The organism is Paenibacillus sp. FSL R7-0345, assembly GCF_038595055.1.
GTDB lineage: Bacteria > Bacillota > Bacilli > Paenibacillales > Paenibacillaceae > Paenibacillus_AQ.
Map to the genome: position 1 here is coordinate 2,065,931 of NZ_CP152002.1, position 57,671 is coordinate 2,123,601.

The 57,671-nt window shown below is 51.1% G+C and carries 46 protein-coding genes (2 of these 46 running past the window's edge); 36 read left to right on the forward strand and 10 right to left on the reverse strand.

The genetic code is table 11. From position 1 onward, the window contains the following. Positions 1-3,668 carry the 3' portion of a bifunctional 2',3'-cyclic-nucleotide 2'-phosphodiesterase/3'-nucleotidase gene (locus NST84_RS08620; RefSeq protein WP_342565185.1) on the forward strand. 649 nt of this gene lie to the left of the window's left edge, so only the last 3,668 of its 4,317 coding nucleotides appear in the window; its start codon lies off the left edge, out of view; its stop codon occupies positions 3,666-3,668. 138 nt (positions 3,669-3,806) lie between these two features. Here the strand turns inward: NST84_RS08620 and NST84_RS08625 are convergent, their stop codons facing one another. Beyond that, positions 3,807-3,989 (reverse strand): transcriptional regulator, encoded by a 183-nt coding sequence (locus NST84_RS08625; RefSeq protein WP_342565186.1) that lies wholly within the window; start codon positions 3,987-3,989, stop codon positions 3,807-3,809. A 190-nt stretch (positions 3,990-4,179) separates the two neighbouring features. Here NST84_RS08625 and NST84_RS08630 point away from each other — a divergent pair, with 190 nt between their 5' ends. The 19 genes from NST84_RS08630 (at position 4,180) to NST84_RS08720 (ending at position 26,377) form a co-directional block, all read left to right on the forward strand. Further along, positions 4,180-5,022 carry an SPFH domain-containing protein gene (locus NST84_RS08630; RefSeq protein ID WP_342565187.1) on the forward strand — a complete coding sequence of 281 codons (843 nt, stop codon included), beginning with the start codon at positions 4,180-4,182 and terminating at the stop codon, positions 5,020-5,022. A gap of 13 nt (positions 5,023-5,035) precedes the next feature. Further along, the gene (locus tag NST84_RS08635; RefSeq protein ID WP_039871515.1) at positions 5,036-5,209 is read left to right on the forward strand and encodes an Arc family DNA-binding protein; all 174 of its coding nucleotides are present in this window, start codon (positions 5,036-5,038) and stop codon (positions 5,207-5,209) included. A 407-nt stretch (positions 5,210-5,616) separates the two neighbouring features. Further along, a complete protein-coding gene (gene thrS / locus NST84_RS08640) occupies positions 5,617-7,554 on the forward strand; it encodes a threonine--tRNA ligase (protein WP_342565188.1) in 1,938 nt (645 codons plus the stop codon). A gap of 115 nt (positions 7,555-7,669) precedes the next feature. After that, entirely contained in the window at positions 7,670-8,539 is an 870-nt protein-coding gene (locus NST84_RS08645; protein WP_342565189.1) for a 3D domain-containing protein, read from the forward strand. 133 nt (positions 8,540-8,672) lie between these two features. Next, positions 8,673-8,807, forward strand: coding sequence for a hypothetical protein (locus NST84_RS08650; RefSeq protein ID WP_342565190.1), 135 nt, complete (start codon positions 8,673-8,675; stop codon positions 8,805-8,807). A 266-nt stretch (positions 8,808-9,073) separates the two neighbouring features. Further along, positions 9,074-10,114: a cell wall-active antibiotics response protein LiaF gene (gene liaF, locus NST84_RS08655; RefSeq protein ID WP_342565191.1), complete on the forward strand. Its 1,041-nt coding sequence runs from the start codon at positions 9,074-9,076 to the stop codon at positions 10,112-10,114. A 2-nt stretch (positions 10,115-10,116) separates the two neighbouring features. Continuing rightward, a complete protein-coding gene (locus NST84_RS08660; protein ID WP_342565192.1) occupies positions 10,117-11,139 on the forward strand; it encodes a sensor histidine kinase in 1,023 nt (340 codons plus the stop codon). Between the two features lie 17 nt (positions 11,140-11,156). After that, positions 11,157-11,810: a response regulator transcription factor gene (locus NST84_RS08665; RefSeq protein ID WP_342565193.1), complete on the forward strand. Its 654-nt coding sequence runs from the start codon at positions 11,157-11,159 to the stop codon at positions 11,808-11,810. Positions 11,811-12,023: 213 nt separating this feature from the next. Next, positions 12,024-13,682: a trypsin-like peptidase domain-containing protein gene (locus tag NST84_RS08670; RefSeq protein WP_342565194.1), complete on the forward strand. Its 1,659-nt coding sequence runs from the start codon at positions 12,024-12,026 to the stop codon at positions 13,680-13,682. Positions 13,683-13,804: 122 nt separating this feature from the next. Beyond that, positions 13,805-14,491, forward strand: a complete 687-nt coding sequence (locus NST84_RS08675) for a response regulator transcription factor (protein WP_342565195.1) — start codon at positions 13,805-13,807, stop codon at positions 14,489-14,491. A gap of 1 nt (position 14,492) precedes the next feature. Beyond that, positions 14,493-15,944, forward strand: a complete 1,452-nt coding sequence (locus tag NST84_RS08680) for a HAMP domain-containing sensor histidine kinase (protein WP_342565196.1) — start codon at positions 14,493-14,495, stop codon at positions 15,942-15,944. 59 nt (positions 15,945-16,003) lie between these two features. Then, complete coding sequence (locus NST84_RS08685) at positions 16,004-16,960, forward strand: 4-hydroxy-3-methylbut-2-enyl diphosphate reductase (protein ID WP_342565197.1); 957 nt, start codon at positions 16,004-16,006, stop codon at positions 16,958-16,960. 323 nt (positions 16,961-17,283) lie between these two features. Then, positions 17,284-18,330 (forward strand): 3-deoxy-7-phosphoheptulonate synthase, encoded by a 1,047-nt coding sequence (gene aroF, locus NST84_RS08690; RefSeq protein WP_342565198.1) that lies wholly within the window; start codon positions 17,284-17,286, stop codon positions 18,328-18,330. 245 nt (positions 18,331-18,575) lie between these two features. After that, positions 18,576-20,000 (forward strand): type I glutamate--ammonia ligase, encoded by a 1,425-nt coding sequence (gene glnA / locus NST84_RS08695; RefSeq protein ID WP_342565199.1) that lies wholly within the window; start codon positions 18,576-18,578, stop codon positions 19,998-20,000. A gap of 464 nt (positions 20,001-20,464) precedes the next feature. Then, on the forward strand, positions 20,465-23,203 hold the full coding sequence (locus NST84_RS08700; protein ID WP_342565200.1) for a cellobiose phosphorylase: 2,739 nt from the start codon (positions 20,465-20,467) through the stop codon (positions 23,201-23,203). 110 nt (positions 23,204-23,313) lie between these two features. Then, entirely contained in the window at positions 23,314-24,198 is an 885-nt protein-coding gene (locus NST84_RS08705) for a hypothetical protein (RefSeq protein WP_342565201.1), read from the forward strand. 96 nt (positions 24,199-24,294) lie between these two features. Continuing rightward, positions 24,295-25,395, forward strand: coding sequence for a 3-phosphoserine/phosphohydroxythreonine transaminase (serC, locus tag NST84_RS08710; RefSeq protein ID WP_342565202.1), 1,101 nt, complete (start codon positions 24,295-24,297; stop codon positions 25,393-25,395). A 139-nt stretch (positions 25,396-25,534) separates the two neighbouring features. Then, the gene (trmL, locus tag NST84_RS08715; RefSeq protein WP_342565203.1) at positions 25,535-25,999 is read left to right on the forward strand and encodes a tRNA (uridine(34)/cytosine(34)/5-carboxymethylaminomethyluridine(34)-2'-O)-methyltransferase TrmL; all 465 of its coding nucleotides are present in this window, start codon (positions 25,535-25,537) and stop codon (positions 25,997-25,999) included. Between the two features lie 123 nt (positions 26,000-26,122). Then, positions 26,123-26,377: an AbrB/MazE/SpoVT family DNA-binding domain-containing protein gene (locus NST84_RS08720; protein WP_342565204.1), complete on the forward strand. Its 255-nt coding sequence runs from the start codon at positions 26,123-26,125 to the stop codon at positions 26,375-26,377. A gap of 377 nt (positions 26,378-26,754) precedes the next feature. On the opposite strand, the gene NST84_RS08725 is transcribed toward NST84_RS08720, so the two are convergent. Next, on the reverse strand, positions 26,755-27,822 hold the full coding sequence (locus NST84_RS08725) for a phosphodiester glycosidase family protein (RefSeq protein WP_342565205.1): 1,068 nt from the start codon (positions 27,820-27,822) through the stop codon (positions 26,755-26,757). After that, the gene (locus NST84_RS08730; RefSeq protein WP_342565206.1) at positions 27,819-28,226 is read right to left on the reverse strand and encodes a hypothetical protein; all 408 of its coding nucleotides are present in this window, start codon (positions 28,224-28,226) and stop codon (positions 27,819-27,821) included. The genes NST84_RS08725 and NST84_RS08730 overlap by 4 nt, the downstream gene beginning before the upstream one ends. Before the next feature lie 287 nt (positions 28,227-28,513). Between NST84_RS08730 and NST84_RS08735 the strand changes: the two genes are divergently transcribed. From NST84_RS08735 to NST84_RS08745, 3 genes are all read left to right on the forward strand, one after another. After that, on the forward strand, positions 28,514-29,170 hold the full coding sequence (locus tag NST84_RS08735; protein WP_342565207.1) for a response regulator transcription factor: 657 nt from the start codon (positions 28,514-28,516) through the stop codon (positions 29,168-29,170). Positions 29,171-29,236: 66 nt separating this feature from the next. Beyond that, positions 29,237-30,460 (forward strand): PLP-dependent aminotransferase family protein, encoded by a 1,224-nt coding sequence (locus tag NST84_RS08740; RefSeq protein WP_342565208.1) that lies wholly within the window; start codon positions 29,237-29,239, stop codon positions 30,458-30,460. A 277-nt stretch (positions 30,461-30,737) separates the two neighbouring features. After that, positions 30,738-30,962 carry a hypothetical protein gene (locus tag NST84_RS08745; RefSeq protein WP_342565209.1) on the forward strand — a complete coding sequence of 75 codons (225 nt, stop codon included), beginning with the start codon at positions 30,738-30,740 and terminating at the stop codon, positions 30,960-30,962. 304 nt (positions 30,963-31,266) lie between these two features. On the opposite strand, the gene NST84_RS08750 is transcribed toward NST84_RS08745, so the two are convergent. Both NST84_RS08750 and NST84_RS08755 read right to left on the reverse strand, forming a co-directional pair. After that, complete coding sequence (locus tag NST84_RS08750) at positions 31,267-32,811, reverse strand: transposase (RefSeq protein ID WP_342563863.1); 1,545 nt, start codon at positions 32,809-32,811, stop codon at positions 31,267-31,269. A gap of 363 nt (positions 32,812-33,174) precedes the next feature. Next, positions 33,175-33,999 (reverse strand): DUF2161 family putative PD-(D/E)XK-type phosphodiesterase, encoded by an 825-nt coding sequence (locus NST84_RS08755; protein WP_342565210.1) that lies wholly within the window; start codon positions 33,997-33,999, stop codon positions 33,175-33,177. A 230-nt stretch (positions 34,000-34,229) separates the two neighbouring features. Between NST84_RS08755 and NST84_RS08760 the strand changes: the two genes are divergently transcribed. The 3 genes from NST84_RS08760 to NST84_RS08770 all read left to right on the forward strand — a co-directional run bounded on the left by NST84_RS08760 (position 34,230) and on the right by NST84_RS08770 (position 39,137). After that, the gene (locus tag NST84_RS08760) at positions 34,230-36,125 is read left to right on the forward strand and encodes a PrkA family serine protein kinase (RefSeq protein ID WP_342565211.1); all 1,896 of its coding nucleotides are present in this window, start codon (positions 34,230-34,232) and stop codon (positions 36,123-36,125) included. Between the two features lie 320 nt (positions 36,126-36,445). Next, positions 36,446-37,639 (forward strand): transposase, encoded by a 1,194-nt coding sequence (locus tag NST84_RS08765; protein ID WP_342562212.1) that lies wholly within the window; start codon positions 36,446-36,448, stop codon positions 37,637-37,639. Between the two features lie 211 nt (positions 37,640-37,850). Beyond that, complete coding sequence (locus NST84_RS08770) at positions 37,851-39,137, forward strand: SLC13 family permease (protein WP_342565212.1); 1,287 nt, start codon at positions 37,851-37,853, stop codon at positions 39,135-39,137. A 111-nt stretch (positions 39,138-39,248) separates the two neighbouring features. Here NST84_RS08770 and NST84_RS08775 read toward each other — a convergent pair whose 3' ends face one another. Beyond that, a complete protein-coding gene (locus tag NST84_RS08775) occupies positions 39,249-41,027 on the reverse strand; it encodes a PrpR N-terminal domain-containing protein (RefSeq protein WP_342565213.1) in 1,779 nt (592 codons plus the stop codon). A 176-nt stretch (positions 41,028-41,203) separates the two neighbouring features. On the opposite strand from NST84_RS08775, the gene NST84_RS08780 reads away from it, so the two are divergent. From NST84_RS08780 to NST84_RS08810, 7 genes are read left to right on the forward strand one after another with little or no spacing between them, the layout of a single operon-like run. After that, positions 41,204-42,463 carry a four-carbon acid sugar kinase family protein gene (locus NST84_RS08780; protein ID WP_342565214.1) on the forward strand — a complete coding sequence of 420 codons (1,260 nt, stop codon included), beginning with the start codon at positions 41,204-41,206 and terminating at the stop codon, positions 42,461-42,463. Positions 42,464-42,480: 17 nt separating this feature from the next. After that, a complete protein-coding gene (locus NST84_RS08785; RefSeq protein WP_342565215.1) occupies positions 42,481-43,614 on the forward strand; it encodes an iron-containing alcohol dehydrogenase in 1,134 nt (377 codons plus the stop codon). Positions 43,615-43,629: 15 nt separating this feature from the next. Beyond that, the gene (gene dapA / locus NST84_RS08790; protein WP_342565216.1) at positions 43,630-44,526 is read left to right on the forward strand and encodes a 4-hydroxy-tetrahydrodipicolinate synthase; all 897 of its coding nucleotides are present in this window, start codon (positions 43,630-43,632) and stop codon (positions 44,524-44,526) included. Between the two features lie 12 nt (positions 44,527-44,538). Next, positions 44,539-45,594 (forward strand): 4-hydroxythreonine-4-phosphate dehydrogenase PdxA, encoded by a 1,056-nt coding sequence (pdxA, locus tag NST84_RS08795; protein WP_342565217.1) that lies wholly within the window; start codon positions 44,539-44,541, stop codon positions 45,592-45,594. Further along, entirely contained in the window at positions 45,584-46,030 is a 447-nt protein-coding gene (locus tag NST84_RS08800; RefSeq protein WP_342565218.1) for a YhcH/YjgK/YiaL family protein, read from the forward strand. Before pdxA ends, NST84_RS08800 begins: the two co-directional genes overlap by 11 nt. A 25-nt stretch (positions 46,031-46,055) precedes the next feature. Beyond that, positions 46,056-47,234, forward strand: a complete 1,179-nt coding sequence (locus NST84_RS08805) for a sialidase family protein (RefSeq protein WP_342565219.1) — start codon at positions 46,056-46,058, stop codon at positions 47,232-47,234. A 49-nt stretch (positions 47,235-47,283) separates the two neighbouring features. After that, a complete protein-coding gene (locus NST84_RS08810) occupies positions 47,284-47,985 on the forward strand; it encodes a TerC family protein (RefSeq protein ID WP_342565220.1) in 702 nt (233 codons plus the stop codon). A 67-nt stretch (positions 47,986-48,052) separates the two neighbouring features. Here NST84_RS08810 and NST84_RS08815 read toward each other — a convergent pair whose 3' ends face one another. The 3 genes from NST84_RS08815 to NST84_RS08825 all read right to left on the reverse strand — a co-directional run bounded on the left by NST84_RS08815 (position 48,053) and on the right by NST84_RS08825 (position 51,609). Then, positions 48,053-49,597 carry a DUF3502 domain-containing protein gene (locus NST84_RS08815; protein ID WP_342565221.1) on the reverse strand — a complete coding sequence of 515 codons (1,545 nt, stop codon included), beginning with the start codon at positions 49,595-49,597 and terminating at the stop codon, positions 48,053-48,055. Positions 49,598-49,731: 134 nt separating this feature from the next. Then, positions 49,732-50,616, reverse strand: a complete 885-nt coding sequence (locus NST84_RS08820; protein ID WP_068720592.1) for a carbohydrate ABC transporter permease — start codon at positions 50,614-50,616, stop codon at positions 49,732-49,734. Positions 50,617-50,628: 12 nt separating this feature from the next. Beyond that, positions 50,629-51,609 carry an ABC transporter permease subunit gene (locus NST84_RS08825; RefSeq protein WP_342565222.1) on the reverse strand — a complete coding sequence of 327 codons (981 nt, stop codon included), beginning with the start codon at positions 51,607-51,609 and terminating at the stop codon, positions 50,629-50,631. Between the two features lie 60 nt (positions 51,610-51,669). On the opposite strand from NST84_RS08825, the gene NST84_RS08830 reads away from it, so the two are divergent. Then, positions 51,670-51,897, forward strand: a complete 228-nt coding sequence (locus NST84_RS08830; RefSeq protein WP_342565223.1) for a hypothetical protein — start codon at positions 51,670-51,672, stop codon at positions 51,895-51,897. Between the two features lie 378 nt (positions 51,898-52,275). Here the strand turns inward: NST84_RS08830 and NST84_RS08835 are convergent, their stop codons facing one another. Next, on the reverse strand, positions 52,276-54,504 hold the full coding sequence (locus NST84_RS08835) for an AraC family transcriptional regulator (protein WP_342565224.1): 2,229 nt from the start codon (positions 54,502-54,504) through the stop codon (positions 52,276-52,278). A 202-nt stretch (positions 54,505-54,706) separates the two neighbouring features. Between NST84_RS08835 and NST84_RS08840 the strand changes: the two genes are divergently transcribed. Continuing rightward, positions 54,707-56,272 carry a glycoside hydrolase family 43 protein gene (locus tag NST84_RS08840; protein WP_342565225.1) on the forward strand — a complete coding sequence of 522 codons (1,566 nt, stop codon included), beginning with the start codon at positions 54,707-54,709 and terminating at the stop codon, positions 56,270-56,272. 14 nt (positions 56,273-56,286) lie between these two features. Next, positions 56,287-57,671, forward strand: the 5' portion of a protein-coding gene (locus NST84_RS08845) for a glycosyl hydrolase family 28 protein (protein WP_342565226.1). It continues 70 nt past the right edge of the window; only the first 1,385 of its 1,455 coding nucleotides appear in the window; the start codon lies at positions 56,287-56,289; its stop codon lies off the right edge, out of view.

The window sequence follows — 57,671 nt, forward strand, 5'->3', positions numbered from 1 at the left end:
TTGTTACTCCGCAGATTATGGAGTGGGATAAGGTCAACCTCGAAGGCAAGTTTGTGGTAAAAGATATCAGCGAAACAGCTGCGAAATTTGTTCCTCTAATGGAAGCAGACGGGGCAGAGGTCATTGTCGCCATGGCTCATACCGGCTTTGATGCTGCTGCTGCCTCAGAGCTGTCAGGTGCAGAAAACGACATAAATCAACTGAGTAAGGTAGAAGGCATTGATGCCATCACATTCTCGCATACACATAAAGTATTCCCTACCAACGGTGTGGATTCATCGCTTGATGCTTCTTTCAAAGATCCGGCCACCAAAGCTCCATACAATAGCGATGTTGCCAAAATCGACAACGTAAACGGCCATATCAATGGCACGCCTGCGGTACAGGCTGGTTATGGCGGCGGCTACCTTGGTCTGGTCGATCTGAAGATCGTTCAGGACGGTAACGGCTGGAAGGTGGACAAAGCGGCTTCCAAATCATCCACCGTGTCCATTTCCGGTAAAGCGGCTGATCCGGCGGTAGATGCTGTAACCGGTGCTGCTCATGCGGCAACTATCGAATACACCGGCCAGAAGCTGGGCGAAACAACTGCCTCAATGAACAGCTTCTTCGCCATGGTGCAGGACGATCCGACGGTTCAGATCGTAACCTATGCCCAGCAGCGTTATGTATCGAATCTGATTAACACAGATCCGGCTCTGGCTGACTACAAGGAGCTCCCGATTCTTAGTGTGGGTGCACCGTTCAAAGCTGGACGTAACGGATTCGAAGAGTATACCGAGATCAGCAAAGGCGATCTGACGATCCGCAGCGCCAGCGACCTCTACCTGTATGACAATACGCTGAAAGCGATTGTTGTAAAGGGCTCTACTGTAAAAGAATGGATTGAAATGAGTGCGGGTGCATTCAACCGGATTAAAACGGGCATTTCGACAGCCCAGCCGCTGCTGAATTCCGCATTTGCAGTATACAACTTCGACGTCATTGACGGTGTTCAGTACACGATCGACGTTACCAAGAATGCTAAATACAAGCCGGACGGTTCGATTAACGATGCCTCCTCCAGCCGTGTAACCAGCGTTACTTACGGCGGCGCGCCGCTTGATCTGAATCAGGACTTCGTTGTAGTTACCAACAACTACCGTGCAAGCGGCGGCGGTAACTTCCCTGGCGTAAAAGCCGGCAAAATGATCATCGATTCCCAGATGGAGAACCGCCAGGTACTGATGGATTACATCAGTGAAGCCGGTGTGGTTGACCCGACTGCAGACGGCAACTGGTCCATTGCACCAATTAAAGGCAATGTAACAGTGACCTTCCCGTCTTCACCAAAAGCAGCTGAAGTGCTGCCGGCCAACATCAAGGACACGGAAACCAAAGATGTTAAAGGCTTCAGCATTTATACACTTGACCTGAAAGAAGAGGCAACTGCACCAACTGCAGATGTTGAAGTTCACCTGATCGGCATCAACGACTTCCACGGCCAGCTGGACACTACTTCTGTAGTAAGCGGCAAGAACGTGGGTACTGCTGCTGTTTTGGCAACTTACCTGAAGCAGGCCCGTGCGAAGTATGACAATTCCCTGCTCTTCCATAACGGGGACTCCGTAGGCGCATCTGCTCCGGTATCCTCACTTGAACGTGATGAGCCGACACATGAGTGGATGAATCTGATGAAATTCGACGTCGGAACACTGGGCAACCATGAGTTTGACCAGGGCGTTGCGGCACTCAAGACACAAATTTTTGGCGGTGTTGATCCGAAGAACAGCAGTGTAAACCATGCTGGTGCTGATTTTGATTACATCAACGCCAACGTAATTGACGTTGCAACCAATGAGCCAATCATTAACCCTTATGTAATTAAAGAAGTGGGCGGCGTAAAAATCGGATTTATCGGTGTTGTAACTAAAGCAACGCCTGATAAAGTAGCTCCTTCCGGACTTGTAGGCGTTAAATTCCTGTCTGCCACTGAAGAAGTAGCCGCTATCGAGAAGTATGCAAAAGAGCTTCAGGATAAAGGTGTAGAAACAATCATCGTGCTGGCACATGACCCTGCAACTACAAAGGGTGACGCGGCAAGCGGTTATGTTACTACAGGTGAAGCTGCAGATCTGGCAAAAGCCCTGCCGGCTAACTCGCCGGTTGACGTTATCGTTGCCGGGGATAACCACGGCTACGCGAACGACATCGTAAACGGCAAGCTCGTTGTTCAGGCTTACTCTTACGGTACTGCTTTTGAAGATATTAAGCTGGTCATTGACCATAAGACAGGCGATGTGAAAACAAAGTCTGCAACAGTAACATCGACGTTCCAGGAAGGGGTAACACCTGATCCTGAAACGGTTGCCCTGGTTAACAAGTATCTGGCTAAGCACCCTGAGTTGACTCAGCCGGTAGGTACTACTGACGGTACAATTACCCGTACAGATGTTTACAACAATGAAGCTCCGCTGGGTAACCTGATTGCCGATGCTATGCGTGCGGCTGATTTCGGTGACGGGGCAGCGGCTGATTTCGCCTTCATGAACCCGGGCGGTATCCGCGCTGACCTTCCTAAGGGCAATGTATCCTTCGGAGATCTGGCTAAGATCCAGCCGTTTGGCAATACGCTGGTGAAGCTGACCCTTACCGGTGAGCAGATCAAAACCCTGCTGCAGCAGCAATGGGCAGTAAAAGCTGACGGAACAGCTGATATCAAAACACTGCAGATTTCCGGCCTGAAGTACACGGCTGACATGTATCTGCCGGTTAAGGACCGTATCTCCAGCCTGACCAAAGCTGACGGTACGCCAATCGAAATGAACAAGAGCTATAATGCAGTGGTGAATAACTTTATGGCTGCAGGCGGCGACAACTACACTGTACTGACCAAAGCCAGCGCTTCTGTGCCTGGTCCGATCGATCTGGATGTATTCTATGATTACATCGTAGACACATTCAAAGGCGGGGCGATTACAGCCAAGGTTGAAGGCCGTATTATCAATAACGCTAAGGCTCCGGCAGCTATTCCGGGCGGAATTCCTGCTCCGGCAGTAACACCGGCACCTTCTGCAACACCAGTTCCATCGGCAACACCGGCACCATCCGCAACCCCTGCCCCTTCGGCAGCGCCGGGCACTTTCACTGATCTGGGTAATGTGGCCTGGGCTCAGGAAGCGATCACTTCCCTTGCAGAGAAAGGGATTGTGAAGGGTCTTGAGAACGGCCAGTTCGCACCAACCAAAACAGTAACCCGTGCTGAATTCGTAACGATGCTTGTGCGTGCATTGAACCTGAGTGCTCCTGCAACAGGCACGGCCTTCAATGATGTGAAGCAGGGCGTATGGTATACCGATTCGATCGCTGCTGCTGTTAACGCAGGTATTGTGAAAGGCTCGGGTAACGGCAAATTCGAACCGGGCCGCGAGATTACCCGCGAGGAAATGGCAATTATGATCGTGAATGCTCTTGCCGGCCAACTGGAGCCTGTTAATACTTCTGCAGCTCTCGGCGAATTTGCTGACAAAAACACCATTGCTCCTTACGCCCAGGAAGCTGTTGCACAGCTGACTCAGCTGGGAATCGTAAATGGGGTTGAAGGCGGCAAGTTTGCACCAAAAGCAATGGCAAACCGTGCTCAGGCTGCAGTAATCATTTACCGCATGCTTGAAAACAAAGCTTCTTAATTCGGATTCTATAAAAAAGATGCCCTCTGTCGTCTACGGATGACGGCGGGCATCTTTTCTTTTTGTTTATACATTTTATTCTTCATAAAAACAGGCCTATGCGTATTCTGCATGGGCCTGTCCAACTCAGTCTGGTCTTTATTTTACAGCAGCTTCCCACTTGCAGCGCACAGGGGACACAATGGCATTTTCCTTCTTCAGCTCAGTAAAAGCTTTGTCTACCGCCTTGCGTTCCAGTCCGGAGAGCTTCTCGACCTCACCAGCGCTGAGCGGTGTTGCCGATGCTTTGATAATGTCCAGCACTTGTTCTTTTACGCTCATGAATGCCACGTCCTTATTCAATATTTTAGTTGAAAGAATGACTTCTTAGATTTGTAGTATAGAAGAGGCGGGAGAGAAGTGCAGTGACTTTTATCGAATCAGGCGGTTATTTTTATATAAATAGATTTACAGTAGTATCCAAAAGTGATATCATAATTATATCAAATACATATCTTGTGGAGGTGCTTTTATGAAGGAGAAAATTTTGCGTCCGGTAAGCGGGTTTTGGGTCATTGCACTGATTGTGGTCTGTCTGGCAGGCGGGATCTACGGGGGAGCCCAGGAATATGTTGCAGTGCCGGTTCTTCTTTTCTTAGTTGCCGCTGTTCTGTGCACAAGCATCACGATCGTCCAGCCCAATAAGTCGGTTGTGGTTACTTTCTTTGGGCAATATGTCGGAACGATTGTAAAAAGCGGGATGTATGCGGTTATTCCGTTCAGTATCCGTAAAACCGTGTCGCTGCGGGTACGTAACTTCAACAGCGTCAAGCTAAAGGTAAATGATGTGGAAGGGAATCCGATCGAAATTGCGGCAGTAATTGTATTCAAGGTTATCAATTCTGCCAAGGCACTGTTTGATGTAGATAAATATATGGCGTTTGTGGAAATTCAGAGTGAGACGGCGCTCCGTCATGTAGCAAGCAAATACCCTTATGATAATTTTAATGAATCAGGGATGTCACTGCGGGCTAATGCCGACGAGATTGCCAAAGAGCTGGCTGTAGAGTTGCAGGAGCGACTGTCCTTGTCCGGGGTGGAAGTCATTGAGGCACGGCTGACCCATCTGGCGTATTCTACAGAGATTGCCAGCACAATGCTCCAGCGCCAGCAGGCTTCGGCGATTCTTTCAGCACGGCAGATCATTGTAGAAGGTGCTGTCGGCATGGTGGACATGGCGATCCGCCAGCTTAAAGAAAACGGCGTGGTTGAGCTTGATGAAGAACGCAAGGCGGCAATGATCAATAATCTGATGGTGGCCATTGTGTCGGAGCGCGGAGCGAGCCCGGTTATTAACGCCGGATCGTTGTACTAGGGGATGATAAATCATGGCGGCCAAAAAGAGCTTTCCGCTGCGGATTGATCCGGAGCTGTATGAAGCGCTGGAGCGTTGGGCGGGAGAGGAATTTCGCAGCGTAAACGGACACATTGAATATTTGCTGCGTGAGTCTTTGAAGCGCGCGGGCCGCTTGCCGGGAAAAAAACGCCGGGAAGAGGAGTAATCGGGCTGGAGGCTTGACTGAAGCAGCACACAGCTTTATAATTACTGCATAATTCACGTTAACAGCGTCGACAAAGATATGGATCGTTGATTCAGGACCGCTTCAGAGAGAGGGAACTCAGGCTGCAATTTCCTCCGGTATCCGGCTTCCGATTTACCCCTTTGTAGCTGCGGTTATGAACTCCCGGCCGGCTCTGCGCCAGTCACGGGATAGTAAGCACCGCCGGTTCATGGCCGTTATTCCCATGCTGATGAAGGATTCTTGTCTTAGAATCGAATTTGGGTGGAACCACGGGTGCAATCACTCGTCCCTATGCGGGACGGGTGTTTTTTGTATGCGTGAATGATTCCCGTCCGCCATTCAAACGCCCTGAGCGGGCCAGCTACCAACCAATAGGAGGAACAACAATGTCAGTTAGTATTAAGCTTCCGGACGGATCGGTCCGGGAATATGAGAATGGAAGCACGATCGACGATGTAGCGGCATCGATCAGCAGCGGCCTGCGCAAGAATGCAGCGGCAGGCAAGCTGAACGGGATTGTCGTTGACCTGTCGACAGCGCTTGAGGAAGGCGCACTCATCGAGATCGTTACGCTGGATTCGCCGGAAGGTCTGGAGGTTATGCGTCACAGTACAGCCCACCTGATGGCTCAGGCGACCAGACGTTTGTTCGGCGCCAAGGAAGTCAAGCTGGGTGTCGGTCCGGTTATTGAGGATGGCTTCTACTATGATATGGATCTGGAGCACCCGCTCAATCCCGAGGATCTGCTGAAGATCGAGAAGGAAATGGAACGTATCATTAATGAGAACCTGCCGATTGTCCGCAAGGAGGTCAGCCGCAAGGAAGCGCTGGATATTTTCGGTGAGCTCGGTGATCCGTACAAGCTGGAGCTGATCGAGGCTCTGCCGGAAGACAGCGTGATTTCGATCTATGAACAGGGAGAATTCTTTGACCTGTGCCGTGGTCCGCATGTGCCGTCCACTTCCAAGATCAAAGTATTCAAGCTGATGAATGTTGCCGGCGCTTACTGGCGCGGTGACAGCAAGAACAAGATGCTGCAGCGCGTATACGGTACTGCCTGGATCAAGAAGGCCCAGCTGGACGAACATCTCCGTCTCCTGGAGGAAGCGAAGAAGCGCGATCACCGGAAGCTTGGGAAAGAGCTGGAAATCTTCACCTTCAATCAGCTGGTTGGACAAGGCCTGCCGATCTGGCTGCCTAAGGGAGCCAAGCTGCGCAGCATTCTGGAGCGTTATATTGTCGATCTGGAAGCCAGCCTCGGCTACCAGCATGTATACACTCCTGTGCTTGGTAACGTAGAGCTGTACAAAACCTCGGGTCACTGGGAGCACTATCAGGAAGACATGTTCCCTAAGATGGTTATCGATACTGAAGAATTCGTATTGCGCCCGATGAACTGTCCGCATCACATGATGATCTATAAGAGCTCGATGCACAGCTACCGCGACCTGCCGATCCGTATTGCCGAGCTCGGCACCATGCACCGCTATGAAATGTCCGGCGCATTGACCGGTCTGCACCGTGTGCGTTCCATGACGCTGAATGATTCTCATATCTTCTGCCGTCTGGACCAGATCAAGAGCGAATTCAAACGCGTGCTAGAGCTGATCAAGCAGGTGTACAGCGACTTCGGAATTCATGATTACCGTTTCCGACTGTCCTACCGTGATCCGCAGGATACTGAAAAATACTTCCAGAACGATGAAATGTGGGAGACTGCACAGCGTATGCTGCGCGAGGTAGCGGAAGAAGCCGGTCTGCCGTTCTTTGAAGCGGAGGGCGAAGCAGCATTCTACGGACCTAAGCTGGATGTGCAGATCCGTACCGCGCTTGGCAAAGAAGAAACGCTGTCCACTGTACAGATCGACTTCCTGCTGCCTGAACGCTTCGAGCTGGAGTATGTCGGAGACGATGGAAACAAGCACCGTCCGGTTGTACTACACCGCGGTATTCTGGGTACGATGGAACGTTTCGTAGCGTTCCTGCTGGAGAACTTTGCCGGCTCCCTTCCACTGTGGCTGTCGCCGCAGCAGGTTAAGATTATTCCTGTATCGTCCGCTTTTGATGATTATGCCAAGGATGTTGAAGCGAAGCTGCAGAGAAGCGGAATCCGCGCTGAAGTCGATCTGCGTAACGAGAAGCTCGGCTATAAGATCCGTGAAGCCCAGCTGGAGAAGCTTCCGTATATGTTTGTAGTCGGCGAGAATGAGATGAATGCCGGCACCGTATCGGTCCGCAAACGCGGAGAAGGCGATATTGGTGCTAAGCCGCTCGAAGAAGTAGTAGAGCTGCTCAGCAAGGAAATTTCCGGCCGCGTTATTTAATGTAAAGCCTGACCTGATAGCCTCTGACATATGCCGCGTGAAGCTGTACACCAACACTTCATGTATAAAATTTTGTGAAACGGGAAACCTTCGCTAATAGGGGGAGGTTTATCAAATGAACAAAATGGGCTTATGCCAGAGGTTTTGGTGTCTTATGGTAACGGTAGTGCTTGTATCGACAGTAGCGGGTATCTATCCGGACAACCGGACCGGGTCCGCCCGGGCCAGCGGAATTATGGACATTGCAGGCCAGCTAAACAACGGCACAATAAAGGCAGATGAATTTCAAAATAAACAAGGCGCGTCCTTTTTTACAGGCATCAGCGGAAATACTCAGCCGGAGGTGCAGACCACCGGACGGGCCATCGTATATTCCCAGGAAGCTTACTTTACAGGAGCGTCCCAGCTCGGAGGTACTTCCCGGTCGAAGCAGCCGGTGAAAGCGCCAGTGCCGCAGGCCACGGCTGCACCACAGGCAACAGAAGCACCGGCCGCCAAGAAACCGGACACAGCTGTTAAGCAGACAGCCTCGGTTCCTGTCGCAGCACCGGCGCCGGAGCAGATCATCACTTCAATGAAGGTTACAGCGACCGGCTATACGGCAGGTTACGAATCGACAGGCAAGACAGCCAAGCATCCGCAATACGGCATTACTTACTCAGGCGTTAAAGTGCGCAGGGACAAAAATGCGGTATCCACCATTGCCGCAGACCCGAAGGTTCTGCCGCTGGGCAGCATACTCTACATTCCTGGTTACGGTTATGCGGTCGTTGCTGACACAGGCTCTGCCATCAAAGGACGTAAAATTGACTTGTATTTTGCCACCACCAAGCAGGTGTACAAGGAGTGGGGTAAAAAGACGGTTACGGTTCAGCTGATCAAACGCGGTAACGGAAAATGTACGGAGAGCATGCTGAAGGATTTGGGCAAGGCGATTCAGACCTACAAGACGGTTCCGCAGGACCTGCTGGAGGAAATAATCTAAGGCCGGCTTCAGCCGGCATGAATGTTTGAAATGTTTTTCACTTGCAGATGCATAATACAGTCCCTCACCTGCCATAATATCGACTGGGGTACATCGAGTGCCCTTAACGATAACATTCAGGAGGTGACATCCAGTGGCTAAAAAACCAAAGGTAGTAGAAAACTACAAAACACCGAATGAAAAATACAATGCTGAGTTTGCTGTTGAAAATGACGGCGCAGCAAAGCAGGGTACGGTTGTAAAACCGGTACAGAAACCGCAGCAGTAATGCTGTGAATATTCAGGAAACACCGATATGCTAACAAACTGGACTGTTCCGATTTGCCCGGATAATGGGCGCCGGAGCAGTCCTTTTTCTTTTTTACCTTAAATGGATCATTCGGACTTTAATTCCTTATAATTCCAGAAGGCTCGGTCCAGAGACTGAGATCACTTTCCTTCCCGCGCCGCTGTCCTGCGTCTCTTCAATACTGTAGACTGAGTCTATAAGCTATACATGAAGGCGACTACGACAACATAAAGGGGAAATGAATCATGAAAAGAAGGTTCACCAGCCAGGTTTTAGGCGGACTGATCCTGATCGGGCTCGGGGGAATGTTCCTGCTTAGGCAGATGGGGTATACCGATTTCAGTATAGGCTCGCTTATTTCAGATTATTGGCCGGTTGTTCTGATCTGGATGGGGCTGCAAAATTTTCTGACGACTAATGACAACAGTTCAAAAGGTTCGTCAGCGTTCTGGGGATTTTTCTTCCTGGCGCTTGGCACGTATTTCCTGGGACGGAATCTGGATTGGTTCGATGTATCGCCAGGCGACTTTTTCAAGCTGCTCTTTCCTGTAATGCTGATCGGCGGCGGACTGTATGTTATCTTCCGGCCGCGCGGCCGCAATATCCCGCCTGTTCCTCCGGCACCCTCCTCACCGCCTGACTTTTATCCGCCCGGACCAGGCACACACGAGCCTGTAGCTCCGCCTAAGCCGCTGGAATCCACTCTGGATGAACAGTTTGAGCAAAAGTTCGGCAAGCCTGCCGGGGAGCGCAGCTGGGATGACTATCTTTCCAAAAACGATGAGGGTACCCAGGAGCAGCATGATCCATCTCGTCATGAGCGCCGGCGCCAGGAGCGCAAGGAACGTCATGCCCACAGACACGGAGAGTGGCATGAGGAATTCCATGAGACGCATAATCATAAGGAAACGACCCAACGTTCGGCGTTTATCGGCGACGTGCATATGGGCAAGGAGCATTTTCAGCTGAAGCACACCAATGTTTCACAGTTCATCGGAGATACGGTGCTTGATCTGACCAATGCGCAGATTCCTTACGGCGAAACCAAGATTAACATTTCTGCTTTTGTCGGCGACATCAAAGTATATATCCCGGATGATATGGATCTGGGGGTTTCGGTCAACAGCAGCTCCTTTATCGGTGATATGCAGGTGCTGGAGCAGACGCGCAGCGGATTTATGAGCAGTGTGCAATGCAAAACGCCTTATTACAAGGAAGCGGGCAAAAAAGTCCGGATTAACGTCAGTGCTTTTATCGGCGATATCAAGGTTAAAACGGTAGGTTAAGGATGGGGACGATCTTCAGCAATACCAAATGGCTGCTGCTGTTGTATTTTCTTCTAAGCGGAGGCGTCGCTGCCGGACTCGTCTACGCAGGGACATGCCTGGGCTACATTGAGATTGTGGATTACCGGATGTGGCTGTATCTTATTCTGGGGATTGTATTGTTTAACGTGGTGGTCGGTTACATATCCGGACAGCGTATCCAGCGGCGGATCGACCATCTGGATCTGAACATGCTTCAGGTGGCCAAAGGCAATCTTTCTGTGCGGATGCCGGAGAGTGACGACCAGTCTTTTGCGAGAGTGTACCACGAGTTCAATATAATGATGGATACGGTTGAAAATAAAATGCAGATTCTGCAGCGGCTCGGCGAGCAGGAAGTGATTGAGAAGGAAAAGGCAGCGGAGAGTGCGGTACTGGAGGAACGGCGAAGGATGGCCCGTGATTTGCATGACACGGTGAGCCAGCAGCTGTTCGCGATCCATATGTCCGCCTCTTCGCTGCCTAAAGTGCTGGAACGCAATGAGCAGCAGGGAATAACCGTTATGCACCAGCTCATTACGATGTCGCAGATGGCGCAGAAGCAGATGAGGGCACTGATTGCCCAGCTGCGTCCGGTTGAGCTGGAAGGCCGCAATCTGTTTGAGGCGCTGGAAAAGTGGTTCCCGGATTACTGCCGGCAGAACGGGCTTAAGGGTGTCAAGGAGATGGAGCAGCAGGGAGAGCTGTCTGAGGCGATTGAGCACCAGCTGTTCCTGATCATCCAGGAATCCATGGCCAATATCGTCAAGCATGCCGGAGCGCGTGTCGTCAGCCTGTCGCTGCGTGAAGGCCCGAGACAGGTCGTGCTGAGTATCAGCGACGATGGTCAGGGATTTGAGAATGTCCAGCATAAGCAGGGATCGTATGGATTGACCACAATGCGTGAGCGTGCGGAGAAGCTGGGCGGCCAGGTGGAGATCATCAGCCGCAAAGGAGCGGGGACAACAATCCGCGTACATATACCAAAGTTTGTTCAAGGCAATTAGGAACAGGAGGAATAGACATGAGTGTCATAAAAATATTGCTGGTTGATGATCATGACATGGTACGGATGGGCCTCAAAACGTATCTGATGCTGGACCCGATGTTCGAGGTCATCGGCGAAGCCGGAAACGGTGAAGAAGCCCTTAATATGTTGCGTGACTGGGGGCAGGAGCATCTGCCCGATCTGGTGCTGATGGATCTGATGATGCCGGTGATGAACGGCGCGGAAACGACAAAGGCGGTGCTGGCCGAGTTCCCGGGCCTTAAGATCGTGATCCTGACCAGCTTTCTCGAGGATGATCTGGTCGTTGATGCCATAGAGGCCGGAGCGGTTAGCTATGTGCTTAAGACCGTTTCTGCCGAGGAGCTGATATATGCCCTGCAAGGCGCTTACCGCGGTATGCCGGTCATGACCGGAGATGTCTCGCAGGCTTTAACCCGCGGCATCCGCCAGCGGACGGTTCAAGGTGATTCGTCCGGTCTTACCGAACGGGAGAAGGAGGTGCTGCTCCTGATTGCTGAAGGCAAGACCAACAAGGATATCGGCGAGGAGCTGCACATCAGCATCAAGACGGTCAAGACGCATGTCAGCAACCTGCTGATGAAATGCGAGCTGGATGACCGCACCCAGCTGGCCATATACGCCCACCGCAAGGGCTGGGCCCAGGGGTAGGCCGTAGAGCTTGCTAATCATATAAAAATCCAAATTTGGCCCCAGTGCATCTGTGCACCGGGGATTTTTTTATTTTATAGAGTAATTTCTATCATCTTTTATCTCTGATTAAATTGTTTTTAATGTAGTGTTAAGGTTTAAAGTACAAAATAAGAACAAGAAGAAAACACAATACTCCTTGTCAGACAGACAAGGCACGGGAGGAAAGCAAACATGGAAGACAACAAAAACAACTTCAATAACTTTAATCGTGATAACGACCCTGCTAACAGCACTAATAATGATAATGCAGAGAACGCCAGCCAAGCCCAATCTTCAGAATCCGGTTCATCCTATTACTACTCGTACGGACCTTTTAAATCGATCAACAACGAAGAAGCTAATCAGGATAACGGAGAGCATTACAACCGCCGCGAGCCTGAGCGTGTAGAGGTTACCGCTCCGCAGCCGGTCAAGCAGCTTCCTTACAGCACATCGCTCCGCACCAACGGTTATGACGGGAACGGCGGACGCGGGAATAGCGGCGGAAACGGTTCGGACGGCGGAAACGGCTGGCAGTACAACAGCAAGCCTAAGAAGCCTGTCAAAGCAGTACTGGTTTCCTTCCTCGCCGGGATGATCGTATTATCCGGTTCGATGTTCGCGGCTGACCGGGGCAACTGGTTCACTGGCGGCCAGGCAACAACGGCATCGGTGGCAAGTACAACAGCCAAAACGGCTGTCGGCAGCGCAAGTGTAACACCTTCAACTTCCACAACCTCATTGCTCACTGGTACAACGGATGTATCCAATGTAGTTGACTCGGTTGGACCGGCTGTAGTGAAAATTGAAACACTGGTGAAAAGCTCCAGCAGAAGCTCATCATCCACAAATCCGAATATGAGTGACCCGTTCTCGCAATTCTTTTTCGGTGACCAGTTCGGGGGCAGCGGTTCTTCCGGAACAGACCGTAACTCGCAGTCGGAGTCAGACAGCAGTTCAGATTCCCAGCTCACTCCTTATGGAATCGGAACAGGCTTTATTTATGAATCCTCCGGTTATATTTTAACTAACCAGCACGTTATCGACGGTGCAGACGTGATTCAGGTTACCGTTGACGGAACTACCAAGCCATACGAAGCAAAGCTGCTGGGCTCCAGCAAAGATCTGGATCTTGCCGTTCTGAAAATTGAAGGTGCTGACTTCCCTACAGTAGCACTGGGCGATTCCGACAGCATCAAGGTCGGCTCTGAAGTTGTAGCGATCGGTAACCCGCAGGGCTTTGATCACACGGTTACTGCTGGTGTACTGAGTGCGAAGGACCGCAGCATTGACATTAACGAAGAAGACGGCAGCGGCACACGCAATTACAAAAACCTGCTGCAGACCGATGCTTCAATCAATCCGGGGAACTCCGGCGGCCCGCTGCTTAACCTGAACGGTGAAGTAATCGGGATGAATGTGGCGGTAAGCACGGATTCACAGGGTATCGGCTTTGCGATCGCAGTGAACACCATTAAAGAGGTTGTAGACAAACTGGAAGCCAACCAGGAAATTCCTAAGGAGCCGGTTCCGTTCATTGGCGCATCGCTGATGACGATTACTGACCAGGTTGCACAGCAGATGGGTACTGATATTAAAGAAGGCTCCGTAGTTGCAGAGATTGTCTTCAAATCTCCAGCTTACACAGCAGACCTGCGCCCTTACGATATCATTACAGGTGTGAACGGCACGAAGTATGCGACCAGCCAGGAGCTGATCACTTATATCCAATCTCTGAAGGTCGGTGACCAGGCTACCCTGAATGTTGTCCGCGACGGCAAAACACTGGACCTGCCAGTGACAATCGGTAACAAAAATGATTTTGATACTACCCAAACCCAAAAGCAATAATCACACCGGACGGTAAGAGCAGACGGAAGGGGCAACCCTTCCGTTTGTGCTGCCGCTGGACGTGAAACCGTACATTCATGCTACAATAGAGAGAAAATGATCTGGACAATGGGGGCTGTTTGATGCGACCGAATATTTTAATTATTGATGATGATGAGAAGATTACTTCCATGCTGCGGCGCGGACTTGCCTTTGAAGGCTATGACGTAAAAACGGCATCCAATGGTGCGGACGGGCTGCGCGCGATTTTGAACAGTGATCCCGATGTCGTTGTTCTGGATGTGATGATGCCCCAGGTGGACGGCTTTGAGGTGTGCCGGCGTCTGCGTGAGGGTGGCAGTACAGTTCCGGTTCTAATGCTGACGGCTAAGGATGAAATTGAGCACCGTGTCAAAGGGCTTGATCTCGGAGCGGACGATTATCTCGTGAAGCCGTTTGCGCTGGAAGAGCTGCTTGCACGTGTGCGGGCGCTGCTGCGCCGTAAGAGCGAGCAGGGCGGAACACCGGATCAGACAGTAAACTATGAGGATATCACACTGGATGTGGACTCGCGCGAGGTGACCCGTGCCGGCAAACGGCTGGAGCTGACTGCGAAGGAGTTCGAGCTGCTGCACCTGTTCATGCAGAATCCGAAGCGCGTCCTGTCCCGTGACCTGATTATGGATAAAATCTGGGGTTATGACTACAGCGGGGAATCCAATGTGCTTGAGGTATATATTGCCATGCTGCGCCAGAAGACGGAGGAGCACGGCGGCAAACGGTTAATTCAGACGATCCGGGGAGCCGGTTACATTCTAAGAGGTGACTAACATGTCTATCAAATTGCGGCTGACAGCCTGGTATTCAGGGATTTTGGCCGTTATGCTGCTGGCCTTATCAGCCGCAATTTACGGTTTTGTCTATTTTAATACGTTTGGGGATCTGAAGGACCGGTTAGTAAAACAGGCATCGCAGGTTGAACCGAAGGTTGGCTTGACCAATGATGGTACTCTTCAGCAGATCCTGGGAGGTCCGGCAGGGCAGAGCCTGTTCGGCCAGCTCTATATTTATGATCTGAATAAGATGATTCCCAGTCCAAATATGACGGAGATTCAGCTTCAATTTAAAATACCGCCAAAGGGCAGTATGGAGAATCAGAAGCAGGAGTTTCTGCAGGCAGAATACAACGGCAACCCTTTTCTGATTTTTCAACAGGGAGTAAATGTGGCTACAAATAACGGTAATTTAGCTGGAGTACTGCAAGTAGCAGTGTATACAGGTGAACAGGTCACGATGCTGAACCGGCTCAAAAACATTCTGCTCGTCGGCTCCTTTGCGACGCTGATTGCCGCGTTTACGTTCGGGCTCTTCCTGGCACGCAAATCGATGAGTCCGATCGGGATGGTTATTGAGGCAGCCAACGGGATTCAGACCGGTAATGACCTTAGTTCACGGATTGAATATAATGGGCCTCCGGATGAAATAGGACGGCTAATCGAGACGGTGAACAGTATGCTTGGGCGGATGGAAGGCTTTTATAAAGACCTTGAGGACTCCTATGCCACCCAGCGGCGGTTCGTTTCAGATGCTTCGCACGAGCTGCGGACACCGCTTACAACGATCCGCGGCAATATTGATCTGCTGCAGAAGGTCTGGGAAATGGACCCTGGCCAGAGCCGGATGAGTGAGGCGGAAATCCGCCAGCTGTCGATTGAGTCAGTCAAGGATATTGCTGATGAGTCGAAGCGGATGAGCCGGCTTGTGGGCGACATGCTCTCCCTGGCGCGTGCCGATACCGGACGCACCTTTGACAAGGAGCCGGTCGCGCTTGAGCCGCTGATGACCGAGGTTGCCCGCAGGGCTTCATTCCTGCCGCGCCAGTCGGAGTGGTCTATAGGTGATTTGAGCCAGATGAACGGCAAATATATCGTCGGCAACAAGGATTACCTGCAGCAGATGCTGTTTATTTTCATCGACAATGCTTTTAAATACACGCCTGCCGGTGAAGTTACAATGGATGCTGTATTCTATCAGAATCAGGTCGGTATCCGGATCAAGGATACGGGGATCGGGATGGACAAGGACGAGGTTCCGCACATCTTTGACCGTTTCTACCGGGCGGATGAATCACGCGGAATGACCGAAGGAATCGGTCTTGGACTGTCGATTGCCAAATGGATTATCGATGAGCACGGAGGCTCCGTCGAGGTGGTTACCCGCCAGGGCGAGGGAACGACGTTTATCATCTGGCTGCCGCTTCTCTTTGCGCCGCCGCTGGAATAGGGTATAATAGACTGGTCCTATTACAGCCGTCATTGACAGCAGAAAGCCGGTGAACATATATGGAAGTCATCAAAATTTCTCCCCGGGGCTATTGCTATGGTGTCGTAGATGCCATGGTAATGGCGCGGCAGGCCGCCCAGAATCTCGACCTGCCCCGGCCGATTTATATACTTGGCATGATTGTACATAACAGTCATGTTACGAATTCTTTTGAGGACGATGGAATCATTACGCTTGACGGGCATAACCGTCTGGATATTCTTGATAAGGTCGACAGCGGCACGGTTATCTTTACCGCACACGGGGTTTCGCCTGAGGTCCGCAAGCTGGCCCGCGCCAAGGGGCTGACTACAGTCGATGCTACCTGCCCGGATGTGACGAAGACGCATGACCTGATTAAAGAGAAGGTAGAGGAAGGCTGCGAGATTATTTATATCGGCAAAAAAGGCCATCCGGAGCCGGAAGGCGCCGTCGGTATTGCGCCGGAGCATGTCCATCTGATCGAGAAGGAAGAGGAGATTGCCAGCCTGAATGTGCCGCCCGGCCGGATCGTTATTACGAATCAGACCACGATGAGCCAATGGGATATCAAGCACATTATGAAAAAGCTGCTGGCAACCTATCCCGGAGCAGAAGTGCATAATGAGATCTGTATGGCTACTCAGGTGCGGCAAGAGGCTGTGGCGGAGCAGGCCGGCCAATGCGACCTGGTCATTGTCGTCGGCGATCCGCGCAGCAATAACTCCAACCGTCTGGCACAGGTATCAGAAGAGATTGCCGGTACGCCGGCCCACCGGATTGCGGATGTGTCTGAGCTGAACATAGAATGGCTGCAAGGGGTTAACAAGGTAGGGGTAACCTCAGGGGCATCCACGCCTACCCCAATTACCAAAGAGCTTATTAACTATCTGGAGCAGTACGATCCGGCAAATCCCGAGACCTGGGAAATCAAGCGTACGGTGAACATGGCGAAGCTGCTGCCGCCGGTCAAGAATAAGACTATCAGCGCTACCTGACGGAAAATGTAGACCTGATCTTATTCGTTATCTATTTCACATGCCTGTGCAGGCACCTGTTTTCCCGTTTTCCGGGGAACAGGTGCCTTTTTATTTGGAAGCATCATCCTTATTTTCCCTTGGCAAGGCCTTTGGCGAATAATACCAGTCTGGTAATTAATGGGGTAATCGGCGTTTTCAACCGGAATAATAAGTTGACGGATGCTGATATATGCGGTAAAATCACTTTAGCGCTTAAAAGCACACACGCGTCGTAGCGTAATAGTATTTGCAGCTGATGACAAAAATATAACCAGGAATATCCTACAAAGGGGAGCTATAATATGATCGTTATTACGTCTAATCAGACACCGCAGGAACAGGTAAATGATATTATTGCCGTTATTGAGAAAGAGGGCCTGCAGGTTCATCTGTCACGCGGTGCGGATCATACCGTAATCGGCCTGATCGGCGGCGTTACACCGAGCCTTGCCGAGCATCTGCGGCAGATGAAGGGCGTGCAGAATGTTGTGAAGATTACCAAATCCTACAAGCTGGCCAGCCGTGATTTCCATCCGGAGGACACCATCATCGATATCCGCGGCGTGAAGATCGGCGGGGAAAATCTCGTTGTTATGGGCGGTCCATGTGCGGTGGAATCCCCTGAGCAGATTGATGAAATCGCCCGGCTTGTCAAAACCTCAGGCGGGCAGGTACTGCGCGGCGGCGCTTTTAAGCCGCGTACAGGTCCGTACAGCTTCCAGGGTGTTGGCGTTGAAGGCCTGACCATGATGGCTGAAGCCGGCAAGAAGCATGGCCTGCTGACCATTACCGAGGTTATGACTCCGGAGTACGTGGATATTTGTGCAGAGCATGCGGACATTCTGCAGGTAGGTACACGTAATATGCAGAACTTCGATCTGCTGCGCAAGCTAGGCACCTGCGGCCGCCCTGTGCTGCTTAAGCGCGGCTTCAGTGCAACCTATGATGAGCTTCTGAACGCGGCCGAGTACATCCTGGCCGGCGGCAACCGTGATGTTATGCTGTGCGAGCGCGGCATCCGTACCTTTGAGACCTACACCCGCAATACACTCGACCTGTCGGCAATTCCTGTACTGCAGAGCCTGAGCCATCTGCCGGTTATTTCTGACCCTAGCCACGGCACCGGCCGCCGCGAGCTGGTAGAACCGATGGCTAAAGCATCTGTTGCAGCCGGAGCTAACGGCCTGATTATTGAAATGCATACAGATCCTGACAATTCTATGACGGGTGACGGGGTACAATCCCTGTTCCCGGATCAGTTCGATAAGCTGCTGAGAGATCTGGAGAAGCTTGCTCCGCTGGTAGGACGCAAATTCTCTGAATCACTTGAAGCTGCACCCATTGCCTGATCAACCTGAAAGAACCTGCTAACCATAGCCTTCTTTCCCGCTGCTGGCCGGGGGAGGGGGCTGTTTTCTATTTTGGCGCTATTCACGAAAGCGTCAGAATATCTTACATTGTAATTAAAAATACCTGACATAAGCATTGACGATGTTAGGTATGAGTTTTATAATGACGACAGTAAAAAAAATAAAAACAAGAACATTTGATACTGAGAGCGGGTTAATGTTCGGAACTTGGGGAGGAATTATTCATGTCGGTTGAAAAAGTGTTGCAAACGATCAAGGAAAACAATATCGAGTGGGTGGATTTTCGCTTTGTAGATTTAGGTGGGCGTGCTCATCATATCTCATTGCCTGCATCTGCAGTTGAGGAAGAAACATTTGAAAATGGTGTGGCGTTTGACGGTTCTTCCATCAAGGGGTTCCGCGGTATTGAAGAATCGGACATGGTTATGATGCCTGATCCGAGCACTATTTACATTGATCCTTTTACAGCTCATCCGACGCTGAATATCATGTGTGACATCTTCACTCCTGATGGCGAACGTTACGAGCGTGACCCGCGTGGTATCGCAGTAAAAGCTGAAGAGTTCCTGCAGGCAAGCGGTGTAGGTACAGCAGCATTCTTCGCCCCTGAGTCCGAATTCTTCATCTTTGACGATGTTCGTTACGAAACTACAATGCACAGCTCTTCCTTCTCCGTAGATTCCGAAGAAGCAGCATGGAACACAAACCGCAAGGAAGAAGGCGGTAACCTGGGCTTCAAAATTGGCGTAAAGGGCGGATATGTTCCGGTAGCGCCAGTGGATTCCCAACAGGATATCCGCAGTGAAATGTGCCGTCTGCTCGGCGAAGCAGGTCTTGAAATCGAACGTCACCACCATGAAGTGGCGACTGCGGGACAAGCGGAAATCAACTTCCGTTTCGATACCCTGAAGAAAACAGCTGACAATCTCCTGACTTACAAATATATTGTGCAGAACACTGCACGCCAGTACGGCAAGGTTGCAACCTTCATGCCAAAACCGCTGTTCGGTGACAATGGTAGCGGGATGCACGTTCACCAGTCGATCTTCAACGGCAGCGAGCCTTTGTTCTACGAAAAAGGCGCTTATGCCAACCTGAGTGAAATGGCTCTGCACTACATCGGCGGTATCCTGTACCATGCTCCGGCACTGATCGCGCTGACTAACCCAAGCACCAACTCGTTCAAACGTCTGGTACCTGGTTACGAAGCACCGGTTAACCTGGTTTACTCCAAAGGTAACCGTTCCGCTGCTGTCCGCATCCCGGTAGCTGCTGTAACACCTAAGGGCTGTCGTATTGAATTCCGTACACCTGACTCCACTGCTAACCCTTATCTGGCATTCTCGGCTATGCTGATGGCTGGTCTGGACGGAATCAAGAAGAAGATCAACCCTGAAGAAATGGGTTACGGCCCGCTGGACAAGAACATCTACGAATTGTCCGATGCCGACAAAGAAAAAATCCGCAGCGTACCAGGCAGCCTGAACGAAGCGCTTGACGCTCTGGAAGCTGACTACGAGTTCCTTACAGAAGGCGGCGTATTCACTAAGGACTTCATCGATAACTACATCGCTCTCAAACGCGGTGAAGCACAAGAGGTTGCCATTCGCGTTCATCCGCACGAATATGCCCTGTACTTCGACGTATAGGATCAGCTGAATATCCTTTAAGCTTTGCTCTGAAGCCCCCGGGTTAATCCCCGGGGGCTTTTTTGCGGTCTTTTTGGAAGAAAATTTAGGACGATAATGTTTTCGTGAATTTTCGTAAATGTATTAAAAAAACAAGAATATTCTATTATTAATAGAAAAGAATGTGCTTACTTTAATTGATGAGACTACAATTCTAGCCCTTTTTTAGTTAATCTGAAGGTATTTTAAATAAAAAAGAGGTCGCATTTTCGGACTGGTTTTCGTCAGGTTCTGGTTCGCATATGTGCTTGAAAAGTGTAGGATACCTCAGGAGAAGCTTGTTATTATAAGAATTTAACTGGCATATCTGACTTGGTTTATACATATTCAGGAAAGGATTTAAAAATCTCTTTACAATATTTTTTGACAGTGCAATAATAAAACCGAAATCGGTTTCGTAAATTGGTTCTGGAAGGATGAATCTATTGAAGCATAAAAGAATAGCAAACTGGCAGTTTACCGGGCAGAATGGCGAGTTCCGCCTGGAACAGCCTGACCGGAGCAGCTTTTTGTATTTCCCGCTGGTTAATGAAGGCGGTATGATGTCGTCGGTCACTCCGCAGCTTCACGGGCAGGTAACCTCGGGACATAATACCTTTCTGACACCGCCGCTCTCTGTAGAGGATCTGCATACTTCACGGGCATCGCGCAATTTCTGGGTCTACATAGACGGTAAAGGTGCCTGGTCGGCAGCCGGGAATTCAGCCCGCCAGCATGCAGAGGCTTATTCGGAGACTGCAGATAATTCTATGCTGGAAGCAGGGCTGTTATGGCATAAGGTCACAAGGGAAAACCGGCAGCTGGGTATTAAGGCCGAAGTGACCAGCCTCGTTCCTGCGGGGAATGACAAGGCAGAGCTGATGAAGGTAGTACTGACGAATACGGGAGCAGAGGGTATCAAAATAACACCGACTGCAGCTATTCCGCTGTATGCGCGTTCAGCAGACGATCTGCGGGATCACCGGCATGTCACTTCGCTGCTGAACCGCATTTACACTTCCGCTTATGGTGTTGAGGTTCAGCCGGCGCTGTCTTTTGACGAACGGGGCCACCGGGTGAATCATACTGCTTACGGTGTATTCGGCGTGGATGGAGAGGGGGGGCAGCCTGTTGGTTTCTTCCCTGTGCAAGAAGAGTTTACCGGCGAAGGCGGCAATCTCGACTGGCCTGAAGCAGTAGTACTAAATGCTGAGCCGCAGCCTGGACAGAACGGAGCTGTGCATAGTGAAGGTTATGAAGCGCTGGGAGGATTAAGGTTCGCAACAGCTGAGGTGCTGCCCGGTGAGAGCCGTTCGTATGTAGTCGTGATGGCCATCGGGAATGAGCGGATGGATGTTACCGGGCTGATGGCGAAGTACGGCTCTGCCGCTGCCTTTGATGCCCGGCTGGAAGCAAACAAGCAGTTCTGGGCGGACAAGGTAAATACCGTATCCTTCCGCACCGGGGATGAGCGCGTAGACCAGTGGATGAAGTGGGTTACCCTGCAGCCTGTGCTGCGCAGACTGTACGGGAACTCATTCCTGCCCTATCACGATTATGGCCGCGGCGGACGGGGCTGGCGTGATTTATGGCAGGATTGTCTGGCTCTGCTGATCATGGAGCCGGATGATGTACGCAGCCTGCTGCTGAACAATTATGCGGGGGTGAGAATAGACGGCAGCAATGCGACCATCATCGGACAACAGCCCGGAGAATTCATCGCTGACCGCAATAACATCCCGCGGGTATGGATGGATCATGGGGCCTGGCCGTTTATGACTACATTGCTGTATCTGAATCAGAGCGGTGACCTGGATTTCCTGCTGCAGGAGCAGACGTATTTCCGGGATTCCTTCATGGGCCGCTGCCGTGAACGCGACAGCTCCTGGGAGCCTGCAGCAGGAAACAGCCTGCGCACCCGTACTGGAGAGGTTTATACAGGAACGATTCTGGAGCATATTTTGCTGCAGAATCTGGTTCCCTTCTTCAATGTAGGCGAGCACAATAATATTCTGCTGGAGGGTGCGGACTGGAATGACGGGCTGGATATGGCGGCCCAGCGGGGGGAGAGTGTGACCTTTACCGCCTTCTATGGTGATAATCTCTACGAGCTTTCCGGTCTGCTGCGCACTTTGAAAGAGCGGACCGGAAACAATAAACTGGAGCTGGCGGAAGAGCTGGTGCTGCTGCTGGACTCTTTGGGTGAAAGTGTGGATTATGCTTCGGTATCCGCGAAACAGGAGCGGCTAAGCCGGTATTACGCCGCTGCACCGAACGCGGTGAGCGGAATCCGCGCAGAGCTGGAGCTTGAGCAGGTGGCGGATGATCTGACCCTTAAGGCAGAGTGGATTTTCAACCACCTGCGCAGCAATGAATGGGTGGAAAGTACTCACGGCGGAGGCTGGTTTAACGGCTATTACAATAACGACGGTGAACAGGTTGAAGGAGAGACGGCCGGCGGTGCCCGCATGACCCTCACGGGACAGGTGTTTTCGCTGCTTGGCCACGCTGCAGCCGATGAGCAGATTCCGCACATGATTGCATCCGTGGAAAGAAACCTGTTCGATGCCAAAATCGGCTACCGGCTGAACTCGGATTTTGGCGGCATCCAGCAGAATCTGGGCCGTGCCTTCGGGTTTGCTTTTGGCCATAAAGAGAACGGGGCAATGTTCAGCCATATGACCGTAATGTACGGGAATGCGCTGTATAAACGGGGATTTGTCCGTGAAGGCTACAAGGTGCTTGAATCGCTGTACAGCCTGAGTGAGAATTTTGAGCTGAGCCGGATGTATCCGGGGATTCCGGAGTATATCAATGAAAAAGGCCGGGGAATGTATACGTATCTGACCGGCTCGGCCAGCTGGCTGCTGCTGACGATGGTTACGGAAGTGTTCGGTGTTAAGGGGCGGCTGGGCGACCTGCTGCTGGCGCCGAAGCTGGTCAAGGAGCAGTTTGATGCCGAGGGAAAAGCTTCGGTTAAGACGATTTTTGCCGGACGTGAGCTGGAGGTGGCCTATTCGTCCACAGGAAGCGCCGGGTACGGGGAGTACCAAATACACGGAATCACGCTGAACGGCGCTGTGGTGACGCTTCAGCGCGTCTCAGAGGGTGTGCTGATCCCGCGGGACGTACTGGAGGCATTGCCGGAAGGCCGGGTTCATGAATTGAAGGTTGAGCTTGCCTGATTTATATGAATAATGAAGGATTGCCTGCGCTGCCTGTTTAGGTGCCGCAGGCGTTTTTTTGATAAACTCAGGAGTATAAAGAATCAGCTGTACTGAAAGGATGGGGGATAATGGCACACCAGCTCTCAAATGGAATTCTCACTGTAGATATTGCAGAGCCCGGCGACTACAAGGGCACCAGGTTCGACTGGACCGGATTTATTACACAGGTCACACTGGAGGAAGGAATGCACACCTTTTGTGTTCCGGAGAGTCTGCAGGCAGGACACGGCAGCGGCGGAATCGGGCTGTGCAACGAATTTGGCATTTCCCGGCCAATCGGCTATGCGGAAGCGGCTGCCGGAGAATGGTTTCCGAAGCCTGGAGTAGGACTGCTGCAGAAGCTTGCAGAGGTTCCCTATGATTTTTTCGGAACCTATCCGCTAATCTCCTCTCAGATTACGGTGGACAGCAGCAGGGAGGAAATAGTCTATAAGGTAGAGTCTGCAGAATGCCGGGGATATAGCTTTCTTTTGACCAAACGAATTTCACTAGACGGGGACCGGCTCACAATTGCCTATTCGCTGGAGAATACCGGGACCAAACCGCTGCATACTGAAGAATACAATCATAATTTCATTGGAATCAACCGGGCGCCAGCCGGGGAAGAATACGAGTTGAGACTGCCGGGAGAAGCCGTAATCCATGAGCCTGAATCCTCCTATACTTCTGGACTGCTGCGCGTATCCGGAGACCGGATCAGCTGGAATGCGCGGCCTGACCGCCCATTCTACTGCCGGCTGGGCGGCTCTAAGAAGGAGAATGCGCAGTGGTATTGGGAACTGGTCCATAAGCCGAGCGGAGCCGGGATGCGTGAGAGCGGAAGCTTCACTCCGGAGCGGATGGCTCTATGGGGGGAGCGGCACGTTATTTCTGCCGAGGTTTTTGCGGACATCAGCATTTTACCGCGTCACAGCAAGGATTGGAGCCGCAGCTATCAGTTTTTCACCTTCTGACGCCTGATCATCTTACGCCACATGTGAATAATTATACTTGCTGGCGTGTTGGAATGCTGCTATCATAGCGATATCCATATTCGTAGGAGAGAAAGGATGGGGGCAATTTTGAGCAAGAGAGCATACAATTTCAATGCAGGACCGGCGGCGCTGCCGCTTGAAGTACTGGAACGCGCACAGGCGGAGTTTGTTGAATTCCGGGAGAGCGGAATGTCTATTATGGAGATGTCGCACCGCGGGGCAATATACGAATCCGTGCATAACGAAGCGCAGGAGCGTCTGCTTTCCCTGCTCGGTAATCCTGAGGGCTACAAAGTATTGTTTGTACAGGGCGGAGCCAGCACGCAGTTCGCCATGATCCCGATGAACCTCATCTCCAGCGGCCAGGCCGGCAGCTATGTAATGACAGGAAGCTGGGCGGACAAGGCACTCAAGGAAGCGAAGCTGGTTGGAGAAGCGCATGTTGCCGCATCCTCAGAGGACAAGAAGTTCCTGGCTATTCCTGAGCTGAGCAGCATCAAACCGGCTGACAATGCAGCGTACCTGCATATTACTTCCAATGAGACGATTGAAGGTACACAATATGCAGAATATCCGGATACAGGCTCGCTGCCGCTGATTGCCGATATGTCCAGTGACATTCTGAGCCGCTCGATTGATGTCAATAAATTCGGACTGATCTACGCCGGCGCGCAGAAGAATCTTGGACCTTCCGGGGTGACTGTGGTCATTGCCAAGGAAGAGCTGATTGCCAAATCACCTGCGAACATTCCGACGATCCTGCGCTACGATACACATTATAAGAACAACTCTCTATATAATACGCCGCCATCCTTCTCTGTATATATGGTCAATGAAGTGTTAAAATGGATTGAGGAGCAAGGCGGGCTTGCCGGCATCGAATCCAAAAACCGCGACAAAGCCGGTCTGCTGTATGATCACATCGATGGCAGCGACGGTTTCTACCGCGGAGTAGCGGAAACAGGCAGCCGTTCCATTATGAACGTTACCTTCCGGATGCAGTCCGAGGAACTGGAGAAGCAGTTCGTCAAGGCAGCCGAGCAGGAAGGCTTCATCGGCCTCAAAGGACACCGCAGCGTCGGAGGCCTGCGTGCCTCCATCTATAACGCCGTTCCTTATGAGAGCGTTAAGGCGCTTACTGATTTCATGAATCATTTCCGGCAGACTCAAGGCTAATGAATGAAATTTCCGGACCTTCCGCTATTCAGGCGGAAGGTCTTCTGCTTGTATTGAACCGGCCCGTCTGTCATCCCAGAGCTTTATGTTTACTCACAACACAGGGCTAATGCAGCCTACAGAGAGGAAGTTTATCATTATGGCATTACACATTGTGCTCGTTGAACCGGAAATTCCGGCGAATACCGGCAATATTGCCCGTACCTGTGCAGCAACAGGTACCCATCTCCATCTGGTCCGGCCGCTGGGCTTCCGCACCGATGATGCGACGCTGAAGCGGGCGGGGCTGGATTACTGGCATGCTGTCACGATTGAATATCACGATTCGTTCGCTGAGGTGCTGGAAAAATACAGCGATGGACGTTTTTTCTACGCTACCACCAAAGCAGAGAAGCGTTATACCGACTTTACGTTCCAGGACGGGGATTTCTTTGTCTTCGGTAAAGAAACCAAGGGCCTGTCGCCTGAGATTCTGGAGGCAGGTAAGGAAACCGCGATGCGCATGCCGATGGGACAGGCGGTCAGATCGCTGAATTTGTCCAATTCGGCAGCAATTATCGTGTATGAAGCACTCCGTCAGCTGGACTTTCCGGAACTTTTTTAAAAGTAGTCACTTTTTTTATTTTTTTCAGCAGGATTCGACAATAAGAATCACGAAATAGAAGAATACTGCCGAAAAAAGTAGTAACTACTATTAATAGTTGAACAGGAGAGGTGTACGTAAGATATGAAACCTGCTGGCGTAGTTCGTAAAGTAGATCAGCTGGGTAGAATTGTTCTGCCTAAGTCTCTGCGTAAAAGGTACCAAATGAATGAAGGAGACCCGGTAGAAATTCTTGTGCAGGGAGACCACATCATTTTGGAGCGCTATCGTCCCAAATGTGTATTTTGCGGATCGATGGAAGGCGTAAGCGAGTATAAAGAGCGTTATATCTGTGCGGATTGTCTTACAGAAATGACACAATTGCCTAGACACGCTTAGTTATCTCCCCTTCCTTTCGGGAAAGTGGTAAGCAGTATTCTTACATAGTACGGTACTGCGGTGTACCCCGCAGGCCAACGCTAAAAAAACGCCGCACATTGTGCGGCGTTTTTTTGGGCTTGGAGCAGCAGCAGCAGCAGCAGTTCAGCTTCCGTCCGTTATAAGCCCTTGGTCTTATCGTCGTTGTAGGCAGCGGTTAATATACCGGCCAGGAACAGCAGGAGCACAAGAGTGACAATCCAAAAGGTTAAGGAGAACGACATAATGGACACCTCCACAAAGGATTGTAAACGTTATCCTGATTATAACCTGCCGCAGTCTTAAATTAAAAGCAAAAAAGAGAGAAAAGACGTTGACGGATTAAGGTATTGAGTCAACTATTTAAAGAACAGGAAGTTAGTAGGTACCTGCCGGAGATTTCCGTCAGACGGTTTGTTGATGACTTTACCCCGGAATATCAGCGATGAGGAGCCTCCGCCATCCAGGTTGTAAGCATCAACGACACCCATACCCCACAGCTTGCTCTGTAATTCCATCAGAGTTGCTCCGGAAGTACCGCTCTCATTATAACCATCGGCAACCAGCACAAGCAGCTGATCATCTTTATACTTGCCGATGATGGTACGGGGAGCACGCTTGGGACTGATCTGCCACTTTAACGGAATCGGCTGCAGCATGCCGTTTTTGATTAATACAGGCACAAAGGTCGCGCCGAATGCCGGCTCGAGCTGGTCCAGCTGTGCTTTGCTGCTGAATTTGCCGCCGATCAGCCTGCCGGATTTGCTGAGGCCGACGAAGCTGAGATCCTTGTAGGTCGGTTCAAAGCCGTACAGATAGCTGCCGTTCACAATGGTAGTGGAGAGCGGATACCGTTTGCCGTTCTGGTCGGCAAAGCCGCCGGCGTTGATGCCGGCCACTGCACCACTACGCATAACGGCCTGCATTGTTGTTTCGGACTGGCCTGTGCCGTCACCGGCCAGGCTCATTTTCATCGCTGCGGCATCCTTCAGCCTGATCTTTAAGGCATATGCTTTATAGTTTCCGGGGTTCAGCCGGTACAATTCAATAGTAATCCGGTCACTGCTGATGACATCCGCAGGGATGCCAAGCTTCGCTGTGATCCGTCTGTTGTAGATCAGCTCCGGCCGGGATACCTGGGCTGCAGCTGTCGTAACCAGCGAGTTCATGGCATTCGTGGTCTGGTTATACAGGTGTGCGGTAGCCCCGATGGCGTCAATGGTATAGGACGCGGAATCCTGGGCCGCAAGCAGCTCCTGCTTCAGCAAGGCGGTCTGTTCAAGCGGTCCGGGAGCGGCAGCAAACTGGCCGGTATCCAGATCGAGTATCAGCTTAGGCTGATGTGCCCACAGGACAATCAACAGTCCGATAAGAGGCGCCGTCAGAAGCATAAAAAAGCGGTTGATTCTTTTGACAGGCGTCATCATTTTAACAGATCCATCTCTTTCTTAAGGGCATCCAGCTGCTGTTTGACTTCACTAAGCTGGGTGTAGAGCTTGTTGCTGTTGTCTGTTTTGTTGCTTGCATTGTCTTTGGTAAACGTCAGCAATTCGTTAAAGGTCTGCACCGTGCTCTGCAGCTCCTTCACTTCTTCGGAGAGAACGGCGATTCGTGCTTCGTAATCGTTTTGCAAAACGGTAAGCTGCTGCCGGCTCTGGTTGCCAAGCTCCGTCAGCACCTGCTGCTTCAGATGGTTGGTGTAGCTGTACACCGCATAGGCACCTACTCCAATCATAACAATCCAGAACAGTAAAAACCATTTTACGGAAGGGCCGTTTCTCGCTGCCGTGCGCCGCGAGTGTACAGGGGTCGATTCCGCTAGCGGTTGCATTTTAACATCACCTCAAGCTATTTTTTTCAAGTTCCCATTCTATCAGACTTTTATAAGTTTCGCAAAAGTGAAAGAGAGAAATGTAAACGTGAAAAAGTAATTGCATCCTATTAAAGTACTGCGATACAATTTCTATAGATTGGAATATCTGAGGGGCGTATTCAAGGAAAAAGAAGGAAAAAACTTACATACACCAACAACCATCCTTGCTTGCGTATCAGCAAGACACGCTTAAAGCGCTTTCCACTCGGGGTAAATATATAGACAGCAGGAGGTTTGGGGGATTAATGATGAAGGTCTGGCGGGTGGTCATCGTGGGATGTCATCCCACAAGTATGCTAGGTACTAAACTGATTTTGGAGGAAGGAGGAGAGCTTACCGTTCTTGGTATGCATAACAGCTGGAGCGATGGACTGAGCAGTGTGCAGGAGCATCAGCCGGATTTGGTGCTTGCCGATTATCAGATGCCGGAAGGCAATGTAGAGCAAATACTTCCGGAGCTGAAAAGCTGCTGTGAGGAAGCGCATTTTATTATTATGACAGAAGAGGAAGACAGCGAGCTGTTTCAGCCGCTGCTTGAGCTCGGGGCTAGCGGAGTGTTATCCAAGGGGGCATCCTCCCGGCAGCTGCTCTTGATGATCGGAGGGCTTAGGGAAGGGTTTTTGTCGCTTCCGCTGAACTGGATTCAAAAGGGCTACCGGCCGGCAACTTCAACGCGCGGGCTCGATAGCGTGCTGCAGCTGACGCAGACCGAGATGTTTATTATGGAGAGGATTGTGCAAGGAATCACGTATGACAAAATTGCCCTTGAAATCGAAGTGAGCCGGCGTTCCATCGATAATTATCTCCGCAAAATTTATGTGAAGCTGGATGTATCGACGAGAGCACAGGCGATTGAGAAATTTGCACTCTTTTCGCGGCAAAATAAGCAAATCTACGCGTAAGCCGGTTCAGGCGACATATTGCCGTCCAGGCTGGAATATTCTTGGTACGAGGGAAGGGGGGAACATATGAAGTATGAGTTTTCTGCCCGTGCGCATACGCTGGTGTCTTCACCGCAGCTTAGCATCCGTACCCAGTCGCGGCGCGGCACGTTAATCTCTTTGGCAGAGGAGTTGCCGGCGGAAGAGTTGTTCCCGTTATCACTGCTTGCAGAAGCAGCTTCGACCGTAATCTCGGCTGATGCGGGTGCACTGCAGTATGGTGACCCTGAAGGTTATGCGCCGCTGCGGGAGTGGCTGACCGGTGACTGGCTGAAAGGCAAAGGAGTACACGCTGCTGAAGGCGGAGTTCTTCTGACAACGGGAAGTCAACAAGCTATTGACTTGCTGTCCCGGGTCTACATTGATCCCGGAGACCGGGTGCTGGTGGAAAATCCGACTTCACCGGGAATTTTGCAGGCGCTGCGGATGCAGGGGGCAGTCATTATTCCTGTGCAGGGAGACCGTGACGGTCTGCTGCCGGATCATCTGCGCACCCGGATTCATCAGCACCGGCCCAAGATGCTGTTTGCAACGCCAAGCTACACCAATCCGAGCGGTATTCTCTGGAGCCTTGAACGGCGCAGGGAGGTGCTTGAGCTGTGTACCGCCCATAATCTGCTGATCGTTGAGGATGATTCCTACGGGGATCTGCATTTTAAGCGGAGCGGCAGCGGTGTACTTCCGGCAGCGCAATATCCTTCTCTCTACGCACTGGAAAATGTCAGCAAAGGCGGCCACGTACTCTACATAGGCTCATTTAGCAAAACGGTCGCACCTGCCCTGCGGACGGGCTGGGCTGCAGGCAGCCGCGAACTGATCTCCATGATGGCTGCGGCCAAGCAGATGGCGGACTGGCAGTCCAGCTCGCTGAATCAGCGGCTGCTGCATTATCTGCTGGATGTAACGGCTTTTAATCTGCGGGAGCACATCACTGTGCTGAACCGTGAATATCATACCCGGCTGAAGCTGATGACCGAGCTGCTGAAGCGTCCGGCGTGGAAAAACAGTGAATATGACCTGCCGGAGGGCGGCATGTTCCTGTGGGTCTCGCTGCCGGAAGGGCTGGATGACATGACACTTCTCAAGGTGTCACTGGCCAAAGGCGTCGCCTTCCTGCCTGGCCAGCTCTGCAGTGTTGACGGCGGCAGCAACCGCATCCGCCTCAATTTCAGCCATCCCGGCCGGGATGAGCTGCTGCTTGGCATGAACCTGATGAGCGAGGCAGTGACAGAGTTTACGGCCCGCAGCTGAGGGGAAGGGACAGACTAAAGGTAAATATGAAGCAGATAGGCAGGCTCCATCCGGGATGGAGCTTGCTTTTTTGCGTCCGGAGATGAAGGGGGAGGAAGGCAATTTCTTTTCAAGGAGCGCTGGAGCTACTTAGAACGAAGGTAAAGGAATCGTCAAATGTGTAAATTCAGTGATGCTTCAGGGATTTTATGGAAGAGCTGCTCTAACGGTCAGAGGTTGCTGAAGCAGTAAAGCTGGTGCAGGCTCAAACAGAAAGGATGGCAGGAAGAGGATGGCTGTGGAAAACATACTGGAATGCAAGGGCCTAAGCAAAAGCTATGGCCGCAAGAATGCTCTGAACGGACTGGAGCTGAAGATCCGGCGGGAGAAAGCCAGTGATATGATCGGCGCACTTGGCTTGAATCTTAAAAGACAAGGTAAAGTCGCTGTCAAAAGGGATGAAGGAGCAGCTGAGTCTCTCGCTCGCTTTTGCCAGGGAGGCCAGTCTGTATGTGCTCGATGAGCCGCTGGCTGCGGAGGATCCCTCGACCCGGGATAAACCGGATAATTTTGTCTTTCCTCCGGGCTTCGGGAGTTGCTCGGATGTGGGAGCTCAGCAGGAGGGAAGTTTAGTTGCAGTTTGTACACTTAAAATCAGAAAATTCTTCTGCTAACAACATATAAGTGTACTTTGTACAGTTAAAATCGGCTAAAAAGACTAAATCAGGCGATTTGGCACATTTTAGCTGCACGGAAGAGTCAATTTCATAATTCAGTTTGCTGGATAGCAAGACTGGGCCAAAATCTGAGTTTGTTTTTTAAAAAAGTTAGGCCACTTGCTGGGAGTTACTCAACTGCTTGTTCAACTTGTCTAGCGCAAACTTACTCAAATTGTAGGCCAATGTGCTGAGCTGGAAATCGACACTTGCCCGGACGCCGCGGTGACGTGTGCGCTTCATCCCAAAATACTCTTTGAGGTAGGCAAAAACACGTTCTACAGCCGTTCGTTTGTTATACAGTTGCCTAAAGCTCTCGCTCCCTCTTGCTGGGTAAGCGTGCTTCCGCAAATCGGTTTGGATTCGAATCTTAAACACTTTTTGGCAGCCGGATGCAGAAAACGGACAGTCTTTGCAATGGTTGGGCCTGGTGTAACGCAGCGTTTCGTATTTGGTATCGAAACTGTCGTAACGGTAGGCGTGTCCCTGCGAGCACACAGGGGTGTAATCCTGGTTCATCCCCTCGGGCGGTTTTTTGTGGTGAATCATTTTAATAATAGGAAAAGCGCCTAAGGAATGAATCAACTGGTAAATGGCCGAACTGTCATACCCTTTGTCGCCCAAGACATGCTTCACCTTCAGCCCAGGAAACTTCAGGTGTAGCCCCTTTAGAAGCAGGACGGCCATCCGCTGGTCATTCAGATTCGCCGAACTAAAAACACCGCTTAGCACATACTGAGAATCCGCATCGACCAGTACGTTCGCCTTAAATCCGTAATAACTGGTGAGTCTGCCCTTCGTATTTTTCTTGTCAAAGCGTGCAGCGTGCCGGGGGATCGTGTTCAGGAGCTCGTCATAGGTGTAAGGCAGCATCGCTTCAATCGTTTTCTCAAAGGGTGCTAGAGTCTTTTCATAAGCTTCCCGTTCTAGACGCCGGCGCTCTTTTTCTTCCGCAGAAGCCCGCCCACGTCGGTAGACTGGTTTTTTAAGCGGTTCGTTCGCTGGCTGAGGCTCTGGCTCGACATTCTCGAACTCCAGTTGCTGAATTTCTGGCGTTTCACTTGGCTTTTTGGTACGGCGGGCCGCTCGGCGTTTCGACGCAGATTCACTGAATTGGCAATCCCAAGCCTCAACAATGGAGGAATCAACGGCAAGGTGCGTGCCCGTAATAAAGCCTTCTTCCATGGCAGACAGCACCAAGCTATCCTGCAGTTGCTCAAGCATTCCCGTTTGCTCAAGCGCAGAAATTAGACGGGAGTATGAAGCCTTGCTCGGAATAGGGTTTGAGCCGGTAAACCGGCACTGCACCCGAAATTCCTCGCTGTGCTTAAGGCGTCTAACCAGAGAAGAAACAAACTCAATGCCCTCCATTTTTGAGATGAGCAGCGAGTAGATCATGGCAGGGAGGTTTAGCTCCTGTGGCCGTCCACGATGGTTCTTTTTCCGGAGTACGTGAAGGACCGGAGCCAGGTTTAAGTGTTCAAAGATTTGACTATATTTATCTTCCGGGCGCATTTGGAGCAATTCCTCGAAGGAAAACAGCTCTTCTTGTCGAATAGAGTAGATAGGGATTACCTCCTTTTTTTGTTCTCGGGTGTCGGTTTGGTCGCCTATAACTTCGAGAACTTGGGGAGGTACTCCTTTTTCTATACTCAAAAAAACCAGGCGTAGCAAGGGTTTTGAATTATGAAATTGTCTCCGGAATACATCTATTTTACATTTTCGAAGAAAAACAGGCATTTTAGTTGTATGGTGTGCAGTTAAAGTTGCGTTGGGTGGCTGGGGGGAGGGTGTGAGGGATGGTGGTGGCTAGGAGCAGAGAGTAAAGAGTGCGCTCGGGCTGGTGGGATGTTGAATGGAGAGCAAAGAGTGTGTCCGGGCTGGCAGTACGCCGGAAGGCACGACTACTGCACTGCAGACACGCGCATACGCAGGGTGCCGCATGGAGGCACCCGCGTAAAAGCAGCGGGCATGCTATCCTGCGCCTGCTGCTTTTACGCGCAGCAGCCCGCTGCGGCGCTACCCCCTGCCCGCGCTGATCTCAGCGATCGCGGCGTATTCCACCAGCGCAGCCGTGCCGGCTGGCGTCAGCTGGTAGCGGCCGCGGTTCACTCGTGTGAACCAGCGGTAGTAATTGCGCTGCAGGATCGCTGCAGCGCCAGGCACCCCGCTCCGCCTGCGCAGCTCGGCGGGCGTGATCCCCGCCCGGCCCGGCGCAGCGGCCGGGTCCCCGGCAGGCGCATCCGCGCCTGCTCCGCGCGCGCGGCTGCGCCCGCCGCGCCCCGCAGCGAGGCCGAGCGCAGCCTCGGCCTCAAGGGCCTGCAGCGCGAGTGCCACGCGCAGCGCCTTCTCGCGGTAGGCAGTCACGAGCTTGACGCGCGTGCTGCCGCCGGTGTTGTAGTCCCCGCTGCGCTCGCGGAACTCGAGAAGCAGCTTCTCGCGCCGCCGGGCACCGCTGCGTACCTGAGGCGGCGCGTCACCCGGCTCCGCGAGCACCTCGACGAGCGGATCCTTCGTCTTGTAGAAGACGACGGTGATCAGCCCGAGGCCGAGCCGGCGGCACAGCCCGGTGAGCTCGCCCCAGCGCTGGTTCACCGCGCCTTTTTTGTCGCGGACGCGTTCTACGGCGAGGTAGACGTTGGGGCTGAGGCGCAGACGTTCAACCCCCTGCAGCAGCAGGGCGAGGTTGAACGTTTTTTTCATCTCGACGATCAGCGGCTGATCCTCACCCTCGCGCAGGCCAACCAGGTCACAGGTGCGCACCTCACCTTTGATCGAGTAGCCATACTGCTCGAAATATGCCTTAAGAGGAGCATACAGCTCCGTTTCATTTTTAATCGCCATCGTAGTCACTCCCCGCAGATTTCCTGTTCGAACACCGCTTTTTCCCATTATATAGCGTCTAGGGTTTAACCCGTACAGTTAACGTGATTATGTGAAGTTCTATTGTTCACAATGATTCTCTATTATAGCACAGCAAAAAAGAGGTCAATTATCCCGGGCTGCCGCATAGGTATGTAATACACTTTTAAAGCCAATAGAGCAAGTAGGAGCGCAAGAGGAGGCAGCGAGCAATGGACATTTTTGAGCGTATAGCTTCGTATCGGGCTGAGAATGACCGTTTGGCGTGGAGCGGCACCTTTAAGGATTATATAGGACTGCTGAGAAAAGACCCCTCTCCCGCTAAAACGGCTCACTCCAGAGTATACGACATGATCAAATCACACGGCGTGGAGGACATTAACGGACGCAAGCGGTATAAGTTTTTTGAGCAGGAGATCTTTGGTCTTGACCGTGCAGTAGAAAAGCTGGTGGAGGAGTATTTCCATTCCGCTGCCCGCCGGCTCGATGTCCGTAAACGGATTCTGTTGTTAATGGGTCCGGTCAGCGGCGGTAAATCAACACTGGTTACACTTTTAAAACGCGGCCTGGAGCAGTATTCACGTACCGATGCCGGCGCCGTATATGCAATTGATGGCTGCCCGATGCATGAGGAGCCGCTGCACCTGATTCCGCTGGAGCTTCGTCCGGAGATTGAGCGCGAGCTCGGTGTACGCATTGAAGGCAACCTGTGCCCGTCCTGCCAGATGCGGCTGAAAAATGAATACAACGGCGACATCGAGCAGGTCAGGGTTACCCGTGTTATTTTATCGGAAGAAGAACGTATCGGCATCGGGACCTTCAGCCCGTCCGATCCGAAATCGCAGGATATTGCCGACTTGACCGGCAGCATCGACTTCTCGACCATCACAGAATTCGGCTCGGAATCCGATCCGCGTGCTTACCGGTTTGACGGGGAGCTGAACAAGGCCAACCGCGGCCTTATGGAGTTCCAGGAAATGCTGAAATGCGATGAGAAGTTCCTGTGGAACCTGCTGTCCCTGACCCAGGAAGGCAATTTCAAGGCCGGGCGGTTCGCACTGATCAGTGCAGATGAGCTCATCGTGGCCCACACCAATGAAACAGAATACAAGTCCTTTATTTCTAATAAAAAGAATGAAGCGCTGCAGTCCCGCATGATCGTTATGCCGGTGCCTTACAACCTGAGAGTATCGGAAGAGGAAAAAATCTACGCCAAGCTGATCGGCCAAAGCGATATGAAGCATGTGCATATTGCGCCGCATGCCCTGCGGGCCGCTGCGATCTTCTCCATCCTGACCCGGCTGAAGGACAGCAAGAAGCAGGGCATGGACCTGATTAAAAAGCTGCGGATGTACGACGGCGAAGAGGTGGAAGGCTACAAGGAAGCCGACCTCAAGGAAATGCAGACCGAGTATCTGGATGAAGGCATGTCCGGGATTGATCCGCGGTATGTCATTAACCGGATTTCCAGTGCCCTGATCAAGGGCGACCTGCAGTGCATGAATGCGCTGGATGTGCTGCGGGCGATCAAGGACGGACTGGATTCCCACCCTTCGATCACCAAAGAAGAGCGCGAGCGTTACCTGAACTTTATTTCCATTGCCCGTAAGGAATACGACATTCTCGCCAAAAGCGAAGTGCAAAAGGCATTCGTTTACTCTTTTGAAGAATCAGCCAAAACACTGTTTGAGAACTACCTCGACAATATCGAGGCGTACTGCAACTGGACCAAAATCCGTGATCCGCTTACGGATGAAGAGATGGAGCCGGATGAGCGGCTGATGCGTTCGATTGAAGAGCAGATCGGTATCTCCGAAAATGCCAAAAAGGCCTTCCGCGAAGAAATCCTGATCCGCATCTCGGCTTATTCCCGCAAAGGCAAGAAGTTTGAATACAACAATCATGACCGGCTGCGCGAGGCGATTGAGAAAAAGCTGTTCACCGATCTGAAGGATATCGTGAAGATTACCACCTCGTCCAAGACGCCGGATGAAAGCCAGCTGAAACGGATCAACGAGGTATCCAGACGCCTGATGGAGGATCATAACTACTGCCCGATCTGCGCCAACGAGCTGCTGAAATATGTCGGCAGCCTGTTAAACCGGTAAGCTTATAAATGAACAAAAAGCCATGTCAGTGCTTCGGCGCTGGTATGGCTTTTTTTGTTTACCACTTTCTTCAATCTGAATTTCAGTAAGTTGTTAACAAATGAAACGATTTGATTTTTATTTTTTCGAAAAGTGCCTATAATTGATAAAAGTGTTACAAAAAGAAACGAATAGACCTTTTGATTTTCTTAATTGAGCATTTTGCATTAATCTAAGCCCTTGCTATACAAAGGGATTTTGGATATAAAAAAGGACTTCACCCCAACTTGGAGAAGTTTTTTGGTGACGAAACCAAAACACTCAAGAGGAGGAAGCCCCTTTTGTATATTCTCCAAGAAAGTCTATTTTCCTTTGAGGAGCTTCAAAAAATCGAATCGAAAGAACGACTGCCTATCTTTTTTAGTGCACTGGACTTACGACCGTATGCGAGGCAATTGAGAAACCCTTCACCCCGAGGAGCGGATGGGCACTGCCGTCAAGGCATTCTTCGCGCATTACTCGCGGCTCCCTTAGAGAACATCGATACGTTCACCGGCCTAGCGCGTAGACTGGAGTTTGACCTTCGTTTCCGTTACCAATGTGGACTTCGGCTGGACATCTTCGCCCCTTCGATCTCTACGTTAAGCCGGGTTTTTGCCGACTTGACTCGCAAAAACCTCGCCCAGCAGTTGTTTGAGGATCTTGTCGCTCAGTGCCAAGAAGCTGGAATCCTAGGCGGCACTCATGTCGCCATCGACAGCGCAGCCATTCACGCTTACGAGAAAAAAGAACCTAAGCGAAAAAGCGAACTCACCGGCAATGCCAATTGGGGAGTAAAACTCGATGCGTTTGGCAACAAAGTTAAGTGGTTTGGCTATAAGCTGCATCTGGCCGTCGATACGAAGAGTGAACTTCCGATTGCCCTAAACGTTACACCTGCTCATGTGAATGATGGCGATGAGGGACCTACACTCATGAAGCGAACCGTCGAACGATTCAAGCCTCGTTTTTTCATGCTGGATGCAGGATATGACCAAATGAAAAACTACGAAACGGCTCGCAGCGTCAAGGCCCAAGCGATTATTCCAATGAATCCGCGGAATGAAAAGGAACCCCCTGCAGGTATGACAAGCAAAGGGACACCTTGCTGTTCGATGGGGTTTCCGATGACGTATTGGGGACAGGAAAAGGAACGTTTGAAGTTTCGTTGTCCACACGCTACGGGGAAAGTGGATTGTCCTTTAGGCATGACGGCTTGCTCCACTTCCAATTATGGGATGGTGGTCAAGGTCGACACTCAGCAAGACCTTCGCCGCTATGCAATGCCGCACCGAGAAAGTCGGGGCTGGAAGGAACTCTACAACAAGCGAACCAGTGTAGAACGCTGTAATTCTCGAATGAAGACCTATCTAACCGCAGACCAATTGCATGTTTGGGGTATTCAAAAAGTTACGACTCACCAATATTTGAATGCCATTGTGCTGCTTGCTTCTGCGCTCGCTGTATCGAGACAAAGAGTCGTAACTGCCGCTTAAATTTAGCCTTTCCGCAAATTCTGCCCGTCTGTCCATTTTTGCTCTTCTTTTCTCAAAACCTAAATTTATCATGCAGTATAGCCTTATCTTTTTCCTGGAAATGAATTATGCAAAATGCTCAATTAATAACATAAAAGAGATTATTATTTTACATGTGAAGCGCTTTCAAACATACCCATTATTCAATCCAATAAAGAGAGGATAAACAACAATGACAATGGAAATGATTCTCGCCTTGGGTATTTTGATCCTGATGATTGTAATGATCATGTCAGACAAATTTGCTTTCGGTGCACCCCCGATCATAGCTTGTCTGTTACTGGTAGTCACCGGCCTGTCCACTGTTCCGGAGGCTTTTGCCGGATTTATAAATCCCAGCGTGATTATGATTGCCGGTTTCATGGTCGTTATGGCAGGACTGATGAAAACGGATTTTATCGGCAAGGTCCAGTCCGCAATGGTCGCTCTCGTCAATAAGGGCGGCTACAAGAGCTATGTTCTTCTGGTTGTGGTCGTTATGCTGGGCGCCAGCCTGGCAGGCTCCGGTTCCACCGGTTATTATGTACTCATTCTGTCCATCGTTTCTGCCATCCCTTACAATAAAAAAATGCCCACCTCCAAGCTGATGATGCCTTTGGGCTTTGCTACTAATCATCCTTTGGTGCCTTTCAATGTAGCGCTTTTCTATGGTGTTACTGTCAGTGTACTGGAGACGGCCGGTTATGCCGGCGGCCTGTCCATGGCAAAGTTTGCTGTGGTAAATCTGGTTCTCTCCCTTGGTTTCCTGGCGTGGACCTTGATTGCTTACCGTCTGCTGCCAGATCATCCGGTCAGCGGAGTTTCGGGAGATGACCAGGAGGTAATGGAGGCGAGTACTTCGTCATTGCCTGCATGGAAGGAAAACAGCACGATCGCTGCCTTTATCATCAGTGTGATCGGTATGATGCTTATGAGCCAGATTGGTAATGCTGCTTATGTCATTCCCGGACTTGCCGGAGCCTTCCTGTTGATTATCAATGTGCTTGATTTTAAAGAAGTCCGTAACAATATGGGTGCGCCAGTAATCCTTATGATGGCCGGTGTAATCGGTGTGGCTGATGCTCTGGCAAACTCCGGTTTTACAACAATGATTGGGGAAGCGGTTGCAGCCGGGCTAGGCTCAAGCATCAGCCCGTTCATTCTGATCCTAATGTTCGCCCTGCTAACCAGCACCTGCTCTACGTTTACCGGATCAAATATGGGGTCTGTATTCATCTTTGCACCGATTGCAATTACAACCAGCCTGAGCCTGGGACTTAATCCTGTCGCTGCCGCAGCTGCAGTTGCCATATCCGGATGGAACGGCGGATACATGCCAATCGACGGGATGCCGGCAATGATTCTGGGGATGGGTAAATATAAGCTGTCCCAGTTTTGGATGTTCTCCGTACCGATGTATCTAATCCGCATTCTTGCGATCTGTATCGGCGCTATGCTTATGTTTCCTGTAAACGGTTAATCCGTAGGAAGGTGCTGCCGGCAATGGTTTGACACACAAATCTCAACGATTAAAAAACACCCGGACCAGGTAATTTTTACCTGCCGGGTGTTTTTCTTTGCTCCTTGATTGTCATTCTATTCTGAGGTAACGCCACAGGGTTGTTCTGCTTATCCCGAGCTGCTTGGCTGTTTTCGTCTGATTGCCTTTGTTCTGCTCAAGAACAGCGATGACAATTTCTCTTGAATAGTCAAAAAGCGTCTTGTCTTCAACCAGATGCTGGGCCAGATTAGAATCAATATTTACGGACGGCGATTCTGTTCGTTCATGCTTTAACAGCTCAAGCACCTGATACTCAGAAATATAGTAGGAGTTGGAATACAGCACCAGCTTTTTAACCGTCTGCTCCAGTTGATTCAGATTTCCCGGCCAGCTGAAGCTGAGCAATTCCCTTAACGCTTTAGGATCAAAGCCGATCACTTCCTTGTTGCATTCAATGTTGATTTTGTTGAGCAGAAGGGTGATAATCCCGGACAGTTCATTTTTTCTTTCTTCAATGGAAGGCGAGTAAATACTGCCGCAATCCACCTCTGTCATAATCCGGTTGAAAATCTGTTTGTCCTTATCCGCACTCTTTGTACTGTAGGTGAACAAAATATTGTTTTTCTGCAGCAGCCTGGTGTTGCTGATGATGGTCAGCAATCGTTCTACATCCTGAATGCTCATCTGCTCCACATTTTTAAACAGGAGCGTATTTCCCGTTTCGACCAAAGGGCCGTTGGAGGAATTGAGCAGGTATTTCCAGGTCCGTTCATTAACCAGCTCGGAATGAATCACAATCAGATTGCTCGTATGATTTTTTTGCTTAAGATAGGCTGTGTAGGCCAGGCTTGTCTTGGCAGTGCCGCTTTCTCCAAAAATCAGCATGGCATTATAATGGGAGCCCAATTTGTCCAGCTGATGTTTAGAGGATTCCTGAATATAAGAGGTAAATAAAAGCTTTTTATTGATAATCTCCTCGACCTCAGCTTTATTCATGTAGCTTACACCAAAGCTGTTGTTTATGAGCGGCGGGGTTGAATTTTTAACCTCGCACAGAAAGTAGCCGTCCTCCAGGTCCAGCCGCTTTATTTTCAACTGATAAACCTGTGTGTTATGGGTGTGATAAAACTGCTGTTCACCCTCTAAGTTGTTTTTCGTAGCGAGAAAATGACGGATCGATTTCTCCAGCTTAGGATCGATATTCGTAAAAACCGTTTGCAGCTCCTGATCGAAAATGGTGACCTTCTGGGACTGGGTATGGAAGCAGGCGGTCAGCAGCTCATTTTTTTGCCTGATTTGTTTGAGGTCATTAACCAGTGAGATGGCTTGCCGGTAGGCATGCTTGATGCTCTCAATTCCGGAGGTAATCAGGATGGTATTAATGGACTTGCTGAGGGCCATCTTGTGAGTAACGGCGTCACATAGCACCATCTCATACTGCTCCGCTTTTAACTGGTCTAACAGGTAATCGGCACTTACGGGATTATCCAGGGTAATGATCTTAATGTTGTATTGCAAAATATCGCAGATCAGATGAGCCGTTTCGGTAATGCTGGGATAGCCTATAATGGCAAAATTGCTGGTGTAGTTATTGGCGAGCTTAATTGCACCCAAAATGTCATACACGGAAATAGATACATCTATAACAGGGATGGAGACCGACTGGTGAATTAAGCTGGCAGTACCGCCTCTGGAAATAATCGCATCGTAGTTTTCTTCAGATAATTCTGATACCAGCTGCTGTCCTTCTTCCAGGTCGGCGGTATAGATATGAATATCGATTTCCCCGAATTGCTCTCCGATAACCGTCATGGAATGATTCAATTCTTCATAAGGCGCAATGCCGAGCAGTTTAATTTTGTTGGCCATCCTGATTGCCCTCCTCTGAGAAGTGTTTCATTTATAAACGATTATAATGCAGATTTAAAAATAATAATAGAAATAAATGATATGTGTTTCAAAAAGAAACAATTCATTTACTGTTGAGGTTACATCCTTTTTAGCGCAGCTATAAAATAAAGGTGTGAACAAGAGGGGGTGAGCTGATGCTGAAATTGCTGGTGATCGCTGATGATTTTACCGGTGCCTTAGATACGGGAGTACAATTTGCGAACCTGGGTGTGAAGACCATGGTTACAGCAGAACCGGTTATTGATTACGGATTGCTGGAGGATGATCTGGAGGTTCTGGTTATTGATACGGAAAGCCGGTATCTGTCCTTTGCTGATTCTTACAACATTGTCAGTCAGATAATCGAACAGTCCAAGCAGGTTCAAGTACCGTTTATCTATAAAAAAGTGGACTCTGCCTTGAGGGGAAATATCAGCAGTGAAATCAAAGCCGTCCTGGATCATTTCCCGGATAAGAAGATTCCGTTTATTCCTGCCTTTCCGGAGATCAACCGGATTGTCAATAACGGTAATCTTTATATAGACGGACAATTGGTTTCGGAAAGTGTGTTTGGACAGGACCCCTATGAACCGGTTACGGAAAGCAATATCCCGAAAAGGCTGCAGGATGAGGCTAATCTGGATAGTCAGTTGATCCGTGATGCTCAGATCGGTCAAGCCGGAGCGGGCCTGCTGCTGTTTGACAGTGAAACAGACGGGGACCTGCTGCAAATTATGACGATAATAAAGGAGCATCACCTTTCAGACATTACCATAGGCTGTGCCGGGTTTGCCAAAATCTTGGCAGATGCCGTTTTTTCAGACAGAATGACTCAAAAGGCTGTTATCAATGCACCGTTAATGGTCATTTGCGGATCTGTTAATCCTATTACAAAGCAGCAAATTGAGTATGCTGAACAGAAAAAATGTAAGCGTTATTCTCTAAGCCCCCGTCAGCTTCTGGAGCCTGACTATTGGGAGAGCCCGGAGGGGCAGGAATGTCTGGAGGCCTATCTTGAGGCCGTTATTGAAAGCGAATTAATAATCTTTGAAACGCTCGGTGATTATACGATGAACAGCTTGTCTGCATACGGAGCATCCCGCAACATTCTGCCTACCGAATTTCGTTTCAGGATAGCGCAGTCCCTGGGGAATTTGTCCAGACAGCTGCTGGACAGAAAGGTTAACCGGACGTTACTATTTACCGGCGGCGATACACTGTTTCAGTCGATGCAGGTCTTAAAGATCAGCCGGATCAAACCGCTGTATGAAATAAGCCAGGGTGTCGTATTATCCGAGATGATCTGGAAGGATCAGCCGGTTCAAGTGATTACCAAGTCCGGCGGTTTCGGGAATAAAGAGCTGTTTATAGAGCTGAATCAGAACATTATAGAGCAGGAGGAAAAGAAATGTTAACAGATTACAGTTTGAAAATGCCTAAAAATGTTTTCGCAGGCCAGCATGCACTGGAGCAGCTGGGAGCCATCCTGACAGCGGATATTAAGAAAGCCGTTATTTTTACAGACAAGGGTGTACTGAATGCCGGCTTAACAGGGATTCCGGAGCAGATTCTTGCAGACAAAGGGATTGCATACAGCATCATTTCTGAAATTCCTGCAGAGCCAAGCTATCTTCAGGCACAAGAGATCGTAGACCGGTTCAAAAACGAGCATGCTGATTTCATTATTGCAGTCGGCGGCGGCAGTGTAATGGATGTAGCCAAGCTCGCTTCCATTTTGGCAACAGATGCCTACACCGTGAAGGATCTGCTGGATAACCCGCTGCTTGCCCAAAAGCAGGTGCTGTCCCTGATGATTCCGACCACTGCCGGAACCGGTTCCGAAGCAACTCCAAACAGCATTGTGGCTGTACCGGAGCAAGAGCTGAAGGTCGGGATTGTCAATCCTGCAATGATTGCTGATTATGTCATTCTGGACGGCCGTTTAATTAAAAAATTGCCTAAGCACATCGCAGCAGCAACCGGAGTAGACGCCTTATGCCATGCTATTGAATGCTTTACCTCAGCTAAGGCTAACCCTTTTAGCGATACCTTTGCTCTGGAAGCCCTTGATTTGATTATGAATAATGTTATTGAAGCCTGTACCAATCCGGAAGCGCTTGAAGCGAAAAATAAGATGCTGCTTGGCTCATTCTATGCAGGTGTAGCAATTACTTCTTCAGGTACAACAGCCGTTCATGCGCTCTCTTATCCGCTCGGCGGCAAATATCACATTCCGCACGGGGTTTCAAATGCCATCCTGCTGACACCTGTAATGCGTTTTAATGAGCCGGCTATTCAGGAACAATTAGCACGAGCATATGACCGTGTAGTAAGAGGCGGTAACCATGAGCTGTCTACAGCTGAAAAATCCAGATTTATCATTTCTGAGCTTGAGAGGATTGTGGATGTTCTGGAGATTCCAACCAGCCTGAAGTCATTTAATGTACCGGAAAGTGATCTGGAGGGACTGGTTGAAGCCGGGATGCAGGTGACACGTCTCCTTGTTAACAATATGCGCGAAGTGACACCGGATGATGCAAGAAACATTTACAGGGAAGTACTATAGAGGGAGGAAATGAATATGGCAGAAGTTAAGGGCATTATCACACCTATTATTACACCAATGAATCCGGATGAAAGCGTTAATCATGAGGAGCTGCGAGTTCAGATTGACCGCTTGATTGATAACGGTGTACACGGGGTCTTTGTATTTGGAACTAACGGTGAAGGCTATATCCTGTCCGAAGAAGAAAAATGTGAAATTATGAAAACGACAGTGGAACAAGTGGCCGGCCGGATTCCTGTGTATGCTTCTACCGGGGTTAACAGTACACTCGATACCATCCGCCTGTCCAATAAAGCAAAAGAAATTGGAGTAGATATTCTGTCCATTATCACGCCCGGCTTCGCAGCAGCTTCCCAGGATGAGCTGTATACCCATTTCAAAACCGTTGCTGAACAAGTGGACCTGCCGATCGTGCTTTATAATATACCGGCACGTACCGGTAATGCGATTGCCCCTGCAACCGTGGGCAAGCTGAGTAAAATTAGCAATATTATCGGTGTGAAGGATTCCAGCGGCAACTTTGATAACATTCTTCAGTACATTGAGCAGACGCGGGACCGGGAAGGCTTTGCCGTCTTGTCCGGCAATGATTCGCTTATCCTGTGGACCCTGCTCGCCGGCGGTAACGGCGGGGTAGCCGGCTGCTCTAATGTGTATCCCTTCACCATGGCCCAGATTTATGAACAATTTCTTGCAGGTGACATTCCGGCGTCCCGCCAATATCAGGACTCCATCCGTTCCTTCAGAGATTGCTTCAAGTATGGTAATCCGAACACGATCGTGAAATATGCAGTTGCTGAATTGGGCTTCCCGGTCGGTAAGTGCCGTGCACCGTTCAATCAGCTTTCAGAGCAGGGTTTTGAAGCTCTTCGTCACGTTATTGCTGCAAACCAAGCCAACGGCATGAAATAAAGGAGACGGACAATGAAAAAAATCATCGGTATTACTATGGGAGATCCGGCCGGCATCGGTCCTGAAATATCCATCAAAAGTTTTCAGAAGCCTGAACTGTACGACCGTTGTCAGCCGCTGCTTGTAGGGGATAAATCGGTTATCGAATTCTATCTTGCCAAGCATCCCGAGCTGGATTTAAAGGTGAATGTAGTGGAGAACCCCAAGGATGGCGTCTATGAATACGGCACGATCGATATGGTTGATCTGGGACTGGTCAATATGGAAGGATTTCAAATCGGCGAGGTTTCAGTAACCGGCGGTGACGCTGCTTTCCAGTATGTCAAGAAAGTGATTGAGCTGGCACTGGCCAAGGAAGTTGATGCTACGGTAACGAACCCGCTAAATAAAGAAGCAATGAATGCGGCAGGGCATCACTATGCGGGCCATACCGAAATTTATGGGGATCTGACGAATACTGAGAAATATACGATGATGCTGGCTGACGGCAACCTGCGTGTAGTTCACGTTTCCACACATGTTTCTTTACGTGAAGCCTGTGACAGAGCCACTAAACAGCGTGTGCTGGATGTGATCCGGATTGCTGACACTGCCTGCCGAAATTTAGGGATTACCAATCCGCGGATTGCCGTTGCCGGGCTTAACCCTCACTGTGGTGAAAATGGCCTGTTCGGTACCGAAGAAATCGAGCATATTAATCCGGCAGTAGAAGCAGCTAAAGCGGAAGGTATTAATGTGTATGGCTCATTGCCGGCGGATACGCTGTTTTCCAAAGCGCATGGCGGAATGTTCGACATCGTTGTTGCCATGTATCACGACCAGGGTCATATCCCGCTGAAGCTGCTCGGATTTGTCTATGATCAGGAGACGAGCTCCTGGAAAGCTGTTCAGGGAGTGAATATTACCCTCGGCCTGCCGATTATCCGCACCTCAGTGGACCACGGCACAGCCTTTGACCAGGCGGGCAAATGGACTGCAAGTGAGCTGAGCCTGGAAAATGCAATTGATTATGCCATTAGGCTAGCCGAAAATACACAGGTAGAAAGCTTGTCCAGGGATGATTATTGAACGTATTGACCGTCTGGCAAATTACCAGCCTATCCTTCCTAATATCGATAAAGCACTTGCTGCTATGCAGGCTATTGAGATGCGGGAAGCCGGAGTGCATTATCCGTTTGAAGGAGGCTATCTCTTCTTTCAGACAGGCACAACCAAACCTTTAGCCGAAGCGCAGTTTGAAGCACACCGGAAATATATTGATGTGCAGGTTGTACTGGAGGGCAGTGAGTATGCTGCATTAGAGGATTTGGCTAATCTTACAGTTGCCATTCCTTACAGCGGCGAACGGGATGTTGAAAAGTATGAAGGCGAGACGCGGCATTTTATGAAGATTACAGAAGGTATGGCCTATGTGTGCTTTCCCTGGGACGGGCATAAAGCCGTATTTCATATCGGTCAGCCGCTGGAATTTACAAAAGCAGTCATCAAACTGGAAGTAGAATAACTTACGATTTGGAGGAGATTGTACAATGGCAAACTTACCAAGGGTTAGAGCTTCTGAACCGAACGGCATTGTGTATCATGATGAATTCCTGAATGTTGATTTCGGGTTAATCCCGACAGGCGGCAATAAAACAGCACATGCACCTGCCCTAATCGAAACCGTAGACGGAGGCCTGCTCTGCGCCTGGTTTGCCGGCAGCTTTGAAGGCAGCGGAGATATTTCGATTGTCGTGTCCAAGCTTGATCCGGATACCCAAGTGTGGTCTGTTCCTGTAACGGTATCAAAGGGTGAGGACCGCAGTGAGCAAAACCCGGCGTTCTTCCGGTCACCTGAAGGCTCCATCTGGTTAATTTACACCTCGCAGCTGAGCCGCCAGGAAGGTAAAGACAACATGCAGTTTACTTCCATTATTATGGTTCAGAAATCGGACGATGAAGGTCAGACCTGGGGCGGGCCGGAAGTCCTCTTCGCAGAGGAAGGCACATTCTCACGCCAGGCTATTCAGGTTCTGAGCAACGGCCGCTGGCTGTTCGCAACCTGGCTGTGTGAAGACTCGGCAGACGGGCTGACCAATGACCCGACAGAATTCCGTGTGTCTGATGACCAGGGCCAAACCTGGAAAAAAGTAAGAATGCCGGAAAGCAACGGCCGTGTACATGCGAATGTGGTGGAAGTGGAAGCCGGGCATTTGGTTGCCTTTATGCGCAGCCGTTTTGCGGACAATGTGTACAGCAGTGAGTCCCGTGATTTTGGCGATACCTGGTCCGTGCCGCAAAAGACAGCCCTGCCAAATAATAACGCAAGCATCAGTGCAATCCGGCTTAAGTCCGGTGAAATTGCCCTTGCCTATAATGTTAACGCAGCACGTAATCCGGAGTTTGGAAAAGTGGCATGGCCCGGGCTGAGAAATCCGGTTGCCGTCTCCGTCTCTGAGGATTTCGGACAAACCTGGCCGGTCGGCCGTGTATTTGAAGCGGCAGAGGGCTACATCGGCGTAGAAAACAAAACCAATAATACACAGCATGAATACCCAACGCTGTACCAGTCGAAGGACGGCTTACTGCATCTGGTTTATGCGTACAAGAATAGAATTTGCGTCAAATATGTACGTTTCTCTGTAAGCGATGTGTTTGGAGAAAAACGTGAAGCGGAAGGGATCTACAATCCGACCTCAGGTCAGGGTGTGGAAGAAGTATTAGCATAAGCATGATCGTCGTGCTTTGCACCTGGAGATATATTTAGGGGGACTTATTTTGGGTGGAATAGATTTATTCAGCCTGCAGTTTTTAATCGCGCTCGCCAATGTTATATTTGTGGATTTGCTCCTGGCCGGAGATAATGCGATCGTAATCGGGATGGCTGCCCGGAACCTGGATGCGGGACAGCAGAAAAAAGCGATTATTCTGGGCACCGCCGGTGCAGTAATCATTCGTATTATTGCTACGGTTCTCGTCGTGAAGCTGTTGCAGATTCCTTGGCTTTTCGCCATCGGCGGCGCGCTGCTGCTATGGATTTCGGTAAAGCTGCTGACCGATCATAACGAAGATGGAAATGTTAAGGCAGGCAAGACGCTGATGGGCGCTGTCTGGACCATTATTCTGGCTGATGCCGCCATGGGTCTGGATAATGTTATAGCGGTTGCAGGTGCAGCGAACGGACATATCCCGCTGGTTATTATCGGACTTGTTATCAGCGTGCCGATTGTTGTATGGGGAAGCACGCTGTTTATCAAGGTGATCGACCGCTTTCAGTGGATCGTCTATATCGGTTCAGCCGTACTTGCTTACAATGCAGCCAAGATGATTACCGAGGAAAAGGGGCTCCATACCTTCTTCGAGCATTCACCGGCGCTCAAATGGAGTCTAATGATCACCTGTATGGTTCTGGTTGTAGTCATCGGATATATCGTCCGGTCGCACTCGATGCAGCATAAGCAGCAGGAACAGAATGCCTAGCATACAGTAAACAGCGTGCCCATAACCGGGGCACGCTGTTTTGCTTGTCCGCTGACATGCGATATTCTTATCGCGGCTGCTTGGCGTACCACTCCGAGAACTGCTTCTGGTACTCGGCGATATATTTGTCGATACCCGCAGCCTTCAGCCGCTCCAGCGCTTTCGGGAAGGCGGTCTCATAATCGCTGAAGCCGCTGCCGATCGGGGCTAGGTATTCGGTTAATACACCGTTCAGCTTGGTTTCCTCATTCTTGACCGGTGTGTTGTCGAAGTTAAAGCCGGCACCTTTGGAAATGATGGCTCCGTCATCCCAGGCTTTGTAATCGGCGATGAAATCGTCCGGCACGGTGTTGTCAAAGCGGATAAAATTTTTGTTCATCAGCAGCCAGTCGGGAATGAGCGAATCGGTGGTGATTTTGGTCAGACGGCCGTTCGCATCCAGGGTGTAGTCGGTGCCTTCAATACCATAGGCGAACAGATCATACAGCTCCTGTTTTTTTTGCAGCAGGTTGAAGAACATGAGGTACCGCTCCGGGTCCTTGGCTGCGGCTGAGACAAAGAAGGCTGTGCTGTAGGTGCCGCGGCTGATTTTTGGACGGCCGGTGCCGAGGAAATAGTTGACCAGCTTGGCGTCAGGAACGGCCTGGGAAATCGTAGCCGCACCTTCAAACGGGCGGGCTGCAGTTCCGGCCCAGAACATCGCCTTGCCGGAGTTCCAGTCGGACTGCAGCTGCGGCACATTGGTAGCGGCGTATTTTGGAATAATGCCTTTTTCATACCAGCCACGCATCAGATTCGAATAAGCTTTGAATTCTTCGGTTTCAAACCAGCTGATGATCTTGTCATCCTGGACAGATTCATCAAGCGCGATGAAATCATTTTGCCAGTAGAGGTTTTGGCCAGTGTAATCATAGAGCAGCATTCTGCGCGCATCCGTACCGGCATATCCGACCAGCTCGGGATGAACGGCATGGACTTTATCATAAAAAGTCTCAAGCTCGGCCAGGGAAGTCACCTGGGTCATGCCAACCTCCTCCAGCAGATCCTGGCGGACAAGCACGCTGTAAAATTCGGCGGAGTTCGGTTTATTGCCTACAGGGATCGCGTACTGCTTGCCGCTCAGCTGGAAGGCGGTAAAGGAAGCTTCATCGACATTTTTACTCAGATCCGGTAAAGCTGCGACATATGGGGTAAGATCGGCATACAGGCCTTTGGCTACTGATTTTACCATGTAATTGGTGTCGGTATAGGTGGCGAAATCCTCGCCCGTTGAGAGCATCAGGTCGGTTTTGCCGCCGCCGTATTCGGTCCAGGGCAGGAACTGGAATTCCACCTCGGCATTGATTTCTTTTTTGACCACATCATAGAATTCGGTCTTGGCCAGCTCCTTCATCCGGTTAGACTCATCGCCGTAGAGGACGATTTTGAGTTTGGCCGGTGCCAGGGTGCTGCTGTTATTTGCGCTGTCTGCTGTAGCTGCAGGTGTTGTTCCTTCATTGCCCGTATTGCCGCTGTCAGCGGAGTTAGCGCTTTCATTATTGCCCTGAGAGCAGGCGCTTAACAGGAACACAGCGGAGAGGAGCAGACTTAACCAACCTTTTTTCTTTTTCATGATGAACCCTCCTGAACTAGAATGTACTCATGAAGCATATATTGCAGCGGCTGTGCTCCCTTTCCCATTGTACAACAAGTCGGGACACGGGGGCACAGGCCTGTAGCAATCCGTACGGCGGCATGATGCAGGAATCAGCCTTTGACTGAACCGACCACAATCCCTTTGACAAAAAAGCCCTGCAGGAAAGGGTACAGGATAGCGATCGGCAGAACAGTCAGACAGGTCATGGCCATTTTGGCGGTTTCCAGCGGCGGAGCGATAATCGCGCCTCCAACCTGTGCGGCGTTGCCGGAAGCGAGGAACTGGATGTTGGCCATCATGTTGTACATCAGATACTGGATCGTATAGAGCTCCTGGTCGGTTACCAGCATCAGCGGCAGATAGAAGTCATTCCAGAACTGCAGTGCGTAGAACAGGGAGATGGTGACGAGACCGACCCGACCGAGCGGAATCATAATGCTAAAGAAGATTTTCAGGTGGCCAGCACCGTCAATCTGCGCCGACTCCACGATCTCATGCGGAATGCTGCGGAAGTAGTTGGCCATCAGGAACATCAGGAAGACACTTAGCACGTAAGGAATGAACAGTCCGAGCAGCGTATCCCCCAGATGATAATATTTGGTGCTGAGCAGATACCAAGGCAGCGTTCCGCCGCTGAACAGCATAGTGAAGTAGGCAAAGAAGGCGAAAACGTTTTTGAGCCGGAAGCCTTTGACAGAAATGACGTAGGCATAGGCGGTCGTTACCAGCACAGCGGTGAGCGTACCGAGAACGGTTACAACCAGTGACATGGAGTAGGCCCGTATGATCTGCTCGGCTTTGGAGCCGAACAGAAACTGATAGGTTTCCAGGCTGAAGCCGCGCGGCCAGAAGGAGTAGCCTTCGGCAGCAATCCGCGATTCGGTGGAGAGGGAGCCGGACACCGCCAGCACGAACGGAACAAGGCAGATGACCGAGAATACAGCGATGCAGATGTAAAAGAAAACGAGCAGGCCTTTATTTTCAGTAGCGGGCATGATTCTGGCCTCCTAAAATAGTTTGCTGTCTTTGTCATACCAGCCCGCCAGCTTGTTGGCCAGCAGCACCAGAATGAAGCCAAAGACCGACTGGTACAGGGTAATGGCTGAAGCGAAGCCGAATTCGCCGGACCGGATGGCTGTACGGTAGACATAAACGTCGATAATATCGGTGGTCGGAAGCAGCAGCGGATTGAGGAAGGTGACGCCCATAATCATGCTCAGATCGCCCTTCAGCATCCCGCCGATCCCGAGCAGGGTCATTAATATAATGGAAGGAATCAGCATCGGAACGGTTATTTTGGTAATAATCTGCCACCGGGAAGCCCCGTCAATCTTGGCAGCTTCATAATAAGAGGTATCAATACCCTGCAGCACGGCATAGTAGATGATGGCGCCATAGCCGGCGCTTTTCCAGATATTCGCCAGCACCAGGATGACTACAAACAGCCATGGACTGGAGTACCAGTCCATTTGACTGAGCCCGAGCGCCTGAAGCAGCTGGTTGAGAATGCCTTTGTCATAATCCAGCAGGGAGAAGAGGATTGCCCCGATAATAATCCACGAGATAAAATAAGGGAAAAACATCACGCTCTGCGTTACCTTGATGAACCACTTGCTGCGCAGCTCATTCAGAATGACGGCGATCGCAACGGAGCAGAAGGTGCCGGTCAGCATATAAAGCACATTCAACATTACCGTGTTGCGTGTGGCCCGCAGGGCATCCTCCATACTGGAGAAGAAAAACTCGAAGTTGGAGAAGCCTGCCCACGGACTGCCGAAGATCCCGTCATTATAGTTGTAGTTTTTGAAGACGAGAATCAGGCCGCTCATCGGCAGGTAAGCGAACAGGATCAGAATAATGATGCCCGGCAGGGCGAGCAGATACAGCGAGCTGTCGCGCTTCAGCGTTTTGCGGAGGCTTCCGATACGGGAAGTCTTGGGGACCGGGCTCTGCCGTACCGGTGTTCCGGGTGCAGCCTCTTGAATCATTAACAGTCACTCCTTTGTGCTAGCGTTGTCATTTTCCCGTGCCTTGGCAGCACGCTTTACATGGCAAAGCATAAATCGCAGACATATGTAAACGCTACCAAAATAAACGGAAAAAAGTTAAAAAAAGCGGAATCTGCGGGCTTAAAAAAACGTAAAAGGCTTCAGTTTTCTGCTTTTGGGGTAGGAATGAGGTGTTTAGGGACTGTTTTAGGGATAAGTTGGAATAATTATCCTTGTTTTTGGCTTGGTAAGGGTATCGTGGAAAATCCCACTGAATGGCGGACATAGAGGGCGGATTGGTAGCAGCAGAGGGAAAAATCCCACTAATGGGCGCGCAGGGGGTGCGAATTGGCTGGAATAGAGGGAAAAATCCCACTAATGGGCGCGTAGGGGGTGCGGAATGGCTGGAATAGAGGGAAAAATCCCACTAATGGGGCGCGCAGGGGGTGCGAATTGACTGGAATAGAGGGAAAAATCCCATTAACCTATATTACTCCTGCAAAAGGGGATGCTTTCTGACAGCTCATGGCTGTGGAAGCATCCCCTTAATAATTATAGCTGCTGTGGCGCTAGGTAATACGTATATAAACGTGCCTATCCGTGCTGTCGGCGCTATCGGTGCTATCGGTGCTATCCGTAGAATCCACGGTTATCCCAGCACACCTGCTATCCGTGCGACTGCAGAATGTGGTTCATCCGCCATTTGGACGGCGTTACCCCGTAGCGTTTTTTGAATTGTGTAGTGAAATAGGTGCTGCTGTTGTATCCGACCTGTTCGGCGATTTGCCGGATGTCCAGCGCAAGCTCATTTACCAGCAGCAGCTGTGCCTGCTCCAGCCGGATCTGGTTGACGAAGTCGGGGAAGCTGCTGTCCACTTCATCGGCGATCAGCCGGCTGAGGTAGGCAGGGCTGAGCGACAGCTTCTCGGCAAGCGAGTTAAGCGACAGCCTTGGATCGTTGTAATGCTCTCTGATATAGCTGATGGCTTCAGCCGCGATACTCCTGGACTGGACTGCGCTCATGCCGTCGATCCGTCCAGTCGCAGTATAACAGCATTCCTCCAGCCAGCCGCGCAGCCTCCCGTAGCTCTGGATCTGCCAGATGACCTGGTAATGATCCAGAAAGCCGGAGTGCCGGATATCACTTCCCAGTCCGGCAGTACGTTCCAGCTCCAGGGCAAGCCTTGAAACGGCGATTGTAGCCTGCTCTATCCGGTAGCTGGTCACTACGGCAAGCAGACGTTCCACGGCCTGCGGGATATGGCTGCGCTGCTCCGGCAGCCGGACCGCCTGCAGCACCGGTTCAAGTGTACTGTCAGGAACCGGGCTGCTGTTCAGGTGGATTGTATCATCGGCAAAAATGATGTTCCGCTGGTCATGGAATTTGACGTACTGGAGTCCGCTAGCCGCTTCATTGTATTTGGGCTTCAGGAGGCTGAGGTCTTCCGCCAATCCGCTGATTCCAAGCGCGCAGCGGGAGCTGGGCTCGTTAAGCCGGACCGCCAAGGCCTCCCAATTGGCCCGGTACAGGGCATAATCACCAAAGCTTCCGCTCAGCTGCTCGCTTAGGATCAGGACGGCCGATCCTTCATGCGGCTGGAAGGCCTGCACAGCGGCCATCTCGGAGAATTCCGTGCGGATCTGTTCTACCGCTGCGCCGCAAATCTGCTGCAGCCCGGCAGCCGGCGCCTCCTCGAGCACGGCCAGTACGCAGACGCAGTATGCTCCGCCGGCTGCGCCCAGGCGCATATTGGGATTGACCGACTCATCCGGAGCCCGGTGCGGGGAGAGCAGCCAGCGCATCAGGGCGCTGTCGTCACTTTCTTTTTTGAGCTGGTTCAGCCGTGCCCCGATCAGCTCCAGCTCCTGGCTGGCCGCTGCAAAATCGCTGCCGGTCTTTAGCGCCTCCTCATTGCCGGACAGGTGGATGATGTTGCCGAACAGCCGGCCGATCGGCTGGTACATCCGGCGTGAAATCAGGCCGGAGACTATTGCTGCTGCCGCAATGAGGCTTAGACACAGCGTAATCATCAGGTTGCGGGCACTGGAAATATCCCGGATGCTGTCTTTATAGGGAGTGTCCGATATAAACCACAGCTTATCCTGCAGGGAATAGACAAAGGTAACCAGCCGGGGTTCGACGGCTCCCCTATAGACAAAGGAACCTTGACCGGGAGAAGATTTCACGACCTGCTCCAGCATCCCCGATTCCAGCGGCTGGCCGGAAAGCGCACTGTGCATAAGCACTGTACCGTTCGTATCCAGCACAGCATAGCGTGTCGTTTCCCCTTCAGCCTGTGTGAAAAGATTGTTTTGCAGCTTGGACAGATTCACAGTTAAAGCAACAGCCCCGTAATATTCACTGTCTGCAAAGGCCCGGTCATTGTAGAACACCGTCATCAGCTTTACAGGAGCACCGTTGTTCTGCACAGCATCCCACAGAAACGGGGATTCGACAATCCGGCTATCCCGCATCCGCGCCGCCAGCTGCTGCTTGGATTCCGGGCTCAGCGGCATATTTTCAAACATCGCAACAGGCTCATCTACGCCAAAAAGATAAGCGTTCTCCAGATACTGGTTAACCACCAGCGCGCCTTTAATCTGGCTCAAAGCACTGTAGAGCTGGTCGCTCCAGCCCGTATCGCCGCTAAGCATTAGCGCATTGATATTTGGATTGGCGTAGAAATCCATCGTGTAATTCTGGACGATCTCCTTATAATTCATGAATACGGTTTCAGTATTGAGCAGCACATTCCGGTTGGCTTTGTTGACATTCGCTATCGATATATTCCGGTACCAGAAAAAGATGACCACCGCCAGTACAAGAATGCAGCAGACGGATATTGTGGTCAGGCTTATAAAGAAACGGGTGTACAAGCGCTTTCGTTTTCCCAAACAGATCGCCCCTTTGTGTAAAACCTGCTACTCCCATTCTATGGTGACAGATAAGCTTCTGACAAGCAGTGAAAAAGCGGATTTAGAGCATGAAAGTATAAAAATGAAGAAATAGGGCATGGAAAATGCAAGAAAGTTGAATCTGTGCGAACTATAATTGGTGGTGCTTACATACTACCCGCTTTTAAGGAGGCTTCTTGTATTGAGAACATTCCGTAATCCGGTCATGCCGGGCTTTTACCCTGATCCTTCAGCTATCCGTGTCGGTGAGGATTATTATCTGGTCACTTCCAGCTTTGAATTTTTCCCCGGTGTTCCCATTTTCCACAGTAAGGACCTGGTCAACTGGCGGCAGCTCGGACATGTGCTTGACCGGCCGTCACAGCTGAACCTCGACCATACGATTCCTTCCATGGGCATCTGGGCGCCGACGCTGCGCTATCACCAGGGAATCTTTTATATGATTACGACCTATGTAGACAATGACAAAAACCAGCATAACTTCTATGTCACTGCCACTGATCCTGCCGGCGACTGGTCCGATCCGGTGTGGCTGGAGGATGCTCCGGGGATTGATTCCTCGCTGTTCTTTGATGAAGACGGCAAGGTGTACTACACCGGTAACCGTGTTCCGCCTGAAGGGCAGGATTATCCGAAGCATATGGACATCTGGCTGCAGGAGATTGATCTTGAGGCAGGCAGGCTGGTCGGACCCAAAATCAGCATCTGGCAAGGGGCGCTTAAAGTGGCCCACGCCCAGGAAGGTCCGCATATCTACAGGATCGGCAGCTGGTATTATGTGCTGATTGCCGAAGGCGGTACCGGGCATACCCATGCGATTACGATCGCCAGAAGTAAAAACGTAACCGGACCTTATGAAGGACACAAGGCCAATCCGATTCTGACCCACCGGCATCTCGGCCGGCAATACCCGATCGTTAACGTCGGCCACGGTGAGCTGGTTGAGACTCAGCATGGCGACTGGTGGATGTTCTGTCTGGCTTCACGCACCTGCGGCGGCTATTACCGCAATCTGGGCCGCGAAACCTTCCTCACCCCGGTGGCCTGGGAGAATGAGTGGCCTGTAGTGAATCCCGGCAAAGGCGTGCTGGAATTCGAGTCGGCCGCACCCGATCTGCCGGAGACGAAGTGGCCGGAGCTGCCGGCGCGCGATGATTTTGCCAGCGGTGAGCTGGGCCTGATCTGGAACTTCCTGCGGACCCCGCGCGGTGAATTCTGGAGCCTTACCGAGAATCCTGGACATCTGCGGCTGCATCTGAAGCCGGAAAAGCTGTCAGAGGTAGCTAATCCTTCTTACGTGGGAAGAAGGCAGCAGCATCTCAGCTTCCGTTCTGCGGCGGAGATGGCCTTTAGTCCGGCGCAGGAAGGAGAGGCTGCAGGGCTTGTGCTGCTGCAAAATGAAAATTACCACTTCCGCTATGAGCTGGGTCTGGATGCGGGCGAGCAGGTGCTCCGCCTGATTGAGCGGCGGGGCGGCAGTGAGCAGCTGCTCGCATCGAAGCCGTATGCCGGGAATAAAGTACAGTTCAAGGTCCAGGCAAAGGGGCAGGAATACAGCTTCTATTACAGAACTTCCGAGGCAGACAAGTGGACGGCGCTGCATGAAAAGGCGGACGGAACGGTGCTGAGCACTGATCTGGCCGGAGGCTTTACGGGAGCGTATATTGGCATGTATGCCAGCTCGCAGGGTGCAGAAAGCAGCAATTACGCTGATTTCGACTGGTTCAGCTATGAAGGGCTTGAATAGGAGGAGGCAAAAAAATGAGTATGAATGAGAAAACAGAGGCTTATCCGCTGCCCGAGCTTCCGCAGATTCCGGAGCAGACTTTTCATATAAAAGATTACGGCGCGGCCGATGGAGGATTGTCATTAAGTACCGAGGCCATTCAGGGGGCGCTTGATGCCTGTGCTGCAGCGGGAGGAGGAACGGTTCTTATTCCTCCGGGCCTCTGGCGTACCGGGCCGCTGACCCTGCACAGCCGGATTAATCTGCATGCTGAGCGGGGAGCGATGGTGCAGTTCGTGTCCGACTCCTCTTTATATCCGCTGCTGCCTTCCTTTTATGAAGGCAATTCCGGCTGGCGCTGCCAGGCACCGCTGGACGGTGAGGGGTTAAGCGATGTAGCCATTACAGGCGGGGGGGTTTTTGACGGCAGCGGTGAAGGCTGGCGTCCGGTAAAGCGGTTCAAAATGACAGAGCTGCAGTGGAAGAAGCTGACCGGCACCGGCGGAGTTGCGGATGAGGACGGGGAGATCTGGTGGCCGTCCCGTGCAGCAATGGAAGGCGAGGCATATGTCCGCAAGCTGCAAGAGAGCGGGGAAACCGCTATGGAAGTCTATCTGCCGGCGCGTGATTATCTGCGCCCGACACTGCTCAGCCTGCGGAACTGCCGCAGGGTGCTGCTGGACGGGCCGACCTTCCAGAACTCGCCTGCCTGGTGCCTGCATCCGATGGCCTGCGAGCAGATTACGGTACGAAATGTCCAGGTCCGCAATCCCTGGTATTCGCAGAACGGGGACGGCATTGATCTGGAATCCTGCAGTCACGCGCTTGTTGAACATTGCAGCTTCGATGTCGGGGATGACGCGATCTGCCTGAAATCAGGCAAGGATGAAGAGGGCCGCAGGCTGGGAAAACCCTGCCGGTATATTACGATCCGCCACTGCACCGTGTATCACGGGCATGGGGGCGTAGTCATCGGCAGCGAGATGTCCGGCGGTGTGCATGCCGTCCGGGTTAATGACTGCCTGTTCATCGGCACGGACATCGGCCTCCGGTTCAAAAGCGCCAGAGGCCGGGGCGGGGTGGTCGAGGATATTGTCATGGAGAACATCACCATGAGCGGCATCATTCATGAAGCGGTCTCCTTCCATATGTTCTATGCGGGCGTCGAGGGCTCGCAGGGACATGATGATCAGCTGCTGCCTGTGACTGAGGAAACACCGCAGTTCCGGGATATCACCTTGCGGAGTATCGTCTGCCAGGGAGCGCATACCGCGCTGCTGGTGAACGGGCTGCCTGAGCTGCCGCTGGCCGGGCTCACTGTTGAGAACCTCCGCGCAGACAGTGAGCGGGGCATCATTTTGCGTAATGCCGACGGGCTGAAGCTTGATGGGATCAGGCTGCAGACTGCGCAGCTGCCGGC

Excerpts from the sequence above, each read along its gene's own strand:
- NST84_RS08625 (WP_342565186.1), bottom strand. The coding sequence starts at position 3,989 with ATGAGCGTAAAAGAACAAGTGCTGGACATTATCAAAGCATCGGCAACA.
- NST84_RS08630 (WP_342565187.1), top strand. The coding sequence starts at position 4,180 with ATGAAGGAGAAAATTTTGCGTCCGGTAAGCGGGTTTTGGGTCATTGCA.
- NST84_RS08635 (WP_039871515.1), top strand. The coding sequence starts at position 5,036 with ATGGCGGCCAAAAAGAGCTTTCCGCTGCGGATTGATCCGGAGCTGTAT.
- thrS (WP_342565188.1), top strand. The coding sequence starts at position 5,617 with ATGTCAGTTAGTATTAAGCTTCCGGACGGATCGGTCCGGGAATATGAG.
- NST84_RS08645 (WP_342565189.1), top strand. The coding sequence starts at position 7,670 with ATGAACAAAATGGGCTTATGCCAGAGGTTTTGGTGTCTTATGGTAACG.
- liaF (WP_342565191.1), top strand. The coding sequence starts at position 9,074 with ATGAAAAGAAGGTTCACCAGCCAGGTTTTAGGCGGACTGATCCTGATC.
- NST84_RS08660 (WP_342565192.1), top strand. The coding sequence starts at position 10,117 with ATGGGGACGATCTTCAGCAATACCAAATGGCTGCTGCTGTTGTATTTT.
- NST84_RS08665 (WP_342565193.1), top strand. The coding sequence starts at position 11,157 with ATGAGTGTCATAAAAATATTGCTGGTTGATGATCATGACATGGTACGG.
- NST84_RS08670 (WP_342565194.1), top strand. The coding sequence starts at position 12,024 with ATGGAAGACAACAAAAACAACTTCAATAACTTTAATCGTGATAACGAC.
- NST84_RS08675 (WP_342565195.1), top strand. The coding sequence starts at position 13,805 with ATGCGACCGAATATTTTAATTATTGATGATGATGAGAAGATTACTTCC.
- NST84_RS08680 (WP_342565196.1), top strand. The coding sequence starts at position 14,493 with ATGTCTATCAAATTGCGGCTGACAGCCTGGTATTCAGGGATTTTGGCC.
- NST84_RS08685 (WP_342565197.1), top strand. The coding sequence starts at position 16,004 with ATGGAAGTCATCAAAATTTCTCCCCGGGGCTATTGCTATGGTGTCGTA.
- aroF (WP_342565198.1), top strand. The coding sequence starts at position 17,284 with ATGATCGTTATTACGTCTAATCAGACACCGCAGGAACAGGTAAATGAT.
- glnA (WP_342565199.1), top strand. The coding sequence starts at position 18,576 with ATGTCGGTTGAAAAAGTGTTGCAAACGATCAAGGAAAACAATATCGAG.
- NST84_RS08705 (WP_342565201.1), top strand. The coding sequence starts at position 23,314 with ATGGCACACCAGCTCTCAAATGGAATTCTCACTGTAGATATTGCAGAG.
- serC (WP_342565202.1), top strand. The coding sequence starts at position 24,295 with ATGGGGGCAATTTTGAGCAAGAGAGCATACAATTTCAATGCAGGACCG.
- trmL (WP_342565203.1), top strand. The coding sequence starts at position 25,535 with ATGGCATTACACATTGTGCTCGTTGAACCGGAAATTCCGGCGAATACC.
- NST84_RS08720 (WP_342565204.1), top strand. The coding sequence starts at position 26,123 with ATGAAACCTGCTGGCGTAGTTCGTAAAGTAGATCAGCTGGGTAGAATT.
- NST84_RS08725 (WP_342565205.1), bottom strand. The coding sequence starts at position 27,822 with ATGATGACGCCTGTCAAAAGAATCAACCGCTTTTTTATGCTTCTGACG.
- NST84_RS08730 (WP_342565206.1), bottom strand. The coding sequence starts at position 28,226 with ATGCAACCGCTAGCGGAATCGACCCCTGTACACTCGCGGCGCACGGCA.
- NST84_RS08735 (WP_342565207.1), top strand. The coding sequence starts at position 28,514 with ATGATGAAGGTCTGGCGGGTGGTCATCGTGGGATGTCATCCCACAAGT.
- NST84_RS08740 (WP_342565208.1), top strand. The coding sequence starts at position 29,237 with ATGAAGTATGAGTTTTCTGCCCGTGCGCATACGCTGGTGTCTTCACCG.
- NST84_RS08755 (WP_342565210.1), bottom strand. The coding sequence starts at position 33,999 with ATGGCGATTAAAAATGAAACGGAGCTGTATGCTCCTCTTAAGGCATAT.
- NST84_RS08760 (WP_342565211.1), top strand. The coding sequence starts at position 34,230 with ATGGACATTTTTGAGCGTATAGCTTCGTATCGGGCTGAGAATGACCGT.
- NST84_RS08770 (WP_342565212.1), top strand. The coding sequence starts at position 37,851 with ATGACAATGGAAATGATTCTCGCCTTGGGTATTTTGATCCTGATGATT.
- NST84_RS08775 (WP_342565213.1), bottom strand. The coding sequence starts at position 41,027 with ATGGCCAACAAAATTAAACTGCTCGGCATTGCGCCTTATGAAGAATTG.
- NST84_RS08780 (WP_342565214.1), top strand. The coding sequence starts at position 41,204 with ATGCTGAAATTGCTGGTGATCGCTGATGATTTTACCGGTGCCTTAGAT.
- NST84_RS08785 (WP_342565215.1), top strand. The coding sequence starts at position 42,481 with ATGCCTAAAAATGTTTTCGCAGGCCAGCATGCACTGGAGCAGCTGGGA.
- dapA (WP_342565216.1), top strand. The coding sequence starts at position 43,630 with ATGGCAGAAGTTAAGGGCATTATCACACCTATTATTACACCAATGAAT.
- pdxA (WP_342565217.1), top strand. The coding sequence starts at position 44,539 with ATGAAAAAAATCATCGGTATTACTATGGGAGATCCGGCCGGCATCGGT.
- NST84_RS08800 (WP_342565218.1), top strand. The coding sequence starts at position 45,584 with ATGATTATTGAACGTATTGACCGTCTGGCAAATTACCAGCCTATCCTT.
- NST84_RS08805 (WP_342565219.1), top strand. The coding sequence starts at position 46,056 with ATGGCAAACTTACCAAGGGTTAGAGCTTCTGAACCGAACGGCATTGTG.
- NST84_RS08815 (WP_342565221.1), bottom strand. The coding sequence starts at position 49,597 with ATGAAAAAGAAAAAAGGTTGGTTAAGTCTGCTCCTCTCCGCTGTGTTC.
- NST84_RS08820 (WP_068720592.1), bottom strand. The coding sequence starts at position 50,616 with ATGCCCGCTACTGAAAATAAAGGCCTGCTCGTTTTCTTTTACATCTGC.
- NST84_RS08825 (WP_342565222.1), bottom strand. The coding sequence starts at position 51,609 with ATGATTCAAGAGGCTGCACCCGGAACACCGGTACGGCAGAGCCCGGTC.
- NST84_RS08830 (WP_342565223.1), top strand. The coding sequence starts at position 51,670 with ATGGCAAAGCATAAATCGCAGACATATGTAAACGCTACCAAAATAAAC.